This window comes from Clostridium sp. RTP31139st1_H3_RTP31139_211217 (assembly GCF_040227035.1).
Classification (GTDB): Bacteria; Bacillota; Clostridia; order Clostridiales; family Clostridiaceae; genus Clostridium; species Clostridium saudiense.
Map to the genome: position 1 here is coordinate 1 of NZ_JBCOAB010000023.1, position 57,671 is coordinate 57,671.

Annotated in this window: 51 protein-coding genes (1 of these 51 running past the window's edge); 10 read left to right on the top strand and 41 right to left on the bottom strand. The window is 26.5% G+C overall.

From position 1 onward, the window contains the following. The 3 genes from ABUA17_RS10705 to ABUA17_RS10715 all read right to left on the bottom strand — a co-directional run. The coding region (locus ABUA17_RS10705) for a CpsD/CapB family tyrosine-protein kinase (RefSeq protein WP_349818020.1) at positions 1 to 452 on the bottom strand (452 nt) is incomplete at its 3' end. 12 nt (positions 453 to 464) lie between these two features. After that, positions 465 to 1,142 (bottom strand): YveK family protein, encoded by a 678-nt coding sequence (locus ABUA17_RS10710; RefSeq protein WP_055277422.1) that lies wholly within the window; start codon positions 1,140 to 1,142, stop codon positions 465 to 467. Positions 1,143 to 1,311: 169 nt separating this feature from the next. After that, on the bottom strand, positions 1,312 to 2,004 hold the full coding sequence (locus tag ABUA17_RS10715) for a YveK family protein (protein ID WP_055277370.1): 693 nt from the start codon (positions 2,002 to 2,004) through the stop codon (positions 1,312 to 1,314). A 431-nt stretch (positions 2,005 to 2,435) separates the two neighbouring features. Between ABUA17_RS10715 and ABUA17_RS10720 the strand changes: the two genes are divergently transcribed. Further along, positions 2,436 to 3,038, top strand: coding sequence for a sigma-70 family RNA polymerase sigma factor (locus ABUA17_RS10720; protein ID WP_055277372.1), 603 nt, complete (start codon positions 2,436 to 2,438; stop codon positions 3,036 to 3,038). A gap of 327 nt (positions 3,039 to 3,365) precedes the next feature. Here ABUA17_RS10720 and ABUA17_RS10725 read toward each other — a convergent pair whose 3' ends face one another. Further along, entirely contained in the window at positions 3,366 to 4,118 is a 753-nt protein-coding gene (locus ABUA17_RS10725) for a tyrosine-protein phosphatase (protein ID WP_055277375.1), read from the bottom strand. A gap of 181 nt (positions 4,119 to 4,299) precedes the next feature. Next, complete coding sequence (locus ABUA17_RS10730) at positions 4,300 to 5,274, bottom strand: thioester domain-containing protein (RefSeq protein ID WP_055277377.1); 975 nt, start codon at positions 5,272 to 5,274, stop codon at positions 4,300 to 4,302. 378 nt (positions 5,275 to 5,652) lie between these two features. Between ABUA17_RS10730 and ABUA17_RS10735 the strand changes: the two genes are divergently transcribed. Both ABUA17_RS10735 and ABUA17_RS10740 read left to right on the top strand, forming a co-directional pair. Continuing rightward, entirely contained in the window at positions 5,653 to 6,246 is a 594-nt protein-coding gene (locus ABUA17_RS10735) for a hypothetical protein (RefSeq protein WP_055277379.1), read from the top strand. 6 nt (positions 6,247 to 6,252) lie between these two features. Then, the gene (locus tag ABUA17_RS10740; RefSeq protein WP_156327468.1) at positions 6,253 to 7,776 is read left to right on the top strand and encodes a hypothetical protein; all 1,524 of its coding nucleotides are present in this window, start codon (positions 6,253 to 6,255) and stop codon (positions 7,774 to 7,776) included. A gap of 333 nt (positions 7,777 to 8,109) precedes the next feature. Here the strand turns inward: ABUA17_RS10740 and srtB are convergent, their stop codons facing one another. The 5 genes from srtB to ABUA17_RS10765 form a co-directional block, all read right to left on the bottom strand. Then, positions 8,110 to 8,871 (bottom strand): class B sortase, encoded by a 762-nt coding sequence (gene srtB, locus ABUA17_RS10745; protein WP_055277383.1) that lies wholly within the window; start codon positions 8,869 to 8,871, stop codon positions 8,110 to 8,112. 82 nt (positions 8,872 to 8,953) lie between these two features. Next, positions 8,954 to 9,193 (bottom strand): hypothetical protein, encoded by a 240-nt coding sequence (locus tag ABUA17_RS10750; RefSeq protein WP_042401012.1) that lies wholly within the window; start codon positions 9,191 to 9,193, stop codon positions 8,954 to 8,956. A gap of 640 nt (positions 9,194 to 9,833) precedes the next feature. Beyond that, the gene (locus tag ABUA17_RS10755; protein ID WP_042401010.1) at positions 9,834 to 10,229 is read right to left on the bottom strand and encodes a nucleotidyltransferase substrate binding protein; all 396 of its coding nucleotides are present in this window, start codon (positions 10,227 to 10,229) and stop codon (positions 9,834 to 9,836) included. Further along, positions 10,216 to 10,506 (bottom strand): nucleotidyltransferase domain-containing protein, encoded by a 291-nt coding sequence (locus ABUA17_RS10760; protein ID WP_042401008.1) that lies wholly within the window; start codon positions 10,504 to 10,506, stop codon positions 10,216 to 10,218. Before ABUA17_RS10760 ends, ABUA17_RS10755 begins: the two co-directional genes overlap by 14 nt. Before the next feature lie 210 nt (positions 10,507 to 10,716). Continuing rightward, entirely contained in the window at positions 10,717 to 12,312 is a 1,596-nt protein-coding gene (locus tag ABUA17_RS10765; protein ID WP_042401005.1) for a peptide chain release factor 3, read from the bottom strand. A gap of 438 nt (positions 12,313 to 12,750) precedes the next feature. Here ABUA17_RS10765 and ABUA17_RS10770 point away from each other — a divergent pair, with 438 nt between their 5' ends. After that, entirely contained in the window at positions 12,751 to 13,875 is a 1,125-nt protein-coding gene (locus tag ABUA17_RS10770; RefSeq protein WP_055277384.1) for a YARHG domain-containing protein, read from the top strand. Between the two features lie 166 nt (positions 13,876 to 14,041). On the opposite strand, the gene ABUA17_RS10775 is transcribed toward ABUA17_RS10770, so the two are convergent. From ABUA17_RS10775 to ABUA17_RS10835, 13 genes are all read right to left on the bottom strand, one after another. Beyond that, complete coding sequence (locus ABUA17_RS10775) at positions 14,042 to 15,307, bottom strand: hypothetical protein (RefSeq protein ID WP_055277386.1); 1,266 nt, start codon at positions 15,305 to 15,307, stop codon at positions 14,042 to 14,044. Continuing rightward, positions 15,301 to 15,579, bottom strand: a complete 279-nt coding sequence (locus ABUA17_RS10780) for a hypothetical protein (protein ID WP_042400998.1) — start codon at positions 15,577 to 15,579, stop codon at positions 15,301 to 15,303. Before ABUA17_RS10780 ends, ABUA17_RS10775 begins: the two co-directional genes overlap by 7 nt. A 275-nt stretch (positions 15,580 to 15,854) precedes the next feature. After that, positions 15,855 to 16,109, bottom strand: coding sequence for a DUF4176 domain-containing protein (locus ABUA17_RS10785; RefSeq protein ID WP_082425285.1), 255 nt, complete (start codon positions 16,107 to 16,109; stop codon positions 15,855 to 15,857). A gap of 24 nt (positions 16,110 to 16,133) precedes the next feature. Further along, entirely contained in the window at positions 16,134 to 16,436 is a 303-nt protein-coding gene (locus ABUA17_RS10790) for a pore-forming ESAT-6 family protein (protein ID WP_042400994.1), read from the bottom strand. 15 nt (positions 16,437 to 16,451) lie between these two features. Further along, entirely contained in the window at positions 16,452 to 16,754 is a 303-nt protein-coding gene (locus ABUA17_RS10795) for a WXG100 family type VII secretion target (RefSeq protein ID WP_055277390.1), read from the bottom strand. Positions 16,755 to 16,847: 93 nt separating this feature from the next. Continuing rightward, positions 16,848 to 17,099 (bottom strand): hypothetical protein, encoded by a 252-nt coding sequence (locus tag ABUA17_RS10800; RefSeq protein WP_042400990.1) that lies wholly within the window; start codon positions 17,097 to 17,099, stop codon positions 16,848 to 16,850. A 2-nt stretch (positions 17,100 to 17,101) separates the two neighbouring features. Further along, the gene (essC, locus tag ABUA17_RS10805) at positions 17,102 to 22,081 is read right to left on the bottom strand and encodes a type VII secretion protein EssC (protein WP_349818019.1); all 4,980 of its coding nucleotides are present in this window, start codon (positions 22,079 to 22,081) and stop codon (positions 17,102 to 17,104) included. 830 nt (positions 22,082 to 22,911) lie between these two features. Further along, positions 22,912 to 23,841: an IS1/IS1595 family N-terminal zinc-binding domain-containing protein gene (locus ABUA17_RS10810; protein ID WP_042400987.1), complete on the bottom strand. Its 930-nt coding sequence runs from the start codon at positions 23,839 to 23,841 to the stop codon at positions 22,912 to 22,914. 229 nt (positions 23,842 to 24,070) lie between these two features. Beyond that, positions 24,071 to 26,104, bottom strand: coding sequence for an ABC transporter ATP-binding protein (locus ABUA17_RS10815; RefSeq protein WP_070098862.1), 2,034 nt, complete (start codon positions 26,102 to 26,104; stop codon positions 24,071 to 24,073). 13 nt (positions 26,105 to 26,117) lie between these two features. Beyond that, on the bottom strand, positions 26,118 to 27,851 hold the full coding sequence (locus ABUA17_RS10820) for an ABC transporter ATP-binding protein (protein WP_042400984.1): 1,734 nt from the start codon (positions 27,849 to 27,851) through the stop codon (positions 26,118 to 26,120). Positions 27,852 to 28,050: 199 nt separating this feature from the next. Then, positions 28,051 to 28,494 (bottom strand): MarR family winged helix-turn-helix transcriptional regulator, encoded by a 444-nt coding sequence (locus tag ABUA17_RS10825; protein ID WP_042400980.1) that lies wholly within the window; start codon positions 28,492 to 28,494, stop codon positions 28,051 to 28,053. A gap of 610 nt (positions 28,495 to 29,104) precedes the next feature. After that, positions 29,105 to 29,704 carry an AAA family ATPase gene (locus ABUA17_RS10830; protein ID WP_055277396.1) on the bottom strand — a complete coding sequence of 200 codons (600 nt, stop codon included), beginning with the start codon at positions 29,702 to 29,704 and terminating at the stop codon, positions 29,105 to 29,107. Between the two features lie 200 nt (positions 29,705 to 29,904). Then, positions 29,905 to 30,840, bottom strand: a complete 936-nt coding sequence (locus ABUA17_RS10835) for a type I phosphomannose isomerase catalytic subunit (RefSeq protein WP_195952730.1) — start codon at positions 30,838 to 30,840, stop codon at positions 29,905 to 29,907. Positions 30,841 to 31,264: 424 nt separating this feature from the next. Between ABUA17_RS10835 and ABUA17_RS10840 the strand changes: the two genes are divergently transcribed. Both ABUA17_RS10840 and ABUA17_RS10845 read left to right on the top strand, forming a co-directional pair. Next, the gene (locus ABUA17_RS10840; RefSeq protein WP_242833267.1) at positions 31,265 to 31,438 is read left to right on the top strand and encodes a hypothetical protein; all 174 of its coding nucleotides are present in this window, start codon (positions 31,265 to 31,267) and stop codon (positions 31,436 to 31,438) included. A 51-nt stretch (positions 31,439 to 31,489) separates the two neighbouring features. Next, entirely contained in the window at positions 31,490 to 31,657 is a 168-nt protein-coding gene (locus ABUA17_RS10845; protein ID WP_156327845.1) for a hypothetical protein, read from the top strand. Between the two features lie 243 nt (positions 31,658 to 31,900). Here the strand turns inward: ABUA17_RS10845 and ABUA17_RS10850 are convergent, their stop codons facing one another. Next, positions 31,901 to 34,210 carry a bifunctional diguanylate cyclase/phosphodiesterase gene (locus ABUA17_RS10850; RefSeq protein ID WP_288161215.1) on the bottom strand — a complete coding sequence of 770 codons (2,310 nt, stop codon included), beginning with the start codon at positions 34,208 to 34,210 and terminating at the stop codon, positions 31,901 to 31,903. A gap of 290 nt (positions 34,211 to 34,500) precedes the next feature. On the opposite strand from ABUA17_RS10850, the gene ABUA17_RS10855 reads away from it, so the two are divergent. Beyond that, on the top strand, positions 34,501 to 36,294 hold the full coding sequence (locus tag ABUA17_RS10855) for an ABC transporter ATP-binding protein (protein WP_195952685.1): 1,794 nt from the start codon (positions 34,501 to 34,503) through the stop codon (positions 36,292 to 36,294). Between the two features lie 487 nt (positions 36,295 to 36,781). Here ABUA17_RS10855 and ABUA17_RS10860 read toward each other — a convergent pair whose 3' ends face one another. From ABUA17_RS10860 to ABUA17_RS10875, 4 genes are all read right to left on the bottom strand, one after another. Further along, positions 36,782 to 37,012, bottom strand: a complete 231-nt coding sequence (locus ABUA17_RS10860; RefSeq protein WP_195952684.1) for a hypothetical protein — start codon at positions 37,010 to 37,012, stop codon at positions 36,782 to 36,784. A 525-nt stretch (positions 37,013 to 37,537) separates the two neighbouring features. Continuing rightward, positions 37,538 to 40,387: a YfhO family protein gene (locus ABUA17_RS10865; RefSeq protein ID WP_195952683.1), complete on the bottom strand. Its 2,850-nt coding sequence runs from the start codon at positions 40,385 to 40,387 to the stop codon at positions 37,538 to 37,540. After that, positions 40,362 to 41,339 carry a glycosyltransferase family 2 protein gene (locus ABUA17_RS10870; RefSeq protein WP_288161216.1) on the bottom strand — a complete coding sequence of 326 codons (978 nt, stop codon included), beginning with the start codon at positions 41,337 to 41,339 and terminating at the stop codon, positions 40,362 to 40,364. Before ABUA17_RS10870 ends, ABUA17_RS10865 begins: the two co-directional genes overlap by 26 nt. 17 nt (positions 41,340 to 41,356) lie before the next feature. Then, positions 41,357 to 41,803: a GtrA family protein gene (locus ABUA17_RS10875; protein ID WP_042401382.1), complete on the bottom strand. Its 447-nt coding sequence runs from the start codon at positions 41,801 to 41,803 to the stop codon at positions 41,357 to 41,359. Between the two features lie 213 nt (positions 41,804 to 42,016). On the opposite strand from ABUA17_RS10875, the gene ABUA17_RS10880 reads away from it, so the two are divergent. Beyond that, positions 42,017 to 42,217, top strand: a complete 201-nt coding sequence (locus ABUA17_RS10880; RefSeq protein ID WP_154821246.1) for a hypothetical protein — start codon at positions 42,017 to 42,019, stop codon at positions 42,215 to 42,217. Between the two features lie 111 nt (positions 42,218 to 42,328). On the opposite strand, the gene ABUA17_RS10885 is transcribed toward ABUA17_RS10880, so the two are convergent. The 11 genes from ABUA17_RS10885 to ABUA17_RS10935 all read right to left on the bottom strand — a co-directional run bounded on the left by ABUA17_RS10885 (position 42,329) and on the right by ABUA17_RS10935 (position 50,269). Then, positions 42,329 to 42,784 (bottom strand): lasso peptide biosynthesis B2 protein, encoded by a 456-nt coding sequence (locus tag ABUA17_RS10885; protein ID WP_055277418.1) that lies wholly within the window; start codon positions 42,782 to 42,784, stop codon positions 42,329 to 42,331. Continuing rightward, a complete protein-coding gene (locus ABUA17_RS10890; RefSeq protein ID WP_042401375.1) occupies positions 42,759 to 43,088 on the bottom strand; it encodes a lasso peptide biosynthesis PqqD family chaperone in 330 nt (109 codons plus the stop codon). Before ABUA17_RS10890 ends, ABUA17_RS10885 begins: the two co-directional genes overlap by 26 nt. Before the next feature lie 301 nt (positions 43,089 to 43,389). Continuing rightward, positions 43,390 to 43,773, bottom strand: a complete 384-nt coding sequence (locus ABUA17_RS10895; RefSeq protein ID WP_195952476.1) for a hypothetical protein — start codon at positions 43,771 to 43,773, stop codon at positions 43,390 to 43,392. Between the two features lie 90 nt (positions 43,774 to 43,863). Further along, positions 43,864 to 44,172, bottom strand: coding sequence for a hypothetical protein (locus ABUA17_RS10900; protein ID WP_195952477.1), 309 nt, complete (start codon positions 44,170 to 44,172; stop codon positions 43,864 to 43,866). An 88-nt stretch (positions 44,173 to 44,260) separates the two neighbouring features. Further along, positions 44,261 to 44,503, bottom strand: coding sequence for a hypothetical protein (locus tag ABUA17_RS10905; protein WP_349818018.1), 243 nt, complete (start codon positions 44,501 to 44,503; stop codon positions 44,261 to 44,263). 59 nt (positions 44,504 to 44,562) lie between these two features. Continuing rightward, on the bottom strand, positions 44,563 to 45,489 hold the full coding sequence (locus ABUA17_RS10910; RefSeq protein WP_195952479.1) for a phosphoenolpyruvate carboxykinase (ATP): 927 nt from the start codon (positions 45,487 to 45,489) through the stop codon (positions 44,563 to 44,565). A gap of 213 nt (positions 45,490 to 45,702) precedes the next feature. After that, positions 45,703 to 45,939, bottom strand: a complete 237-nt coding sequence (locus ABUA17_RS10915; protein WP_154821241.1) for a hypothetical protein — start codon at positions 45,937 to 45,939, stop codon at positions 45,703 to 45,705. Positions 45,940 to 46,722: 783 nt separating this feature from the next. After that, the gene (locus ABUA17_RS10920; protein ID WP_195952480.1) at positions 46,723 to 47,277 is read right to left on the bottom strand and encodes a thioredoxin domain-containing protein; all 555 of its coding nucleotides are present in this window, start codon (positions 47,275 to 47,277) and stop codon (positions 46,723 to 46,725) included. Between the two features lie 87 nt (positions 47,278 to 47,364). Continuing rightward, on the bottom strand, positions 47,365 to 47,661 hold the full coding sequence (locus ABUA17_RS10925; protein ID WP_154821239.1) for a hypothetical protein: 297 nt from the start codon (positions 47,659 to 47,661) through the stop codon (positions 47,365 to 47,367). Positions 47,662 to 47,942: 281 nt separating this feature from the next. Continuing rightward, positions 47,943 to 49,172, bottom strand: a complete 1,230-nt coding sequence (locus tag ABUA17_RS10930) for a nucleotidyltransferase domain-containing protein (RefSeq protein ID WP_195952481.1) — start codon at positions 49,170 to 49,172, stop codon at positions 47,943 to 47,945. 236 nt (positions 49,173 to 49,408) lie between these two features. Continuing rightward, entirely contained in the window at positions 49,409 to 50,269 is an 861-nt protein-coding gene (locus ABUA17_RS10935) for a metallophosphoesterase (RefSeq protein ID WP_195952482.1), read from the bottom strand. A gap of 233 nt (positions 50,270 to 50,502) precedes the next feature. Between ABUA17_RS10935 and ABUA17_RS10940 the strand changes: the two genes are divergently transcribed. Then, positions 50,503 to 53,223, top strand: coding sequence for a hypothetical protein (locus tag ABUA17_RS10940; protein ID WP_195952483.1), 2,721 nt, complete (start codon positions 50,503 to 50,505; stop codon positions 53,221 to 53,223). Between the two features lie 434 nt (positions 53,224 to 53,657). On the opposite strand, the gene ABUA17_RS10945 is transcribed toward ABUA17_RS10940, so the two are convergent. Beyond that, the gene (locus tag ABUA17_RS10945; RefSeq protein ID WP_055278012.1) at positions 53,658 to 54,734 is read right to left on the bottom strand and encodes an acyltransferase family protein; all 1,077 of its coding nucleotides are present in this window, start codon (positions 54,732 to 54,734) and stop codon (positions 53,658 to 53,660) included. 25 nt (positions 54,735 to 54,759) lie between these two features. Beyond that, positions 54,760 to 55,836: an acyltransferase family protein gene (locus ABUA17_RS10950; protein WP_055275353.1), complete on the bottom strand. Its 1,077-nt coding sequence runs from the start codon at positions 55,834 to 55,836 to the stop codon at positions 54,760 to 54,762. A gap of 461 nt (positions 55,837 to 56,297) precedes the next feature. Here ABUA17_RS10950 and ABUA17_RS10955 point away from each other — a divergent pair, with 461 nt between their 5' ends. After that, positions 56,298 to 57,671 carry the 5' portion of a MucBP domain-containing protein gene (locus ABUA17_RS10955; RefSeq protein WP_349818017.1) on the top strand. The gene runs 354 nt beyond the window's last position, so 1,374 of the gene's 1,728 nt are visible here — the first part of the coding sequence; it begins with the start codon at positions 56,298 to 56,300; its stop codon lies beyond the right edge, outside the window.

Genomic DNA, 57,671 nt, shown 5'->3' on the forward strand with positions numbered 1-57,671 from the left:
ACTGGTGGTGTATCTAAAACAATATAATCAAAATGCTCTTTCATTTCCTTTAAAAATGCAGTCATTGCCTTTGAAGCCAACATTTCTGCGGGATTTGGTGGTACCTTTCCAGCTGTTATAATACTAAGATTTTTATTATAGCAATGTGCTACATCCATAACTTTTTGTTTTTGAAGTAAGATATCAGAAATACCATATGTATTAGTAATTTTAAAATTCTTATGCATAGAAGGCTTTCTCATATCACAATCTACTAATAAAACTTTTGCTTCTCCTTCAGCTAAAGTTAATGCTAAATTTCCTGCAGTAGTAGATTTACCTTCCCCTGGATTGGAACTAGTTATTACTATAGTTTTATACTCTTTATCAAAAGAAGAATATTGAATATTAGTTTTTAAGCTTCTATAAGCTTCTGCTGCTACAGACTTTGGACTTTTTTCAACTATAAACATTCATCTTACCTCCTATATACTTTCAATATCTGGAATAGCTCCAAGCACTGGTATACCTAATTCCTTTTCAAGTTGATCTTTATTTTTATATGTGTTATCTAAATATTCTAATAAGAAAACTAAACCTACACTTACCATAAGCCCTAATAAAAATGCTATTGCAATATTCATTTTCTTATTTGGGCTTACTGGGTTTTCTGGAAGTTCAACTTCTTCAATAACTCTTACATTTCCATTAGGAACAAGCTCCTTAGATGTAGTAATAAATTCTTGTGTTATATTCTTTAATATATCAACTGCTTCTTGTGGCTCTTTACTTCTATATTTAATTTGAAGAATTTGAGTATCTGTTACTGGAGTTACAGTCAATGCTTCAACAACACTACCTGATTCTAATTCATAATCTAAAGGTTCTATTGCTCTTCCAACTAAATCTTTTGTTTTTATAGCTTGAGCATAAGTTTGTAGTAATTTTTGATACATTTGAATATCACTACTGTTATAAGCAGCTTCATCACTTTCATCTTTACCAATAAATAATTTGGTACTTGTTTCATATACTGGATCAATTACAAAGAAACTTATAACTCCTGATATTATAGTAGCTGTTAAAGTAATTGCTACTATCATTATCCAACGTTTTCTTATTGCTTCGAAAATTTCCGACAGACTAATTACTTGTTCTTCCATTTCATTCATTTAATTTACACTCCTTATCATCGTGACAACCAATATAAAGTTAAAAGATATAATTTCATCAATAATTTATGATACGATTTGAGTTGTCACACAATTGTAATAATATTAAGTTAAAATAGTTTTAAATTTAGAATACTAGATCCTAAACTTTAATTTTTCTCTAAAATTCAACATTAGGAATAACTCCAAGGACAGGAATTCCCATTTGTTCTTCAATAGATTTCTTGCTTTTAAAAGTATTATCTAAATACATAAACCCTAATACTCCACCTACACCTGCAATTAATCCTAAAATTAATGCAAGTCCAACAATCATAAGCTTTTTACTAAGCAAATTACCATAATTAACATGCACTTGCTCTAAAACCTTGATATTAACAGTTGGATATAATTCCTTAGAATAAGCAATTAAGTTTTCAGTAGTAGAATAAAGCAAATCATAGCTTTTCTGAGGATTTAAACTTTTATATTTTACTTCTATAATTTGAGTATTAGTAATTGTATTAACAGTAAAATTACTAATAACTGAGTCATAAGTTATTTTCTCATCCTTATTACTTAAATTATTAATTTTAGAATCATTTATTGATTTATTAATAAGTTTCTTACTTTTTATAACTTCAGAATAAGTAGTAATTAACCTTTGATACAAACTTATTTCTTCATTATTATAATTTTCTGTAGTATTTTGGAATTTTTGCTTACCAATAAATACTTTTACATTTGCTTCGTATTCCTGTTTCATAAAAAAAGTTGTATATAAACCACTAATTAATATGAAGCTTAATACAATCACGATTATTATTTTCCAATTCTTTTTTATCTCTCCCAAATATTCCGCAATATTTACCATTTATCCCCCTATTTTTCAAAATTATCTTATTATTCTTCTTGCAATTGAAATTATAGCATAAAATTTAATATTGAGAAGTCAATGCTAAATGCAATTAGCCTCAAAAATGTAAACGTATTTTCGACTTTTTTTGCAATATTTTAGAATTACTTTTTTCTGTAATTATCTTTTTTTACTTATATTAACTTTTTTTCTTGCTTCTTATTTAAGATACTGCTTTTTAATTATTTTTACATTTAATAAATTTTTCAAAGCTTGTCGTAATTTGCAGTAAAGTTTTTTTCAATTTTAACAATTTAGAAACATCTATATTATTTTGTAGATATTCCGCACAAACTTTTTCTATAAATGCTGGAAATTATGTAGTATAATGAACATAAGTTCTTAGAACAAACGTTCTAAAACTAAATAAAAAAATGGGGTGATGCTTTTTGAATAATTATAATAATGAAATTAAACTTAACTCAAAAAGACTACTTGATATAATTTTAGATGCCAAAAACAAAGATTCTGATTCTATACTTTTTTTAATTAATAAATATAAACCACTTATAATAAAATACTCAATATCTTATATATTAAAAAACTATGATAAGGAAGACTTAATTCAAATAGGAACAATAGCAGTAATTAAGGCAATAGAAAAATATGATATATCTCATGGTGAAGACTTTATTGATTGTTATATAATTAATTCAATTAAAAATACTTATAGAAATTTAGCTCGTGCTAATATCAAATATCAAAGTGAATCAAGCCTTAATATTTCAGTTGATGAAGACACAGATATCCAATCATTATTACCTGATGATTATAATTTAGAAAATGACATAATTAAAACTATGCAGCATGTTGATCTAAAAAATCTACTCAAATCACTAACTCTAGAGGAGTATACCCTTATAAAAGAAGCTTACCTTACTGAAAATTCAAACCTTTATAAATATTGCATTACAAATAATTTAAATTATCATAAGAAAAGAAGAGAATTAATAGCATTATTATCAAAACTAAAAATAAAACTTAGTAAATAAAATTATCATTTAAGAAAACCTTTTCTAAATAAAGTTATTCTTAAATAAAAAATATCTACATTATATATAGATATTTTTATCTATTATAAATGTAGATATTTTTTCATATTAATAATTTATATAACTCTTAAAATATATTATTATTAAATTTTATTATTAAACTATATTACTATTATATATAGCTTTTATATTACTCTTATTATATAAGTCTTACATTACTTTCTAAAATTTTGTTTTTATTAATTTATATATTAAAAGCTATGCAATTTTATTATTTAACTTAAATACATTGAAATTGAACTCATATAATTTAAAAAATATGCACCTTTAAAAAAGCCCTAAAAACTTCTTTTCCTTTACAGCAGTTCCATTAAAAGCCACTTCTTCATCATCAAGCATAGCACTTGCATTGCTAATGAAGGCTCTTTTTTGAGATTTTTCTAAAAGTTTAAGAGCTTCGCTCATATCTGTATCTCTTCCTCTATCTCTATGCGCATCAGATCCAATAAAGCTATAAACATTATGTTCTAAGAACTTTTGAGCTGTTTTCTTAACATCTTTACCAAAATTTCCTGCAATACTTCCCGCATTTAACTGGAATAGCATTCCTTCTTTTATAAGCGCATTAATCATTGAAGGTTTTTTAATAAATTGCTTGTACCTTTCTGGATGAGCAATTATTGGTACTATTTTTCTTATTTGAAGCTCATAAATAGTATCGATAACTTCATCTAAATTAAACTCAAGCATTGGTAGTTCAATAAGCATATATCTTGACCCATTAATTGTTCCAATACACTTGTCATTAAAGTACTCCATAAGATTGCTACTGTAATATACTTCTTGTCCAGCATATATATTTATATCTATATTATTATCTGCTGCAACTTTCTTTAATTCTTCTACTCTTTTTAAAACTTCAGAATACTCAACATCAAATCTTCCTCTCATAAAATGAGGTGTTGCTACTATTGATTTAGTTCCTGATATCTCTGCTTTTTTTAACATTGTAATTGTCATTTCTATACTTTTTGAACCATCATCAATCTCATTTATTATATGTGAATGTATATCTATCATCTCTTATTCCCCTCTCGCCATTTTATCCTTTGTTCAAAAGATTAATTATATTATATCTAACTTACTGTTATTTTCAAATAATTCTCTAAAAACTATACCTAAGAAAGCAATTGCTCTACTTTATAATAACAAGCAAAATAGCTTCTTGAACATACCAAAAGTAATTTTATAAAAATTAAAGTTAACCTAAACCAGGAACAATTACACTTTCACTTTCATTTTCATTCCTAGATTCAATCATTTCTTCATCATCTGGAATATCTGGCCATGATTCAAAATCATTTGAAGTATCATCTGTAACATCTGGTTCAATCCTTCCACCTTCTGATGGTGGCATAACATCTTCATTTTCTACAATATATGCAACTATTCTTTGTACACTATCATTGTAGTAATATTCCATTGCAATATGCCCTACATCTTCTCCGCTATATTGCATTCCCTCTTCATATATATTTTTAATAGTTTGAAGCATATTTTTATCGCTACTCTTAAACTTCTTTGGTATATAGCCTTCAGTAACACACCAAATTGCCATTTGTGTTGCAAAATATGCATCACCATCTGATGTTAAACCTAGTTGTTCTGCACTTTTATTAGGATATCCGGCTGCCATAATTCCTATTATATTCTTTTCTGGTGTTCCTTCAAACTCAAACGTTTCCCCATTTGGGTATTCTTTTTCAACTTCTAAACAGTATGCTGCTCCTACTTCTGTAGTAATCTCTTTTGCTATTAAATAAGAGTCTTCATATCCAATACTTCCAAGCACATTATCCCCCGTACTAACTACCATCTTGTCTCGCACATTTTCTGCTTTTGATACACCTTTTGATGTTTCATTATTATTTATAGGATTAACTCTTTGTTCTACTAAATCACTAACTTTTGAAAAATTAGCTTTTTCAGAAAATACAGATACAGATTTACCACCTTGAAAATCAACACTATTAATTTCATTGCTTCTATTAATATAATTTAATTTTTGTAATTTTAAATTTGAATTTTTATATGTAGGGCTTCCTCCTACATTTTCAACCCTAACTGATCCATCAACTCTTGTTAAAGGTTCTGCATAAACAGTGTTTGTCAAATTTATAATTAACATAAGTAATATAGTAATGATAATCAATAAGTTCTCCTTAACTCTTTTCATTAGTGCACCTCCAATAAAGTTATTCTTATAATTATTTTTATGTTGTTTTTTAATTTATCATTTTAAATTAGTCCTTTGATATTTATTCACAGAAAATCTTCCAATATCATAACTCCTAATATTATTGTTGGCCTTATATGAAAATATATACTTGAAATCTAATTTCCTTAATAATAATTTTTGTTTTAAAACTGCTATTTTACTAATCTTATAATTTCATAGAATTAATATCTTATAAATATTTTTGTATTTTTAAATTCTTATATATATTAATTATTAAATTATTTTAAACTATGTCACCTTAACTCATAAAAACATATTATATTATGAGATTATTTTTTTATAATCTTTGTAAAAATATATGAGGTGGTAAAACTAATGAAGAACGAAAGAATAAAACGATATACTAATGAAATAAGAACTAAAAATTTTATTATAAGAAAAATTTCTAACCCCAATAACTGTAAAAACAGAGTAGACGGTCTTATTCCTGGTGGTGATAGGTCAAACTCATATGTATGGGCAATGGCTGAAACAAAAAAATATATCTATATAGGAAGTAACCGAAATTTACTACTAAATTCCATTAATTTATTTATTACTAATGATACTTTAGCAAATGTAATTACTAAACTTGTATTTAGAGGCGATGTTCCTACTGATGTGGATGATAATGCTGCTAGAATATTTAGATATAATAAATCTACTAAAAAAATTGAACTTGTTTACAAATCTGAAACTGATGTTGATGGAATAGTTTATGAAACTGGTTATAGAAGTGCAATAACATTTAAAGCTAGTAACGAAGATAGTGAAAGTGTTTATATGGGTGGATTTGGGCCTAAGTATGCTAGAATATTAAAATTCAAAGATAATTTTGTTATAGGAATTGATAATCCTGAAGTTGTATTTTTTGATGAAAGTGGTTTTGCAAGCATAAGGTCTATGGAGATTTATAACAATAAATTATAATTTGGAATGATGATTATTGATTCTGATTTAGTAATTATGGAAAGTGAAAATCCTAGTAAAGATAATTGGAATGTTGTTGCAAATTTAAATTCTTTTCAAAACATTCCAAATGTAGATCAACTTTCTACTGGATTTGGAGGTATCTTCGATTTAATTGATTATAATGGTTATCTATATTCAATAATTGGATCTGGAAGTAAGCCTTTAGAGGAATCTGGATTTTTAGTATTCAAAGGTAAACCTATTGAAACTATAGATGAGTATGATTCTAATTTTGATTGGAATTGGCAAATGATAGTTGGTCCTGGTGCAAAATATGAATCTGGCCTTGGAATACCTTATCATGCTGTAGCAACTCCATTTAAATATACAGCTTGTGATGGTAATGAATATGTATATGTTGGAACTTTTTCTAATATAATTTATGCAATTCAAAGAATGACTCAATTTGATTTTAGTTATTTATATGAAAGCTTTAAAACTCCTACTACCCTTTATAGATTCGATGAAAATGATAATTGGGATTTAGTTATAGGTACACCAAATGATTCCCAACCATTTGAAACTGCATTAGGTAATTACAAAGCTGGGTTCGTTAGTAAATGTAGCAATATAGATTACTCTTCTAATCAATATATTTGGAGAATGTCTAATTACAACGACAAATTATTTTTAGGAACATTTGATTCATCAACATTATATGATTACCTTATTCCTAAAAACATTCCATGCTCTTTAAATAACTTCAAAGAAATACTAAAGTTTTTATTAAACTATTTGATTCAACTCAAAATCATAAATTCATCTAAAGCCTATAATATAATTGATTTATTTAAAAATTATACTAATCTTAGTAATACTCCTGATAAAATTTCACTTGTATATGCATGTTCACATTCTAATGAAATGAAACCTAGCGAATATTTAGAAGAGCATATTAATAATTTAACTATAAATGCTCACTTAAATTTATTAAGTTATTTTAATGCCTTCCTTCCAGATGATTTAAGTACTGAAATCACTGAATTAATAAGCGATATTAACTTTGTTAATTGTGGAAACTATTTAAATAAAAATGTTTTATCAGCCTTAGATATGATTTCTAAAAAACTCCCTTATGACACAATAAATGATGATGAAAAATATTTAGAATTAATTTATGAAAATCTAAGTTACTATTTTGGTGATGGAGCTGTAGATGCTATAAGAAATGCCATTGATAAATGTAATAACAATAAAGAGAATCTTATTTTATTAATTTCTAAAATTAAAAATTACTTGAATTCTGATGAGATAGCAAGGCAAATTTATTATATTAAAGAAATAAGAAAAATGTTAGATAACTCTTTACCTGGCTTTGATTTCTTTGTATCTAATGATGGACTTAATTTTAGTAGAATTACTAGAAATGGATTTAATGATAAATTTAATTATGGCCTCAGAACCTTTATATCTAGTAATGATGGTCTTTATATAGGTACTGCTAACCCATTCTATGGTGGACAACTTTGGAAGTTAACTGAGACTTAATTTAAATTGTAATATAGTATTAATTGAAATGTGACCTTATGTGTATCATCTGATATATCATAAATATTTGTAAGAAAAAATGCCTAGATTGCTTAATCTAGGCATATCTTATAATTAATAATTTATTAGTTATTATTAATTGATTTCTCTACGCCGTTTTAAATAATTTTACTACCTGTTATTTCTTCTAAAAACAGTTACTTTTACTGAATAAAACAATTATACTTTGTAACCCCATATAATTCTGTTATATTAAAATGTTGTTAACAACATTTTGGTATAACAGACCTATATGATATTTTCAACAACATTTTGATATAACAGAGATTTATACTAATTACACCTTCTAGCAACTACAATAGTTCTCGCATCAGTAAATTCATAACTACAAGTTACTAAAGTTATAAGATTATCCTCTGCACTAAAATCAACATCCTTTTTATAAAGAGATTCCTCTGCCTCATTATACGCATAATTAATGAATTCATCTTCACTTGCAAATCCAATTGCTAAATTAACTTCATTTACATTCTTTACATAAACAGAAAAAACTTCATACTCATATAATGTATTATTCATTATTATGCTAATTTTATTATCTTCATTGAAAAAACTTTCTTCCTTATAATTTGTAATATTATTAAACATAGTTCCATTTCTCATATTATGTCCATATAAAATAATATTCTTATCATTATCAATATCGTTTGCACTTTCTACAAAAACTGTCCCGGAAATATTAGATTCTTTTCTAAAGTTATGCTTCAAATAATAATCATTATCTGAACTTTGAACAACAGGATAATTTATATTTGTATTTTCAATTTGTATCCACATTTTATAATCACTATTTATAGATTTTAATTGTTCTTCATTTGCACTATTTACATAATCCCCATCTTTAGATTGATCTTGTCCATCATTTTCTCCACTAGAATTATTATCTAAATCACTGGCTTCATTAATTACTGGTTGAAGATCCTGTATTTCTGAATTTAACTTATCATCTTTATTGTAATTATAATACTTATATCCTATAATACTTAAGCATACTATAATAATAGCTACTAATATAATGTTAATTATCTTTCTCATATATTTTCCCTTTTTACATTTTATATTTATATATCTATTTTATCATTATAATTTATAAATTGCTTAAATATATTTTATGAATTTATTCTCTACTTTCAACTTTTTGTTTATTAATTTCAAGTAATAATGCTCCTCCTGATAATATTAACACTGCAATAACCATTACTAATCCTTCATCACCAGTTTTAGGTATTACTATATTATTATTTGATACTTCTGCCTTAACTGTTGTACATATTGTTGTCATCATTAGAAATATCATTAAAAATGTTAATATACCCTTATGAAAAATTTTATTTTTACCCCTATTTAGTTTTCTCATACCTTTTCTCCCTTTTCGTTTAAATAAATAATCATTACAGCTAATTTTGCCATACATATTAAATATATTTATTCAATGGCTAAATTATTACTAGCAAATCTCAATAAAATATTCCTTTTACTTTATTGAGGTTAACCATTTAACATATTTTACCATATTTTTTCTCTAATTTCTATAATTTTATTTTTAATATATTTAATCATTTATTTAAAAAGAGTGTTCTCTTAACTTTAAAATTTTATTATTTAATAATAGTTATGTTAATTAACCATAATAATTTCAGAGTATCAACCTTACAACCCTAACTGTTTAGAATAACTTATATCACTTATTTTACAACTTCAAAAATTTTATAATTTTCTAGACATAAAAAAAGAACAAACTGTATTTTATAACCACAATTTGTTCTCTCTCTCTGATTTAGCTTTATCCATACTATGTAAACTCATTAATTTTAATAACTTTATAAGCTGTATAAACGCGTTAATATATTATCCAACAACATTTCGATACAAAATCGGAATCTTACATATAAATTATATAAAAATATCAATATATTATCTCTATCATTAAAATCTAAACTACTATTTTTATATAATCCTCTATAGCCGTCTGAAATTTCTAATTATAAAATTATACATTATAATAATTTCTCCAAATTATTTACAAGCTCACCTATTGCATCTACATATTTATCAACAATTCTTCTAGCAACTTCATCAGCTAAATTTTCATTATAGATATGAGAAGTACAGTTTCTATCCTCTAACAAATTAATCCAAACCTGATCATCAGAAATTAAATTATTAACATAAGCTTTTTTGTATATAGTTCTTGGAAATGAATTTTCCAATGTTACACCTAAATACTTCATAAATTCCTTTAAAGTTTTATGTGTTAACTCATATGTAAATTCAAATCTTTGAATTAAGCTATCTCTTATTATATCATTTTTACCATCATACATATCACTAACTTCTTTTAATCTTAAATAGGCTTTCTTTAGATTTATATATTTAAATTCAACACTTCTCATATAATAAAATTCCTTCTTTCTCTACTTGCTCTATAAAAAATTCATCTCGAATATTATTCATATCTGAAAAATCAAACTCTAAAAGTGTATGTGTATTATTTTCAATTTCTTCAATAAATAATAACAAATCACTATCGCAATATATTCCTAAATCTATATCACTTTTTAATTCATTATCTCCTCTTGCTCTAGATCCAAAAAGAACTACTTTTTTAATTCCATCATATTTTTTCGATATATCTACTATTTCTTTTATTATATCTTTATTTAAATTCAATAGTTCTTCCCTCCGCTTATTTCTATATTTATTTATATTATATACCACAAATACTGCTTTATAAACATCTTAATATATCCCATTAACTAATACATAATTGAAAAGTGACAAGCTGTGAAATTATTCTCACAACTTGCCACTTATCATTTATCACTTGTTACTTGGAACTTTCCTCCCCTGTAACATGTTATTTATAATTTAAAATTTTATTTATTCGTCGCTCTTACCAACACCTGAAAGAACTAATCCTTTATTATGATCTAAAGCCCAGTTAATTCCCCAGTCATTTTGGAATATAATAAGGTCTCTATCCTTAAAGTCTTTAACTCTCTTAGCATCAGAAGTTAAATTTAATCTATCAATATCTCCATCGTAGCTTTCAATCCATCTTACATATCTAAATGCAAGTCTATCCATCTTGATATCAACATTGTATTCATTCTTAAGTCTATATTCAAGAACTTCAAATTGAAGTACACCTACAACCCCAACTATTATTTCTTCCATACCAACATGGTTTTCTTTAAATACTTGAATTGCACCTTCTTGAGCTATTTGAGTAACACCTTTAACGAATTGTTTTCTCTTCATAGTGTCAACTGGTCTAACTCTGGCAAAGTGTTCTGGAGCAAATGTTGGAATTCCTTCAAACTTAAACTTTTTGCTTGGTGAACATAAAGTATCTCCAATTGAGAATATACCTGGGTCAAATACCCCGATAATATCCCCAGCATATGCTTCTTCAACAATTTCTCTGTTTTCAGCCATGAATTGTTGAGGTTGAGCAAGCTTTAATTTCTTTCCGCCTTGCATGTGGAATACTTCTTCACCCTTAGTGAATTTACCAGAACAAATTCTCATGAATGCAATTCTATCTCTATGAGCCTTGTTCATATTTGCTTGAATCTTAAATACAAAAGCAGAGAACTTATCATCAAATGGATCAATTTCTCCAATATTTGAGTTTCTAGCAAGTGGTGATGTAGTCATTTCTAAGAAATGCTCTAAGAATGGCTCAACACCAAAGTTAGTTAAAGCTGATCCGAAGAATACAGGAGTTAATTCCCCAACTCTAACCTTTTCCATATCAAGCTCATCACCAGCAATATCAAGAAGTTCAATATCTTCCATTAATTTATCATGAAGTGCTTCACCTAATATTTCTCTGAACTTTTCATCATCAACAGAACCTTCAATAGCTTCAACTTCTGTAGAACCGTGATTTCCACCATTGAATGCTATGATTCTTTGATTTTGTCTATCATAAACACCTTTGAAGTCTTTACCTGAACCAATTGGCCAATTCATTGGATAAGTTTTAATTCCAAGCTCAGCTTCAATATCTTCTAATAATCCAAATGGATCTTGAGCTTCTCTATCCATCTTATTGATAAATGTGAATATTGGCATTTCTCTTAATGAACAAACGTGGAATAACTTTCTTGTTTGGTCTTCCACCCCTTTAGCAGCATCAACTACCATTACAGCAGAGTCAGCAGCCATAAGAGTTCTATATGTGTCTTCTGAGAAGTCTTGGTGCCCAGGAGTATCTAGAATGTTTATGCAGTGTCCTGCATAATTAAATTGCATTACTGATGAAGTAACAGAAATACCTCTTTGCTTTTCTATTTCCATCCAGTCAGAAACAGCATGTGTTGATGCTTTTCTTGCTTTTACTGAACCTGCAAGTCTAATTGCTCCTCCGTATAATAGGAACTTTTCTGTTAATGTTGTTTTACCAGCATCAGGGTGAGAAATAATTGCAAATGTTCTTCTCTTTTTTATCTCATTTATGTAATCAGCCAATTTTATGTCCTCCTAAAATTATTTATATATAAATTTAAATAAAATTTCTTTATCTTAACTTTTTTAATAAAAAGAATCTCAACTTCCCTTAGTCGTTGAATACACGGTATGTAACTTTAAATGACTAAATTGAAATTTTGGGTTTCCGTCAAGTTCGACTAACCAAATTACCAAGTAGGTAACTTCTACTAACTAAATCTAAAATTTAGAGTATCAGTTGAAATTTGGAGTATTCACTTTAAAGGAAACTCGACTCCTTTCAGTCGCTGAGTAAGTTCGACTAACCAAATTAAAATTTGGAGTCTCACTTAACTTAATTATTATATACTTTTTTCTCTCATAATACAAACTAATCCTTTTAAAATTTAATGTTATATTTTTTCAATTTCACAAATATTTTAATATAGGCAATATTATATTTTAAGGAGGGAAGTACTAATGAAAATTTGCTCTCATTGTGGATTTAAATTATTGGATAATCAGAGGTATTGTCCAAAATGTGGTTTACCTATAACTACAAGTAATAATCAAGATAAATCTAACCTTTCTCATGACGAAAACATAGAAAATACTGCAAGAATAGAAATACCAAACTTTGATGAAAAAGAACATAACAAGAAACCTGTAATTATAGTTTCTTCAATAGCAATAGGAATTTCTCTTTTATGTGTTATTTTAGTTGTATTATTAATTTATAATCAAAATAAAACCAAAGTTAATACCGATAATATAGATACTATTAATCCAGTAGATACTATAAACAATACCGATGGAAATGATACTGATGACGATGATATTAATAGTATTGATAATGATAACACTGAAAAAATAGATGAAACTATTATCATTGAAAATACGGATGAAACTAATAATCAAGGTAATACTGATAATACAGTTAATAATGATGATACTAGTAACGAAAATAAAACTATTATTAACTCTGAAGATTCTAGCACAGTAGATTCTTATATAAAAAAATATGCAGACAGAGATTTTATATTACCTCAAAGCAAGACTAAAAAATTAACTTATTCAGATTTAAATTCTCTTTCTGTAGAAGAATTATTTATTGCTCGTAATGAAATGTTTGCAAGGTATGGCTATGTATTTGATGATAATTCTAATCTTGCTAAATTCTTTAAGAGTAAGGAATGGTATTCATCTAACTCCAATTATTCTGGTGATCTTTATTCAGAAATTGAAGAAGATAATTGTAAATTAATTAGAATAGTAGAATTTACAAAATTATCTCATGATTCATGTCCAGATATAACTTCTGATTACGTTTTTCCAAATAGTTCTTCTTCACTATTATCAAGTAGTGATATTTCATCAAAAAATAACTGGGAAATTATTATTGCTATAAATGAAATATATGCTAGATATGGTTATAGCTTTTCATCAACCGAGCTAAATAACTACTTTGAAAACAAATCCTGGTATAATAATACTCATTCTAATGATATAACATTAAACGATATTGAAGATAATAATTTAAAACTTCTTGCAGAAGAAAGGGAACGTCGAACTAAAAATGCATTAATGCATGATTTAGGGAAATAAATATATCCTCTTTCTCGCTAAGGCTATCTACTATCCTTTATAGTACATCTAAACTTATATAATTAAACATAAAAAAGGACATGACTCAAAATATCATGTCCCTTTTATGTTTAATGAAGTAAACCTTACAACTTTATTCACTTCATTCTAATGATCCACCACTATTTCAACTATTTGAATCCTTATTGTTGATTCTATTTATCCTTTCTGATATACCATCAATAATCTTAGTATTTTCCTCATTAAACGATAAATCTACAATTATCTCCCCCTTCTTATCTATAGATTCACCAAAAATACTTTCTTTCATTTTTCCCTTTGCAGAATCATTAATACCATTTTCAAAAGTCTCCAACGCTTCACCTGCTGTTAGCTTTTCACCCTTTATAATAGAATCAATCCCTTCTTCAACTACAGCTGCTCCACCGTCTATTAAAATATCTGTGGCTTCATTATTGCCAGCCTTCCCCTTTAATACATCCTTAACTAATTTTGATGTTGAATTCTTGGCTCCTTTTCCTGCTCCTTTAAGAAAATCATCTGCAACTTCTAAACCACTATCATCACTTTTAAGCGCTTCCTCCGCTCCAGATTTAATTGAATCTTTTAAAACATTTTTACCTGAATCAATTATCTTTTTCTTAAATGCAGGCTTAATTTTTGAAATACTACCGGCAGCGGTTTTTACTGTTGTTTCTGTTCCTACTTCTGCGGCCATTTCTGCCGCAGTATTTGAAGCTGCTTTTTGAGCTGCTCTTTTGGCTAAGGTTGTTCCTACTCCTTTTCCAATAAAGGCACCTGTTATTGCTCCTGAAATTGCTCCTTTCATGAAGCCATCTGCAAATCCATCCATAAAGTCTTTTCCATCTTTTTCACTTTTAATACCACTAATTATTCCCTTTGCAGTTCCCATAGCCCCCGCTCCTACAGCAGCTCCAATCGCCATTGCTGAACCTCCAGTGACTACTACTGCAACAGCTGCTCCAACAACAACAGCTCCACCTACAGCTATCTTAAACCATTTACTTGTATACCATTTTTCATCTTTTTTATTTTTTTTATTTTTACCTATACTGTTTTCACTTTTACCATAAACTGATACAAACAAAAATCCTAATGATTTTAAATTTTCCTCAAATTCCTTAGTTAGATTTATTAGTGATTTTTCTGCATTTTCGTAACTAGATGCAGCAAATAACAATAAGTAATTAATTTTACCTATTCTATCTTCAACCATTGATATTCTCATTTTAATGTTACTTATGGAATTTGATATATTACTTTTACACTTTACCTCATAATCAAGTTGTTTTTTTATTTTATCTAAACTATCATTTTTTCTATCTAGCTCTTTCATGAGCCTTTCTAATTCAGTTGCTTTAGCCCTAATACTATTTGTATCTATTAATATATCCATATCATTTCCTACCAACTACATCCACCATTTTTATCAAAAGAATTATTTTCTAGTTCTTTTGAAACACTAACAATAATTTCGCCTAAACTTTCAAGTTCATTTCCTATACTATTAAGTTCTTCTCTTATACTATATATTTCTCTTATTATGGCTGAAGTTTCTATACTTCTGTACTTGCTAGGTATAATATCCGTTACTCTTTCACATTTAATTCCTATCCCTTTAATTTCATTTCCCAATTCTGAAACTTTTCTTCCATTGTTTATATTTCTTATATTATCAAACATTATAAACAATCACCCCAATTAAACATTAGTAGCTAATTAAAATATTTGAACTTACTTATATAAAACCTTCCCTCTAAGTATTCATATAAATATTGTATTAGATACTAATTTAACAATGCTTACACCCAAATTACCTTATTAAACTTTTAGTGTAGAAATTTCTACATTTATTTTTTATATAATTGCCCCTTATTAACACTACTCGCCTTATTACTTATTGCTTATTACTTTATTTATTACTTCTTATTACTACATTAATTAATTAATTTAATTACTTACTTTATTAAATTTTCTTCAACAAATCTTTTTTCTTCTTCATCTTCATATCCTAAGTAATAAACTTTATCTATTTGATCATGATTAAATAAATACATAAACTCTTCATTTATGTTTCCTTCTGGATATAAACAAGCTAAATAGTCCCACTCCTCACCAGTTTCAACATGCATTTGCTTTCTACCATAAATCATTATTTTCTTTCTTCCATTTTTCAATAAAACTACTGAGCCAATAGGCAAATATTTATCCACCAAACATCCCCTCATTTCTAATTATTACTCAAATGCACTTGCATTATTATTAATACTTGATTCAGTTGTTGAGTAAGCTTCAACAGTATTTTCTAAAAATGTTCCATAAGAATCTATTATATTCTTATAATTTTCAAACTTAGCTTCTAATTTATTAAAATTTGCCCTTATTGTAGTTGAGCTCTCACTCTGCCAACTAGACTCTAATGAATTCATTTCCCTCTTTATTTCATTTAACCTTGTTACTATTTGAGTATTTAATGATTTTATATTTCTTGCTGTTTCCAAAACTTGTTCTAAACTAATACTAATTCCTTCTATAGCCATTTTAATAACCTCTCTTTATTTATTTGTTAAAGTTTTTGCTTTACTTATTACTTCATCTTGGGTACTCTTATATACTTTTGCACTTTGTCTTAAAAAAGAAGAATATTCATCTAATACCTGCTTGATTTTATTTAAATCCTCTCTAAATCCTTCAATTTGAGTTGTATAAGCAATATTATCTGCCCCTTGCCATGCTTTCCCCATTGCTTCCACCTCTGTAAATAGTTGTTGATATAACTTTGAATAATCAGCTGCTTGCTCTTCTATCTTACTTGCAACTAATTCTAATTTAGTTGGATCAACCATAATTTTTGCCATATATAGCCACCCCTTCATATCTATAAGATTTATATATATTAATATCATTAAACCTATTAATTAATGATATTAGATATCATTATTAACTGTATCTTATAACAACATTAAATTGTCCCCATTCTTAATATTTAACTGCCTAGCTGACATATTTATATTTAATATATTTCCGGTTTTTCTTTCATATAAAATTGAATCATCACCTGAAATAAATAATCCGTTAGATAATTCACTTAGCATTTTAGAAACTAAGGGTGTTATCTCATAAAACTTTGAATCCAATGGTATATAAACTTCAAAACTTCTATTAATAGCAGGTAAAAATATATCTATTAGAACTTTATCCATAACTATTCCCCCTGTATATTATTAATACTTGTAAGTAGCTTAGTTAACTTAGCCTTGCTATCATTTATTACATAACCAAAGTCATCTCCAATATCTGAATACATTTCTTTAGAAATCTTATTGAGTTTTAAATGATATTGTTCTGAAATACCATTTCCTATCCAAATTCCATTATTTAATGAAACATGCTTACTAAACCACTCTTCATATACAAATGAATTTAAATTATTAATATCTTCAATTATGATAAAGTTTATATTATATTCCACCTTACCATTTAACATAAATACATTAACTTTATCTTTTCCATCTGCTGATAGATATTTATAAAATTCACTAAATGAATTGATTATACATTTTATATTTTTATACTTTAAAGCTTTAATGCTGACTTCCTCTTGTCTATTAAGACTCTCTCTTTTCACCTTATTACTTTCATATTCTTTTACCCTCTTACTTACATTCTCTTTTATTTTATTACTTACATCCTCTTTTAGTTTATTATTTCTACATTCCTTTGAATTTTTAATAGCTTTATGTCTCTCTACTAATGTGTTAAATAATTCAACTGCTATATCTTCAAATTGAGAAGAATCATTAATATATCTATATTTCTTATTATCATCATCAATAAAAGAATTAATTGCATCTATCACTATTACTTCATCTTTCTCTATAGATTCATATTGCTTCTTTATAATTTCTTCTGCTTTATTTACAATTATTGAATCTTTTTCTATAGGTTTATATCCAATCTTTATACTATCATCTACATCATTTATCTCTGCATCATTTATCTCTAATGTTACCTTATCATTGCTGTTTGCTATTATTACATTACTGTTACTTGGCATTATTTCATTTATAGCTTCTTCTCCTTCTTTATATCTACAATCTATGCAATTTGAAATAACCTCTGCTAAACCTTGAGCAAAGCTATTTTTACTTTGATCTTGTGATAAAACTACCGTTATAAATTCTTTATCAAAATCATAATATAAAGTTTTTAATGTACTCTTTTCTATTCCAATTGGAACCTTATTAAATTGATTTACTTCATTTACTTGATTTACTTGATTTCTTGCTATTTCATCTTTAAAGAATATTAAATCAACTTTTTTAGGTAATACAGGAATCTTCTTTGCTACTTTACCATTCCATTCCTTGCTATATTTATTGCAATATCTTCTTATTAATTCAAATGTATTATCTAAATCTTTAAAAGGAAGTGCTATTTGGAATTCATATACATTATCAACTTTAAATATACCTCTTCCCTTATATTTTGCTGGAATAACGCCATCAGTTTGCCCAAGTATCGATACATATTCACTATTATCATTAAGTTGTAGTGAATATACGTATTTAAAATTTTCAGCTAATTTATATCTTATTCCATTTATATTTGGTACAGTTGTAACAAAATAAATTCCATACTTTGTACATTCTCTTATTAAATAAGCTAACTTGTCTGATAACTCTTCATAGGCTTCAGTAAATGCTGTAATATTATTTATAATTATTAATAATGCTTCTATAGTACTGCCACTATTTTTTATATATGAATTATAATCTCCACCAAATTCAACAAATAATTTCTTTCTTTTTTCTATTTCTGAATATAATATTTTGAATAAATTATTTATCTTTTCATTTTCGTAAGATAATAAAACTTCTCCAACATGAGGTGCTTTTTCAAATACTCTTAATATTTCAGATCCAAAATCTAAAATATAAATATTAATCTCTTCAGGGCTATGTCCCTCAAGTAACGAATAAATAATAGTTGTAATAAATGTAGTTTTACCACTACCTGAAGCTCCATAAATAATTACATTACCATCTTTACAAATAGGTATTGTCATTGCATATTGAGATTGTGTTACAGGATCATCATACTCTCCAACTACAGGATTAAACTTATACTTAATATCTTTAATGTTGTATTTATTTTTTATGTCATCTAAATAAATTACCGATTTTATTGGTTCAAGCCATATTGGTCTTGCTTTTATATTTTCTTCATCTGCAATTTTGATAATATATTTTACTATTTCGTCTATTTGCTTTGGAGGATTTTTGATAGATTTTGCTTTTTTATCTATCTTTGTACTTCTTAATACTCTTCCTATATTATCTATAACAGTTATATTTTCATTTTTATCAGCTTCAAATTTATTAGTTGGATAATATGGAGCTCCTGACCACGCTGATTGTCCCATTTCAAATAATTCATTAAAACCTACTTGCAAGTAGAATCTACCTGTTTCAGCTATCTCAGCAGCATCTGGCCTTTTTATTACATCCATACTATCCGCTTTTTCTTGAACCTTTAAACAAACTCTAAATCTAGAATTACTCCAAATTTGATCATCAACAACACCTGCTGGTTTTTGTGTTGCAAGAATTAAATGAACTCCTAAACTTCTACCTATTCTGGCTGCACTTATAAGTTGCTCCATAAATTCAGGCTGTTGAACTTTAAGCTCTGCAAATTCATCAGATATAATAAATAAATGTGATAACGGTTCATTAACCTTACCTTCTCTATATAATTTTTGATACTTATATATATCAATATTACTTATTTGAGTTTGCTTACTTGCTTTATAAAATATAGATTGCCTCCTCTTTAATTCACTTTCTATAGATATTAATGAACGCTTAACTGCTGCTCCATCCAAATTTGTTATTGTTCCAGAAATATGTGGCAAGTTTGTAAAAGCATTTGCCATCCCTCCACCTTTATAATCAATTAAAATAAATGCAACCTCATCTGGATGATAGTTAATTGCTAAAGAAAGTATAAATGTCATTATAAATTCACTTTTACCAGACCCAGTCATTCCAGCAATTAACCCATGTGGTCCATGAAACTTTTCATGTAAATCTAATTTAAACACTTCTCCCATAGTGTCCACTCCAACTTCAGTTTCAATTGTTTTAGTAGGATCATTTTCCTGCCATCTTTCTAATATATTGAGATGTTCTATTTTCCCCACCTTAAACATCTCTAAGAATGTTATCATTTCTGGCAATGTATTTTTGTTTTTTTCTTCATTAAGATTAATATTAGATAATTCCTTTGCTAACTTCTCATAATCCGAATCCCTATCAATCTCCATGTTAAATTCTATATATTTTCCCGTAATGTCATCTTTATCATATATTTGAGCTACTGTATCCGTAACCTCTATAACTGTAGAACATTCCTTAGGTAAACTTCTTATTTCATCATATAAACTAACTATACTAAATCCTAAATTTTCATTTTCCTCTAATATTGATTTAATAAATTCAGCTCTTATTTCTAAACCTTTACTCATAGAAAATATAATATAATGAGGTATTATCTTCTCTTTTCCATGAGAATTACTCGTCTTTCTTTGGATTATTAATTTTTCTATACTAAGCGATATTTCCTTTACATCCTTTATGTTTGTACATATAAATCTAATACTCTTATCTTCATTCCATGAATGTGGAAGCCACCTTGCAAATGCCCAATCCGTTTCCTCTTCTTCATCATACAAAAATATAAATTTTAACTGATCATAACCTTGAAGTGTTGCTAATTGAAATATTAATGATTTAATAAAAAACTTTGCACTTTCTCTATCTCCAATTATTCCACTTGCCTTTTCCTCAAGTAATGATATTGTAATTGGTACTGATTGCAGAATTTTAGGTTCATCAATTAATCTATATAATTCATCTTGTAATTTATCATCTTGTAATGAAAACTTCTTTTCTTGATATTTAAAATCTGCTTCCAATGGTATGTTTCCTACTCCAAGTCTCACTTTAGCAAAATCATTATGCTCAATTATTCTTTCCCAAATATTTATGTCTCTATTTGATATCATTTCGATGCATTCATAAATTGAAATATTGTTAGCATATAATATTCTCCTTTGCTTCTCAGCTTCTTCTTGAATATCATTTCTTATTTTTTCTATATATTTTTTATATTTTTCTTCCCTTATTTTTTCTTTACTTAAATTCTTCTTCTTTTCATGTCTCTTTGTCAAAACTGGCCATAAAACTGTACCAATTATCATACTAAAAGACATTAAAATCATAGGTAAAGCCTCTTTAATATCTCCATCATTGCTTATAACATTTTGAACTGAAACTATACTTGTAATAAGACTTGCCATTCCCATAGTAATAGCTGGTCCTAACATATACATTACTGGTACATCTTCAACCTTTTCTGATGGTGGTGGTGAATCTATCTTGAACTCTCTTTTCTTTATGTCATTTTTAAATCTTGGTGACCTAAAAAATATATCCTCTTCTATAACTTCCTCTTCAATTTCATCTAATATGTCTTCAGCCATATTTTTTGTTACAGGTCTTTTAATTAAAGTAAAATCTATTTCATCAATAGTAACAGAATTATTAGGATTATTAATTGATAATATATTTCCGTTATATATTATTTTTAATCCCATTATATAAACTACATCGCCTATTAAAAGCCTTTTCTCCGTCACCTTTTCTCCATTTACATAGACCCCGTTATCACTGCTATTATCTATAATTACTGCTTCACTATAATTTTTACTATATTTTATATAGCAGTGATTTTCAGAAACTAATTTGCTTCTAAAAAGTATATTAGATTCTTTAGATGTTCCTATTTTTATTATATCTGTATTTACTTTATATGATTTAAATCTATGAGTTTCATCACACTCATCTAAGGCAATTAAAGAAGCAAATGTAGAATCTTTTTTGAATATTTTATATATGTTTGATGGCTGTAATTTTATTTTTACTAATAAATTATCTTGATTATCTTTTAAGAATGCATTTTTATTTGACTTTAAAACCCATTTTCCCTCTTCTTCTTCAACAATAATTAGTGGCTTTAATTTCTCCTCATCATCTTTAGTATTTATTATGTATTTTCCAGCCACTTTTTTAGGAAGTACATAATCAAAGCTTTTATTATTATCAATTAAAGTTACTAGCAAACTCATTTCCCCCCTTTTTTATAATCTATATTTGCATTCATCCTAAAAAATGACCTTTAATATTAATTTTTTAAGAAAATATAATAGGCTTATTAGAAAAAATTACAATAAATAAAGTTTTTTAGGAATAATATTGATTAAAAACTCTTATATATTAAATTTGAATTATTTTTTATGTAATAAAGTTAAAAGCTATTTTAAAAATTGATATAAAAAACTTTATCAATTTCAAAATAGCTCTATATGATAATAATTTTAATTTTTAAAGGATTTTAACTTTATATATTTTAATTTAATAGTTAAGTTGTTAAAATAACTTATTTCATTTATATACATTACGTTATAATTTATTAATTATAATATTTATTAAGCAAGGTTAGCTATAATACATTTACTCACATAGGGGTCTGTTATATCAAAATGTTGTTAACAACATTTTGATATAACAGACCTCTATACTAATTAATCATTATACTATTGACTAGATAATCTATGGATTGTATAATAATGACTCGTCCCTATAAAATAGTTTTTAAGAATAACATACCACAAATAAACTATTATTAAAATAATAATAGTTTAAATCGAAAAATTATCCACAGGCACTAGAAAACAATTCACACAAAATCATTTCTATATGTGGATTATTAAAATTTTATACTATTCTCTTATATTTTTCAAAATTTATCCACACCAATGTTATTTTTATCCACATATTTAATCCCATATTTGTTAATATTGTTCTTATTTTTGGAATTAATCCAATATTTTATAACTACATGTATATTCTTTAAATATATCATTATAAATAACGCATTTCTAAATTATAATTATACCGATATAACCTTTGCTTTTATGTTATTCCATGATGAATATGTATTAATTTCTGCTTTTATATTAATATCAATGTTAGACGTTTTTATAAAAAAACTATCTTTTCTATCTTCACTATTATTTTTATATTCAAAAACTCTCCAACTCAAATAATGATCTAAATACTTACTGGCTACCCCTTTAAATTTGCTAAGCCATTTTTTAACTTTAATAGAGTACATAATATCCATCCTTGAAATATTTTCATTATCCAACTTTCTCTTATTAATTTCATTAAACGCTTTAGAAAATAATTTAAGTCTAGAATCTGTATATCCAACTACATAAGCATGCTTATCTAATCTAGGTATGAGATTATCTCTTATTTCATAAAATCCAAAAAAAGATCTTCCAGCAATTATAGGAAGAACATCATTATAATTATTTAATGCATTTATAACTATAATTTTATCTCTTTTCTCACCATGATATTTTCTATCCCCCTTAAAATTTTCAAGTGTAACCATCTTTGTTAGCTCAACATATGAACCAATCTTTGCAATGTAATTTCGTTCTTTTAAATCATTTAAAAATCTATGTCTCCAGAAAAAAGATGTCACTATAGTTATATTCATTTTCTTTGCACACTCTCTTAAAGATAGCCCCTTAGTAATAAGATTGAAATATTCTTCCCAGTTATCCTTAAACTTTTTAGAACATCTAAATGGATTATTACTATCACCACTAAATGTTCTTCCACATTCATCGTTATTGCATTTATATCTTTGGATTCCCTTATAAAATCCAAACTTGATAATCTTATTACTATCACAATAAGGACATTTTTTATTATTGTTTTCGTTCCCCTTAATAACATTAAATTTGGAATTTATATTTGTTACACTTTCCGGAGCATTTTTTATTAAGATTTTATATCTCTCATACATAATTCATCACCATTTGTGATTATTACCTTCTATTTCTCTTAATAAACATAATCATTATAAATTTTTACTTTTTATATAATTCCAAAATTATAATTTATTTAATACGTAATCTTAGAATTCTCTATTAAATAAACTTGTATAATTTTTTATTGATAAATAAAGCTAGAAATAAAAACACCACTATGATTAATCTAAATCTCTAGTTAATCATAGTGGCACTTATCTTTATCTAATCTAATTCAGCTTTTCCTGTATATAATTGATAGTATCTTCCACCTTGTTCTAATAAAGAATCGTGGTCTCCTCTTTCAATTATTTCACCATGTTCAAGAACCATGATTGCTTTAGAATTCTTAATAGTAGAAAGTCTATGAGCAATTACGAAAACAGTTCTTCCTTCCATAAGCTTATCCATACCTTCTGCAATAAGTTTTTCTGTTCTAGTATCGATTGAACTTGTCGCTTCATCCATTATTAAAACTGGAGGATTAGCAATTGCAGCTCTGGCAATAGCAAGTAACTGTCTTTGTCCTTGTGATAATCCTTCACCATCACCAGTAATTACTGTATCATATCCATGTGGTAAATGCTTAATGAATGTATGAGCATTTGCAAGCTTAGCAGCTGCTTTAACTTCTTCATCAGTTGCATATAAATTACCATATCTGATATTATCAGCAATTGTTCCAGTAAATAGATGCGTATCTTGAAGAACTATTCCAAGTGATCTTCTTAAATCGTCCTTCTTAATATCCTTAATATCAATTCCATCATAAGTTATTGTTCCTGAATTGATTTCATAGAATCTATTTATTAAGTTAGTAATTGTTGTTTTACCTGCACCAGTTGAACCAACAAATGCAATTTTTTGACCTGGCTTAGCAAATAAACTTATATCTTTTAATACAGTTTTTTCTTCATTATATCTAAATACTACATTCTTGAATCTAACATCACCAGTAAGCTCTCTTAATATAGGTTCATCAGTTAATTCCACTGCTGTTTCTAATCTTGAATCTGATATATCATTAACACCAGAAACTGTTGCAGCCATTTCTAATGCTGATTCACCATATTCACTGTTATTCATCTTAGCAACAACTGAAGCTGGAATCTTCCAAGCCCAGTGTCCTGTATATTTTTCAGTTTCAACTAAAGTTCCATCTTCTTTAACTTCAACTCTAGTTAAAGTAACCTTACCATCATCAACTTCAACTTCTTCATCTAAAGCTGTAAATATTCTTTCAGCACCAGCAAGGGCTGCTAATATCATATTTACTTGTTGAGATACTTGTGCTATCGGATTTGAAACTTGTTTTGTATATTGTAAATATGACACTAATGACCCAATATCAAAACCACCTGCTATTGTCATTAAACCACCAATACAACAAGTTACAGCATAATTCATGTGAGAAAGATTACCTAGCATTGGCATCATGTATCCACCAAATGTTTGAGCTCCAGTTGAAGCAACTCTTAACTCTTCATTATGCTTCTTGAAATCTTCAATTGCTTCTTCTTCATGACAGAATACTTTAATAACTTTTTGTCCTTCTATCATTTCTTCAACGTAACCATTTAATTTACCAATATTCTTTTGTTGTAATCCAAAGTAATATTTACTCTTAGCACCAACTTTACTTATAACAAATATCATTACAGCTAAGAATGTTATTGTTATTAGTATTAACACTGGACTTAAAACTGCCATCATTACTATTGTTCCAATGAATGTAAGTCCTGAAGCTAAAATATTTGTTAAACTATTATTTAAAGCTTCACCAATATTATCTATATCATTAGTATATAAACTCATTAAGTCACCATGAGTATTTCTATCAAAGTACTTAATAGGTAATTCTTGCATCTTATTAAATAAATCTGTTCTTATATTACTAATAGTGTTCTGACCTATATGAACCATAATTCTTGAATATCCATAAGAGGCAAGGGCACCAATTCCAAATATAGTTCCTAGTAGTGCTAACATCTTAGCTAGTCCAGTAAAATCACCTGGTAATATATAATTATTTACTAATGGCTTTAAGAAATATGATCCTGCAACCATTGCAAATGAATTTATAACTATTAATATTATAACTAAAGCTAATAATGCTTTATATCTTCCAACATAATGCATTAAAGTTTTTATTGTTTTTCCTATATTCTTAGGCTTTTGAGGTCCTGGTTTTTTGCCACCTTTTCCAGGTGCACCGTGTGATCCTTGCCCTTGAGAATTATTGCTTTCTTGTCTTGGCATTTCATTCTTATTCTTACTCACGTAAACCCACCCCTTCCTGTTGAGATTTGTATACATCCTTATAAATTTCACTATTTTCCATTAACTCTTCATGAGTACCAATTGCACTTATCTTACCATCATCCATAACGATAATCTTATCTGCAGTAGCAACTGAGTTAACTCTTTGAGCAATTATAATCTTTGTTGTATCTTTTAAATCATTAGCAAATGCCGCTCTAATCTTTGCATCAGTAGCAGTATCAACAGCACTTGTACTATCATCTAAGATTAATACCTTAGGTTGCTTTAATATTGCTCTAGCTATACAAAGTCTTTGTTTTTGTCCACCAGATACATTAACTCCACCTTGTTCTAAGTGCATATCATATTTTCCTGGAAGTATATTAATAAATTCATCAGCACATGCAGATGTTGCTGCAGCTTCAATTTCAGCATCTGTAGCATTTTCATTACCCCACATAAGGTTTTCTTTAATAGTTCCAGAGAATAATGTATTCTTTTGAAGAACCATTGCAACTTCATTTCTTAAAGTTTCAATATGGTAGTCTTTAACATTAACTCCTCCAACATAAACCTCACCTTCAGTTGCATCATAAAGTCTTGGAATAAGTTGAACTAAGCTCGTCTTACCTGAACCTGTGCTACCAATAATACCAACTGTTTCACCAGATTTAATCTTAATGTTAATTCCTTCTAAGTTGTTTTCATCACTATCATCTTCATACTTAAAGTTAACATTTCTAAATTCAATTTCTCCACTCTTAACTTCAGTTATAGGTGAAGCTGGATCCTTAATATCTGATTCTTCTTCTAAAACTTCAATAATACGTGTTGCAGATGCAACTGATCTTGAAAGCATCATAAGAACCATAGAAAGCATCATAAGAGACATTAGTATTTGGAAAGAATAAGTCATGAAGCTTGTAAGCTTACCTACAGTTAATGTTCCTGCATGAACCATATTTCCACCAAACCAAAGAATACCTATAATACTAGCAAATACAACAGCTTGCATAATTGGCATGTTTAAAACAACTATACCAAAAGCACCTTCAGAAGCTTGTAATAATTCATCATTACTCTTCTTAAATTTCTCTTTTTCCTTATTACGTCTTACAAAAGATTTAACAACTCTAATCCCAATTAGATTTTCTTGTACAGTAGTATTTAAGTTATCAATCTTCTTTTGCATAGCTTCAAATCTTGGCTTAACATTTTTGATGATTAATCCAATTGAAATTATAAGAACTGGCATAGATACTAAGAAAATCATTGCTAGTTGTGGACTAATTGCAACAGATAAAATACATGCAACAATAAGCATCATAGGCGCTCTAACTAAGAGTTTAATACCCATTGTTAATGAATTTTGTATCATTGTAATATCAGTAGTCAGTCTTGTTATTAAAGATGCAGTACTGAACTTTTCAATATTCTTGAAAGAATAAGTTTGTATTTTTTCATACTCAGCTTGTCTAAGTTCTGCACCAAATCCTTGTCCTGCTATAGCTGAAAATTTTGATAATCCAATACCAAAACTTAAAGAAATAGCTGCCATTACAAGCATTAATAATCCCATTTTTATTGTATATCCTGTATCCCCAGTAGAAATCCCAACGTCTACTATTTGTGCCATTACTAATGGGATTAATAATTCAAAAGTAGCTTCTAATGCCGCACATAAAACACCTAATATTAATGGTGTCTTATATTTTTTCATATAAGGAGCTAATTTTTTAATCATATATTTCACCTCTTTATAATAATTTTTTAATTTTTATATAAACACTATCTGCCGATTTGTTATGCGATAACTTTTTTATTACATTAACTTAAAATCCGCATTGATGTTATTAACATTTGAAAATATAGCTATTTCTAAACATTATCAATAATTTAACAATACATAGTTAGCTATATATACACTTAAAAATAAGAGGATTTTACTCCTCCATATTCTTTAATGCTCTATATAATAAATCTTTAAACATTTTTACTTCTTCATCAGTCATTCCTTTAGATAGTTGCTTTTCAATATTGTTTGCACCAAACTTAAAGCTTTTACATATAACTTCTTTTCCTTTTTCAGTTACATGAAGACATTTATATCTAGCATCTTGTTCACTTGGAACCCTTGCTATCATTTCTTTTTCTTCTAGTCGTTTTACTATGCCTGTTACAGTAGGATTCGTTAATTTCAAACACTTTTCAATATCTTTTTGAAATACATCTCTTTGACTTTCGTTTCTATCTATAAAACATATAATCTCATGTTGTACTCCTGTTAAATTGAATTCCGCAAGGTTTTTATTAATTTTATTACTAATTTTCCCATTTAGAAATTTAATCATTAATCCAATATGTTCTTTAGGATCAAAGTTATGCATTTTTTTATCCTCCTCAATACATAGCATACTATGTATTCTATCATTGCTATTTTTTATAGTCAAGCTATTAAAACATATAAAAAGATTACAAATAAGCTTACTCATTGCAATGTAATTGATTACTACTATCATTTTTTCATTTTCAAAGAAATATAATACTTTTCTACACTTACTCACATATAAATCACTTTCTAACACTTATAACTGAAATTAAAATCTATTTCTTTTTTATGCTATAGTTCTTATATTTAACCCAAATTCTATATTCCATATTTACTTATTATTATATTTAGTAAAAAACTATATGAGTCTGTTATATCAAAATGTTGTTAACAACATTTTGATATAACAGACTCATATGCTAGATAATACTATATATAAAATTATAATAATAAAATAAAAAACTACCTTATAAATTCCTAAAGCATAAAAAATTTATTTCGTAGGATATTAGTTTTACTGACGTCACAAGGTTATCCGTAGATTCTGACTTTTTATAATTTTCTAAAAAATAAAAAAAGGCGGTTAAAATCTATAAAAATATAGATTTCCCCACCTTTTAACATTTTAAAATTATCATTAATTTTAAAAATATATTCGTTTAATAAAATTACTTTTCTACAACTTCCTTAACCTTAACAGGTTGTACAATTTCCTTGTTGATTCCAACAATTTTCATAATTTGTTCAGATCTTTCCTTAGTTGATCCCTTAATTACTGAATACTTAACATTTTCAGCATCTAAGAATCCTAAGATAGCCTTGTCTACCATTTGTGCAACTTCTTCATCTTGCCATCTAACTCCATCTTTCTTGTAACCAAATTCTCTTGGTACAAAGAAAATGTGATCATATTGTGGTAGATCTCTGATTGCTAAGCTATATAAATCATTTAAGATTTCAATTTCTTTCTTAGTTCTCGTTTTATCTCCAAGCATTAATCTTCCGTATATGTAAGGTACAAAAGTAGCATAGTCAGTTATTGCATAATCATGTGAATCTAAGCTCTTTTCTAAATGTAATTGACCTAAGTAAATTCCATATTGTTCTGAAATTGATTCAATCATTCCCTTATCTCTTAAATAATCAGTACTATATTCTGTAGCAACTCCTACATTTATATCTCTGATTTTTAAATCTACATATAATTGTTGAATTAATGTTGTTTTCCCACATCTTGGTCCACCTAGTATAGCAATTCTTACTGGCATCGGCAATTCCTCCAAATATTTATATAAAATTTCATTTTTTTATTCGTATCCTTGAGAAATTTAATTATACCATAACTATTATATTTTTCAACGACAATTTTTGCTATTTTATGATATCCCTACATATATATTATACTATTCTATAATTTATATGTAGGTAATTTTATAAATTGTGTTTTCATTTAGTGGACTTATAAAAATTACATTGGGTAACTTTTAATTACTTCAACATTTCCTTTTACAACATACTTTCCTAAATTAGCTGGAATTAAATAACTATCTCCCATTTTGATTTCTTCTGAGAAACCTTCACCTTCGATAGTTCCATTACCTTCAACACATGTCAAAATGAAGAACTTTTCTTCATTGCTACAATCAGCCCATTCACTTTCAACATTGATTTTCTTCATTCCAAAATACTTATTTTCACAAAAATCAACCTTTGAGAATCCATCAAATTTAACAACTTCGTTATTAGATAAATTTGCTGCTTCTAAATCAAAGTTAATTACATCAAGAGATTTTTCAACATGAATTTCTCTTGGTCTTCCATAATCATAAACTCTATATGTTACATCTGAATTTTGTTGAATTTCAGCAATTATTAATCCTTCACAAATAGCATGAACTAGTCCACTATTAATTAAGAAACAATCACCTTTTTTAACATCAACAACATTTAAGTAATCTTCACACTTTCCTTCTTCAATTGCTTTAGCAAATACAGCTTTATCACAGTTTTTTGTCCCAACGATCAATTTAGCTCCTGGCTTAGCTGCAACAACATACCAAGCTTCAGTTTTACCAAATTCATTTTCAACTCTCTTAGCATATTCATCACCTGGGTGTACTTGTACAGAAAGTTTTTCTCTTGAATTAATTAACTTAACTAATAAAGGGAATTTTTCTGTGCTAACCTTAGTACCAACTAATGAATGACCAAATTCTTCAATTATTTCAGTAAATGACTTTCCTTTTAATTCACCATTTGCAACTATTCCTGTTCCATTTGGATGACAAGCAATATCCCAGCTCTCACCAATATCACCTTGTGGTAAATTTGTTCTAAATTCTTCTAAATCTCTTCCGCCCCATATTTTATCATAATAAAGGTTCTCAAATCTTATTGGATACATCACTTTACTCTCCTTTTATATCAAAATTCCACTATAAACATTTTATTTTAAATTCATTCCTATTTTATCCTATAGCTATAATAAAAACAATTATATTTATTTATTATTAAGTGACTATTTTTCAGATTTTATTTGCTAACCTTTTCCTCATATATCCAAGTATATTTATTACCTGTCCATCAAATAATACTAATATGGTTAGGAATATATTTTCTTAGGCTATCGAAAATATAAACTGAATTCTTATCTTAAGATGGAGTTAAAACTTCATCTTGAAGTTAGAATTCATTATCTAATGGCTAACTGTTGTTATCTTCCAACTCAACAGGTGGAAGTGTTACATAAGCTAGCCATCAGATAAACTAAACCTTATCCAAATAAAATTCGAGGAGGGATAATCTTGAAGGATAAGTCTAACGTTTATTTGCCACACGTAAGAAGTTATTATGATCCTGCCAGCGAATCATTAGTAAATAATTCGTCAATAAAATCGGATACAGATACTTCAAAATCTGAAGCTGATCCAATTGTAGTTAATAATATCGCTTATAGCGAATTTGACTATATTGGCGATCTTTACGACGATTCTGATATCTAACTTATAAACTACTTGCCATTTAAGCTAGGTATTAATTAAAGGAGATATGTCATGGCTAAAACTAATGATAAGAAAAAAAGAATTAGAGGGATTACACCTTCTAGCAATACCGAACTTCCTAATCCTCTAAATAGTTTTAACAGTCCTCTTGGAAGCTTGAATAATAAGAGCAAAGAAACTATTCAACAACAAAACGGCAAACAAAACTCTTTGTTTTAGTTAGCACCTCAAAGTGAAAAGCAGGTACAAAATAATCTTACTATTTTGTACCTGCTTTTTTAAGTGATACTCTAAATCTTCGATTTAGTCAGTAGAACTTACTCCTGGGCTTTAGGATAATGAGTTTCATTTTTAACACTCTAAATTTTTAATTTAGTTAGCCAAAATCCCCATCCTAAGCCTGCCACTTGCTAAGTTTCTCATATGCCACTTCTTATTTTCCAGACCCTTTAATCTTATCACTTAGAAATTGTCACCGGTTCCAGTCCTATCACAACTTAAGGCTTTCTTTAATTCATCTAGAGGTACTGGCTTAGAGAAATAGTATCCTTGGAAATAATCACATCCTATTTCACTTAAAGTATTAAACTGTTCTTCAGTTTCAACACCTTCAATTACAGTTTTCATATCTAATAAATGAGCAATATTTTTTATATTATTAACTATCTTATAATCAATATTTTTTCCACCATCAATAAATATCTTATCAATTTTAAGAATATTTAAATTATACTTCTTTAAATAACTGAAAGATGCATAACCAGTTCCAAAATCATCAAGAGCAAGCTTAGCTCCAAAATTATCAAGTAAATGTATATTATCATAAACAATAATATTTTCTTCTAAAACTACAGATTCAGTAATTTCAAAGCAAATTTGTGATAAATCAACATTATACTTATTTGCAATCTCCTTAACATTTTCGGCAAAATAAAATTCCATAAGCTGAATCGGAGATACATTTATACTAATTTGAATATTCTCTTGGCCATTTTTAAATTCATTTAAATTCTTAAATACTTCTTCTATTATCCAATAACCTATCTTAACAATTTCTCCTGATTCCTCTGCATAAGGTATAAAATCCATTGGCGAAACAAATCCAAGTTCTTTATTGTTCCATCTAATAAGTGCTTCAACCTTTTTAACTATCTTATCTTCATTTACTATAGGTTGATAATATAAAACAAACTCATGATTATCAACTGCACTTTTAAGCTGTTCCTTAATATTTTCAATCTTAATTATATTACTATACATATCATCATTAAAGAATACAAGCTTTTGATTTTTGAAATTCTCCTTTGCAGAATACATCATAAAATCACTTTTATCAATTAAATCATTAAATGTTTCTGCATCCTTTGGATAAACAGCAACTCCTGCAGAAAATTCAACTATTATTTTAGTATTATTAAACTCTATAGGTTCATTGAATTCTGCAAGTAACTTTTCATTATAAAACTTCTGAAGCTCTTCATTTCCTTCATAAGAATGATAAATAATAATAAATTCATCCCCAGAATATCTCGTTACAATTCCTTTTTCGTCTAAAACTTTTTGTAATCTATCACTAAAACTAATTAATAATTCATCACCAGCACTATGTCCAAAAACATCATTGATATATTTAAACCTATTCAAATCAATAAATATAAGTGCAAATTCAGAATTACACTTAATCATTTCACTGCATAATAAATGTAACATTTTCCTGTTTGGCAATTTAGTCAATTCATCATAATAAATTAAAGTTTGAATTTTCTTATCAAAAGACTTACTTAAAGAATTTGAAATAAGCTCTAATTGTTTAAACTCATCAATATTTTCTAAATCAATATTATTTTTATCTAAATTACTTAATAACACCTTTAATTTATCTAAAGATTTAATAACTGGTCTAAATGCTACCTTAATCATACGAATTAAAGCTAGTACAAATATAAATCCAGCAAAAGAAAAGATTATAATTCTAATTCCATTAATCCTTTTCATTTCTTTATAATAGGCAATAGATTTTTTATTAAATTGAAAATAAATATCACTTTCATTGCCAATTGGATTATATAGTTTCTTCACATGACTGCTACTACTATTATCTATTTCTTTTATGATTCCATTTTTACTATAATATGTATTATCATCTAATTGAATATATGTATTAAGGTCCCCCATATAGAAATCTGATTCCAAACTATTAATTAAATCATCAAGATATACATCTAAAATAGCTGCGCCTAAAAATTCACCATCATTTGGAGAATAAATAAAATTTACTATTGAAAAAGACTTTTTTCCAGTATAAATATCATTATGAATATCTGTAATAATGCTATCCTGTTTATTATCTAAATACTCATCTTTCATCCATGATCTTTCCATTATATCATAGTCACTATTAAATCCTTGATTTCTAAATATGTATTTACTTGGTTTGCTAACTATATTTATGGTATGTAGAAATGTAAAATTTTCTAAATATGATTGGAAATTTTCTAACTCACTAATAACTTGTTTTTTTTCTTCAACACTTATATCACTAACTGTTCTATTATCTTCTAGAATTTCAACTATCTTATCACTAGTTGCAAGCTTGCCAACAACTTGTTTTAGTAACTCAATATCAGAGCGAATTTCTTTATCTACCGCTTCATAATGAGCAGTACAAGTAACTTCTATACTCTTTTTTAGCCCCAAATTCATTAAAACTCCATTAATAAATATTAATAGCGTTATAAATATGAATCCTATTGCTACCAATTTGAAATTCATCCTTTTTGTAAAGATCAATTTTTCACCTCATTAACTATTATTTGCATCCTAACTATTTAATTATATAATAACATATAATACTACAATTTTACATATTTTTTTCAATTTCATTTCCATAATAAAGTAATTTTTATTTGAAAATTTATATATCTTCATTTTTATATTTCATACCTTTTATTTCTCTTTAACTTTTACTATTTTAATTTAGTTTATTGTAAGTTTTTTACTTAAATGTTAAAATATCAATAAAGCAATATTTACATCTTAACATAAGATTGAAAGGGGAACTCATGGAAAACATAAAAAAGTTAAAACCAACAAAAGAGCTTTGGATAAAGATAAAATGGATGGCCAAATATGCTAAACCAGCTATCCCATTTTTAATATTTTCAATAATAGTAAATGTTATTTTTTCTTTACTTGGAATATATAACGTTACAGTCTCAAAATCATTAATAGATTCAGCAATTAGTGGTGATTCAGATCAAACTATAAAATGGCTAATTATAATGCTTGTTATTACATTAATTAGCATGCTATCATCACCAGTAACATCTTTTATGAGCACACATTCCTCAACAAAGCTTACTCAAAATATTCAAAGAAAAATATATCAACATATTCAGTGTAGTGACTGGCTTGAACAAAGTAAATTTCACTCAGTAAGCTTATTAACAAGAGTCACTTCAGATGTAAGCAATATTAGTTCTGCTATTCTTGGAACTATTCCAAGCCTTGTTTCATTAACTGTTACATTGGTAGGATCCTTTTATACTCTTATAACATGGGCACCTTCAATAGCCTTTGTTGCAGTATTTATAGGACCTTTCTTAGTTATAGTAGGAAGATTTTTCAGTAAAAAGCTTAAAGATTTATATAAAGAAGCTCAAGAAGAAGATGTTAAATATAGATCTTTTATGCAAGAATCAATACAAAATATAATGATTGTTAAAACTTTCTGTATGGAAAAAATAAATATGCACAGACTTGTTGAGATTCAAGATAATAAATATAGAATTGCAATGAGAAATACTAAGCTTTCTGTTATGACTTCACTTTCTATGAGTTTTTGCTCATCTCTAGCTTACTTTACAATATTCACATGGGGTGTTTTAAACATAGCTAGTGGGGTATCTACTTATGGTACCTTTACAGGAATGCTTCAATTATATAGCAAAGTGCAATCTCCATTTTCATCTTTAGCAAGTATGATTCCTGGTCTTATTTCTACTATAGCTGCTGCAGAAAGACTTATGGAAATAGAGGCTATTCCAGTTGAAAAAATGGCCAATGAAAAGGAACTTGATGATATTGCAAGTAAAGAAGTTGCTTTAGATAGTATTAAATTAGATAATATCATTAATAAAGATGCATGCCTCTTTAATAGACCTGACATTATATTTGATAATGTTTATTTTGCATATAAGGATGACAATTATATTTTAAATGATATCAATTTAACTATTAAATCTGGTGAAACACTTGCTTTTGTTGGTCCATCTGGTGAAGGTAAAACAACTATGATTAGGTTGATTTTATCTTTAATAACCCCAACTAAAGGTAATGTACTCCTTAGTGAGGATGATCTAGTTAAGGATATGAATAGGAACTTCAGAAATCTTATTTCTTATGTACCTCAAGGTAATACATTATTTTCTGGAAGTATTAGAAGTAATCTTCTTTATGGTAAGCCTGACGCTACTGATGATGAAATTATAACCGCATTAACTAGTGCTTGTGCCATTGATTTTGTTAATGAACTTGAAGATGGACTTGATACTATGATTGGTGAAAAAGGCGTAGGTATATCCGAAGGACAAGCCCAAAGAATTGCAATTGCTAGATCTTTCTTAAGAATAAAACCTATATTAATTCTTGATGAAGCTACTGCTTCTCTTGATCCTGAAACTGAAGTTAATGTTCTTAAAGCTGTACGTTCTTTACCTAGCAAGCCAACTTGTATTATTATAACTCACAGACCGTCTGCTCTTAATATTTGTAATAGAATTATGAAGCTTGAAAAGGGTCATTTAAGACAAGTTAGTAGAGAAAGTATTTTAGAAGTTGCTAATGAATTAATGTAAATTAAAAAAGCTATCTGGATATGCGCTAAGATTAGGTATATATCCTAGATAGCTTGTTTTTTTGACTATAATTATATATAAATGAGTACTATCAAATTTAATTATATTTTTTTAAATTTATTTATATTACTTGTGAATGTAAGGTGTTGAAAATTTATTAAAGCTTTAATAAATAATTATTAAAATAGAAAATACCACCAATCACATATGTAAATTAATGGCATTAAAATATTTAAATTGTATATATACTATAGTTTAAATAGTAAAAATTAGGCTACTTATAATATTTGATTATTATATACATATTTCACCTTTTAAATTACTAAATAGTTTTATACTACTATTTATTTTACTAATAAAAAATACAACTATGATGATTTTTTTATTACCATAGTTGTATTTTTACCATTACTAGAATATTATTAATCTAATTCTTAAATATTTAGATAACTTATTATACTTTTCTAATATTCTCTTTAAACTCTTATTAAGATGTTTGCTCTACACTTCCATGATCCTTTGGATGCCATCTATTATGAACATGGCACCAAACCCAATCTGGATGTTGCTCTGGTTTCTTATTTGGATCAGTATATTCTTCATTTCCATTTCCAAAAGTTACTGTACCATTCCAATTACAAATATTAATATAATCAGATGCCTCCATTGTTTCACAAATATCAATACTAATAATACTTGGTTGCTTCCACTCTTTCATTATTTTTCCCCTCCAAATCTTTGAATTTTATATTTTATATTTTTAATAAAGGTATTTAAAATTTATTTTTATTAAAAATAAATTTATCAAATTAAACTAACGCTTTATAAACTTCCTACCAACTTCCTCTATTACATAATACTTAACATATCTAATTTATATATGAATGTTAATCTCTTTACCTCTTTTTTTTATTATCAAACTTTATTATTTACTATAATGATTAATTAACTTATTAAAATAATAAATTTTAAAATACCTAGTTATTCAATGATAAATTAATTAATCATAACTTATCTATACCTATTAAATATAAGTAAACTATACCTTTTACCTAATATCCCCATAAATTTCAATGGTTTATAATTTAATTTTAATACATAAGATATAGTAAATAAATTACACATATTAATAAACTTTGTTATATATTAGTATTACTTCTATATAATTATTTTCTAATTTATAAAGCTAATAAAAAAAACTTAGATGCAAATTCATATATTTAATTTGCATCTAAGCTCATACTTACATTTTCAATCTATATTCATTATTGTAGTAGTCCTCTACCTTTATAAATACCTCATAAGCTATCCAACTTACTAAAGCTAAAATAGAAATAATAATTCCCACCATCAAACCTGGTACCTTATACTTAAACTCTATAACATGCTCCCCTTTACTGAATTCTTCTGTATCAACATCCACACCAATCAATCCATCTAATATCCTTGCATACTCAACATTCTTACCATCAATTTTTACTGTCCATCCTTCATCATAAGGTATAGAAGTGTATAGCAAAGTCTTATCCTCAGTAACACTTATATTACCTTTAACATAACCATCCCTATAATCAGTATCACTAATAATATTTTCCTTTAAATTATTATAAACTTCTTCAAATTCATCAACATCACAAGAATAAATTTGCAATTCCTTTAAATATAGTTTATTTGTATTTAAATTAATCTCTATTCTTATATCTTCACCCTTATTAAATTCCCCGATATACTCCACATTATAATTTCTACTATCAAATTCAGTAAATTTTCTAACACCATTAATAGAAACTCTTACTTGATTGCTACTACCAGTTCCACTTTCATATGCATTAGATTTTAAAAACATATAAACTGGATTATTATCTTCCGCCTCAACTACAAATGTAATGCTTGCTTCCTTTTGATTATCCATTCTTTTATAACATACTTCGCCATCATTTATAGTTGAAATTAAATTTTCAGATGTTATTTCCTTTATGCTTAACGATTTATTAATAACCTTTTTCTCATTTACCATTGAACTTAAAATGCTATTATTCAATTCAAATGTATTAACTTCTGTAGTAGCTACATTCTTCAAACTATCATTAACCATGAATGCTATAGGTAAAGCAAGTGGATTTTCATAAACTATATAATCTCCCTCTTCTAAAAACTTCTTATAATATCTATTTTCTGTATAGTGATTATCAGAAAAGTTTTCAGATTTTTTTGATACTATTTGATATTTAACTCCTAATAATGAATCTATACTAATAAGACTTCCTCTATTATATTTCTCGAAAATACTACTTGTCTTAAACCCCATATTAGTCATAAACTTTCTAGTATTTCTATCATTTGCTGAACTTGAATGAGTGATACCATAATAATTTAATAGCATTGGATCATCATACGTATTAGCAAAAACTTCTTCCATTCTATAAAAGTTATCCATATTCTCTTTTAATTCATCAACTATTAGTTGCATTTCATTAATATAATTGTATATACGTACTCTTGATACATAGCTTTTCAACTTTAAACAGCTATATGCATTAATAATTAATTCTATAAAAACAATAGCCATAATTAATATATTTATGATTTGTCCTACTTTTCTTCTTTTTAAGTACCTTAGCCTTTTTCTATTATTATCAACTTTTCCACACTGACTATCACTTATAGATTTATTGATATACCTAACTTCACCTTCAGCACATCTATTAAATTTAACTATTTTATATATCCATGGATATAATGATAGACTAAAATTCCACTTCTCATACTTATCAAGATTAATCCAATTAGCTAACTTAATCAAAATTATATAGACTACAAAAAATAAAAATGTTAATAATATGTTCCATTGAGATAACCCTTCATAATCACCATATAAAATATATCCTGTACATACCGTACCTAATAAAATTATTATAGCTATTTTTAACTTCGATATATTTTCACCACTTATAAACTCCTTATAAGCTAAAACAATTCCTAAAAACGATATTAAAAAGGAAAATCTATATTCAAATCCTACTGGATAATCAAACCCATGCCATATTAATACCAATATACTAATAAAAATGCTTAATAAAAGTACAAACATAAATATTCCAGATAAAATTCTCTCTTTCCTACTTATGTTCTTATTTAAAAAATATAATATCCCTAATACAGTTATAATAACTCCACAATATATATTGGGGTAATTTCCCATTATTTGTCCCAAACTATAGTTTCCAATAAAAAGTTGGGCAATTACTTCATCTAAACTCATCATTAGTTTAGGTGATTCTTGAAAAATCCTAAACTTTGCTTTTCCTGAACCTAATGATAGTACCGTTGGAATAAGTATAAATGCTGATAATGCAACTGATAATACAGATGCACCTATAAAATTTCTTAGCTTTATTAAAGCAACCTTATCTAGCTTTATTAATTTAACCTTATTATTTAATATTAATTTATAGATAAAGTACAATCCTGAAAAAATACATATCATATATCCAATATAATAATTCGAAACTATTGCTATAAATAATGATATTACATATAGCTTATACTTATTTTCATTTATAAGCTTGTCTATTCCTAACATAACTAAAGGTAATAAAACAACTCCATCTAACCACATTATATTAAGTTGAAAGTTAATATTATATGCCATGAAAGAATAACATAAAGAAAACATAATTACATTTATATCTTTTTTCTTAAAGCTTTGTATTAAATATATTGTAAATGTTAATGAGGATAAACCTATCTTTATTAATGTTATAACTACTATAGTCTCTGCAATATAAACCTTTGGAAATAATCCTATAATTAAATTTAAAGGACTTGACATATAATAAGCAAAAAGCCCTACAGTATTTCCCCCTAAACTCTTACTAAAACTATAAAATAGATTTGCCTCACCTTTTAATACATCTTTTATATGCCCTAAAAATCCAACATATTGTAAGTACATATCACTATTTACTATAGTCTTATCTCCTGTTGGGTATATACCTATTAGAGCATAAATTACTACCATTAACATAATAGGAACAATAAATGAGAATATATAAATATAATTTTCTTTAAGCTTTAATTTTAACTTCTTCATCCACTTCAATTTCCTTGTTATCTAGTATTTTTTCTTCTTTTACTATATATAATGGTCTTTGCTTTGTTTCTAAATATACTTTCCCCAAATACTGCCCAATTATTCCAAAAATAAGCAACTGAACTCCACTTATTAATACTGTAAATACTATTAAGATTAAGCTTGTTGATATATTTACATCCATCATTAAGTATTTAATAATTAATGATACTCCTAACACTGTTCCTATTAAGCATAGCAATGCCCCTATTACTGTTAAAATAATTAGTGGAACAGTAGAAAATCCTATTATTCCATCTATTGAATAAGCAAATAATTTAAATAATGACCATTTACTTTTACCTGCAACTCTATTAACATTTTCATGTCCTATCCATTTAACATTAAATCCAACCCATTGAAATATTCCCTTTGTAAATCTACTTTTTTCTTCTATTGAAAGTACAGCTTCAAGGAATTTTCTATTCATCATTCTATAATCTTCCTCACCTTGTATAAAATCAAGTTCTGTAATCTTACTTGCAAGTTTAAAAAAGATTTTTGAAAAAAAATATCTTATTTTATTTTCACCTTTTCTATCTATCCTATAAGCTACTACACTATCATAGCCTTCTTTTGTTATTCCATAATACATATCCTTTATTAATCTTGGTGGATGTTGTAAATCTGCATCTATTATAACTACATATTCACCACTTGCTGCTTTCAATCCAGCATATATTGCTGCTTCTTTACCAAAATTTCTTGAAAATGATATATATTTCACTTTACTGTCCACTTTTGAATAACCTTTTATTATTTCTAATGTTTTGTCTTTTGACCCATCATCTATAAATATTATTTCAAACTTTACCTTTTTCATTTCAGAGGTAACTTTCGTAATCTCCACATAAAAGCTTTTTAATGCATCTTCTTCGTCATAGCATGGTACTACAACAGTTATTGTATCCATGAGATTAATACCTCCTTTTACTTGCTTATTGCTTTATTTACTTCAGACCTTAGTTCATCTACTCCTTTAAATATAAATACTTTACTAAATATAAAATTAATTAATGCTACTAAAACTCCTATTATTAGCTTGGCTACAATATCATTCATTAAAAGTAAATCTACAAATAAAAATAGTAATACCACTTCTGATAAGCCAGAAATCAATCTACAGTTCATAAATTTTATGAATTCTTCTATTATTACATCCTTATTTATATAAGAACTATTAAATACAAAAAATTTATTAGTTATATATGCAAATACAACAGATATTATCCAAGCAATTGCGTTGCTTATAAGATAATTTATATTTATAATATTTGAAAATAAATAATATGCTATTAAATTAACTATTGTTGTTAGTACTCCGAATATTACATATAAAATTATTTCTTTATTTATTAGCTTTTTTATATTATTCATTTTTCCTCCTTATCTATAATTGCTAAATAATTATATATCTTTTTACAATTATTTACAATTAATCAATTAGTAGTACTTCTTTTTATTAACTTTAAAACACTGATAAAGGAAAACTATTTATATATACTTATGTAACCATTATCAATGTGTTTTCATATTATTATATCAGGGAGATTGTTTGCTTTGTTAATTTATAAGGGAGGTGTTTTCATAATGATAAGTTTATTTATTAATGACCATGAAGTAATATTTGATTATTTAAATAAGGCATTCACATTTAAAATAAATAATATACCTAATGATATAAACGATATTAATTCATATATAGCTAAAGAAATTATTGCTATACAGTCAGATAATAATTTTAATAAATATTATACTTCATTCATGTATAAAGCTGAAAATAATATGTAATACAAAAAGACTATCATTAATAGAACATCATTTTTTCTATTACGATAGTCTTATAATTAAAATCTCTTTAAATTCTTATGATAACCTAGTATTTTAAAAGTAAATAATCTCCTAATTAGCAAATTTAGCTACCACAGTATATTGCTCTCTAATAGCTCCACCTGTTACATAATACTCACCACATCTAAGCCATGCATGAGCTTTCATCTCATTTCCTTCTTTCCTAACTCCTAAATAAATAGTAGTAGAAATCCCTTTAGACTTAAGCATCCTTTGTGCAGTTAAGGCTTGTACTAAGCATTTACTTTCCCAAGGAGTCTTGCTTGATATTAAAGTAACAACCCATGAAATATGACTTGCAATCTTATAAACATCCCTTGTTTCTTTTGCTGCTGATTCCTCTTTATGCTTTCCCATACGTTTTCTTAACTTATTAAAAGGAACAAATAAAATAAATGCCCTATAAAATCCCGTATAGAAAAAGGCCTTAAGAAACTCAATTTTTAATTCATTACTAATCTTAAAGAATGTTTTTGTTTTTCTAGTTAATACTGATAAGATCTGCATTATCTAATCTTCCTAAAAATTCAATTACAGTATCCTTGCAAGTCTCTTCATCAACCTCATATTCATTTCGTAAAGTACTGATTATCTCTTTAACATTTATAGGCTCACTAATGATTTCCCATATTCTGCTTCCAACTTCATTCATCATAAAGTATTCACCTTTATCAAGATTCATCATTACCTTTTCTCCATCTAAATCTGTATCATCTATTTCTAAATTTTTATTAATTACTGTTTCTAAATTTATTCCATAATCTTTTTTTACTTTTCCTATTTTCCCAGTGCTCTTCTTAAAATTAATCATAATTCTTATCCCACCCTATTCATTTTAAATTTAACAGTATTATCTTTATATAAATTTTACCAATTAATTCAAATTAGTTAAATAGCCCAAATTATTCATTAATATATTACACTTTAGTACTACTTATTTTTTATTAAGTATAATTGCAGTTATTTTATTTTTAAATTGCTACATTTTTAAATAAACTTATTGTCGCTTCATTTGTATATAAATATAAATCACTATATAAAAAATTAGCATAACAAACTTTATAAACTTATAATTAACTATTCTTTAAAATTAATTATAAATATTAATTCTCTTAATCCTCTAACTTAATAAATATACTATTTCTTGATATTGGTTTCTCAATTAGATTACTATTTCTATCAAAAATTACTGAAGCATAATCATCTTGATTATAATTACCCAACGCCTTATATTTTGAGCTTATATTTACATCCATAAAAGAATATTGACTAAAATGTATAACCATTAACCCGCCTTTTTTTAGGTAACTATCTAGCTCTATTACTTGATTTTCAAACTTTTCAAAAGGGTATATTTTCTTCAAACTTTTAACACCTTGACGCGTAATAGTATCTGGAGTCCTTTGCAATACTGCCATACAAAAAATCAAATCATATTTTCCACATTTTCTTATATCTTTTTCATTAGAATCTATAAATCTAATCTTATTATCCACTTTAAGATTCCTACATATCTGAAGACTATTCTTATTAATCTCTGCTCCTATAATATTTGCATCGTTAAAATATTTTCGTAAAGTTAAGACTTACTCTCCTGTTGAACATCCATATGAAAGAATTTTTATATTATTTACACCCTTAAAATAATCCCTACAAGCAGAAAATATTACCGGATATCTATCCATGCATGTTAGTGGAGTTGTTTGATGAACTTTTCCCCCCTTAAAAACAGTCATACCAAATACAGCTCTAAATTTCTTATCAGTAATAATCTTTTTCACTGTATATGCACTCTTCTTTATAAAATATAAGCTTCTTACCATATACCTTATAATTAAATTTTCCGAGTTATAGTTACCTTTTATCCATTTTCTAATATCTCCATCTCTCTCCATAGTTATTGACCCCCAAACTTATATTTATCAAAAAAGTTACCTAAAATGATTGCCTCATTATAAGTAACCTTAACTAATTTATATTTTATTAAGTTGGTAACTCTAATCTTTCATGACACTTACATCTACCTTCTGGGATTGATTTCTTATGTCTCTTATGATTACATCCTGGATAATTACACATTTTATCCTCATTATTAGGATTATTATTGCTTGGACAATCTGCTTTCATTACAGACGCTTCAATATCCATAGGACAATCCACTATATTTTCATTAGTATTTTGAAAGTTCATAGTTTCTAATTCTGGCTTTTTCCATTGTCTCTTCATTTTATTTCTCCCATAGCGTTTTTTATTTAAAATTTATAAAATCTTAAACACATATTTTCCTAAATTACTGCTTCTTCAATAGTTAATATTTTTTCTTCAATTAACGCAATTTGCTTATCAACAGTAAATTGATCTTTTGGTCTAGTTACAACATAGAAATTAATATTTTTAGCTATATTAAGACACTTTTTGAAATATTCAGGATTCACTCCTCCTAAATGCTTAATATATTCCCCTCTATATATATTATTAATTATGTTATTTATCTTTTCACTACCTTTTAGCTCTTCAATAGTTACCTCTTCAACATCACCAACAATAAGCTTAATTATTGTTGTTAATTTTCTTGGCTCATAAATAAATTCCTCTTTAGCAGGAACTATATATTTAACTTCCTTATCACTCATAAATGAAGTATTCTTTTCTTTATCATATCCAAACTTATCCATAGCCGATTCACATAACTTTTGATAAGGGAATCCTGACATTACATATGGAACCTTATCAAACATTATTCCTGCAACATCATCAGATATAAACTTGTACCCTTTTTCTCTTAACGCTGTAGTTAATGTAGATTTACCGGCACCTCTATCCCCTGTAAATATAACAGCATTATTATCCATTTCTATAACGCCACCATGTATGGCTACCATGTCTCTTTGTAGCATTATAAAACCTAAGCAACTACACATTATATATACTTTCATAAGTTGCATATTTGCATCTTCACATACTTCTACTTCTATTTTATTTCCGTTTGTTATACAGTATGTTGCTATATTATCTATATGAAACCATATTTTTTCTTTTTGTAATTGAATTTTTCTTCCTTCTGAAACACTTTTCTTAATTTCATCATCCATTACTGAATAAGATATTGTTACTATTTCATCTTCTGGAATAGCATTTAAATTTTCAAACTCATCAATTTTTATCTCTGATTTTATATTTAATCCATAAACTTTATAATTATTTAATAGCATTCTCTTATACCCACTCTCATAATTTTGATAATTATTAAGTTTATTATACTATTATATTTTTTGGTAATAAATTACACTTTAGTATTACTGTTAAATTTAATTACATACTACTAATATAAAAAAATAAAGTCCGTATATAAAAAAGAATCTATATTAAAATTAAATTTAAAAATTCAATTCAAATATAGATTCTTTAATTTCTACACTTATCTCTTAAGACAATAGATTGTCATTATCTCCATCATCTTTATCGGCTAAATCTCTATGACAATAACAATATCCCTTATATTTACTTAATCCCGTATGAATGCACCATTCTTTTTTACATGAGCCTAAAAATCCATCTAATATTAGTTCTTGTACACCATCTGGTGAACAATCCTCTATATTTTCATTAGTGCTCTTTAAGTTTAAATTTTTAACTTCTGGTTTTAACCATTTCTTTTTCATTTTTATCCCCCTTATATATCACTTACTAATCATTTGTAAGTAAAATTTATACTTCTATTAAAGTATATAATCTCAATCCATATTATGTAAATAATTAACATTGTTTATATTTTACTTATATTTTATATACCTCATTTTTAGTAATTCCTTATAATACTTAGATGTACAGAATCTTAAATTAACATATATAAGAAAAAATTTTTATTTTAAGTACCACTTATCTTCTTTGTATTTCTATTATAATTTTATCTATTACATGAATTTGTACTTTATATTTTAAAACTGTACTAGATTTAATATATAATTTTATTTAACTCAAAAATTATAATAATCCTGGGTTGGATTTATTGGACAGTTTTACCTAACCTATTTGGCTTATGCTCATGAGCTAGTCTATATGGCTTTTCATTACAATAAGTAATTAATTCTTGTTCCATAGAATTTTCACAATAACAAGTTTATCTGCATGTTTAGCTTGAACTTAATTATTTTAATTCTGACGTTAACCATTTTCTATTCATTTTTTAATCATCCTTTCATCATCATCTTCACTATAATATTTAATTTAATCTTCAAGTAGATATAATAATTTTATAATCTTATTCTAATTTATGTAAATTTCACCTTCGATATAATTTTATAATTAATACTTTTCATATTAGCAATTCATAGGAGTTACTCAAAATTATTAATTGTTTTATAAAATAATAATTTAGATATAACAAAAATTTCAATTTAAAAACTATTTTTGTAAAAGATAAAAATGCTAATTAGTTAATTTCACTAATTAGCATTTAATATTTCTTCTATCTTACTTTCAAATTCTTCTACAGTTATTGTGTTGGCTATCTTCTGTCCATTGATATACATTGTAGGAACTTCTTCTAATTCCAACCTCTGCTTTTCATTAGTTATTTTTTTTAAATCACTTATATTATCTTTATTTTCATTATGACCTAAACTAAAAAATTCAATTACATCATTCTGATTATTAAAGACTATCCATTCATTTTGAGTTTCATATATTTTAGTTAAAAAATCAAAGTCCTTACTTTGTTCATCAGTCATATATTTATAAATTAAATCATCAAATTCAAACCTAATAATATCAATAGGTTTTTCAATAAATTTTATTTCTCCAGATTCTATATATTTTTTCAATGAGCTATTTAGCTTATTATGTAGTTCATAACAATCTGGGCACTGAAAACTAGTATAGTTAACAACTTCTATCTCTGCATTATTATCTCCATATACTAAACCGGCTTCGTTACTTTGATTACACCCTATTAATAGAGAAACACAAAATACTAATATCAATTTTTTTATCTTTTCCATCCTAAATCTCCATATTTAACAAGCTAGCAACATACCATAAAATGGTGTATTGCTAACTTATATATTTCTAGATTATATAAAATATTATTATGATATCTTACATCCATTTTCTCCACGGTTTGGGCATCTTAATTTAAAGAATCCAGTCCCATGATTATTTCTATAAGCATCTAAAGCCTCTCCAAAGCTATTACATGTTTTTCCATATGTCCATCCACAACATAAACATTTTACATTAAAAGTAATATCTAAATCACATGCTGGGATTGAAGTAGCTTCAGTCACAGTTTGTCCTGTACTATCTGTTACCAAACAATCGTTATCTTCATAAGTTTTTTCTACTTCTAACATTTTTAAAGTTGGATTATTCCAATTCTTTTTCATTATTATTCACCTCTTTTTTAAATTTCAATTTCCTCAATACCAATTTCATCTTTTAATTTGGCCGTATTAAAAGATATACAACTAAAAAAGAATCCTTTTTTATGTTAATATTTTACTTTTTTTGTTCGTTCCATGTAAATAATTACTTTTGCTTATTTCTTATGTTATTAAAATAATTATTTATAAGTAATACTGCGCTACTTAATTTTTCTTTAAGCTTTATATAAATTACTCCTAAATATTAAAAAGGTGCTATAAAAACTACAGCACCTTTCATTTAACTATAATTCCATCCACTCTAAAAGCTTATTCCTATTAATTGCAACAATTGCTCCCTTAGTTAAAAATTCATACTTATCTTTAAAAGTATATCCATCAAAAAATATACCAGCAAATAAATGATGAATCCACGCAATAGGTGTTAATATTTTAATTTTCTTTGCATAATTATACTTTTCAGACATGCTATCAACAGATGGAAAAATAAATCTAAAATATCTTTTTATAGCTCCTAAAGTAGCATTACCATCCTTATCTTCAAAATTAAAAGCAACTTGTGTAGCAAATTGATTAGCCATTTCTTTTTTACCATGTACTCCAGATTCAAAAATCTCGTCAATCAATGCCGCCACATATTTTTTATTACTAACAAATTTTATATCAATACCTTTTGGAACTTCCATATTAAATAACTCTTTACATAATAAAAACATAATCAAACTAAATTTTTCAAATCCATACATTCTAGCTTTCATTATAAAACTGTTCCAATCAATTTCATTACCTTTTTTCTCAACAAGTAATACAAGATCACATAGTTGTCTTACCCCAAAACCTGTTGCTGCAAGATGTGCTGCCATATGCATACACAAATGTAATGCCAAATCATCATACGCTAAAGATAACGCTGATTCTTTACCTACATTAATATCAATAGCACGCTTCCAAATCAAACGTTCGTAATGCTCTAACTCGTTACTAAATCCATCTCTTTTAAATAAATGCCAATGAACTTCAACAACAGGATATTTATGATGAACTAATGCTATATGATGGGATGCTTTATGATCCTCTAAGAAAACATATCCCATATCAATTAATATTTGCTTAACAGTTTCCACATCATCTTTATGCACTAAAATATCTGCATCACTCATACTTCTTTGATCAGGCTGTGGATAAAACTCTCTAACTACTAATCCTTTTAATACTATAACTGGTATTTCTCTTTCATTTATCTTAGCTAATACTTCTGATAATCCTGAAATATGTCTTGATTGCCCTATTCCTGTAATAGCAGCCTTTTTCTTTAATATATTTAATCTATCATTCCCAATCTTTGAAACCAAACTTCCTTTACGTAATGCTAAATATATTATACCTTCAACTTTATGTTTATTGGCTAATTCCAACACCTCATCCCAATCAACATTTTCATAGTATTTTTCCGCACTAGCCCCTCTAATACCATCAGATAAAATGTCTATAAACTGTCTTTGAGTATTATCCATATAATTTCCTCCCCTAAATTAACATCCCCGTTTAAATTCTCTGTTCGTTTTTTACAAAATAATCCTTTTAATTATACCATTTACTTTTATTTTTGTATATTTAATACATTATTTTTTTCTATAAATATCACTTAAAACAATGAAATATTAATTAATATATTGAATTTCTAAAATTTCATATTAATTATTTTTCATGTTATTTAAAACAGCCATTATATTTTTTATATAAAAATAATTTATTCTCTCTTTAATGTTATAACTGAAATTTCAGGTTTATTAAAAACTCGCAATCCACTTGATGATGCACCTATCCCCCTATTAACTATCATAGTTGTATTACCTACCTTAAACTCACCTGCATCATACTTAGGAAAATAATCTTTTTCTGGAGATGCTATTCCTATTCCTATAATAGGAATCCTAATAATTCCTCCATGCATATGCCCTGCTAATACTAAGTCAGCTCCCCACTCACTATATTCTTCTATAAATAATGGATTATGTGCTAACAATATATTAAACTTATTTTTATCCACTTCATCTAATTTATCATTAATATATTTATCATCTAATTGCCCTGATGAAACATATAATCCAGTTTGGCCATCTAATGGAATATCTATTTCATATAAATTAATTGACTCATCATCTTTAATTAATTCTATATAATTATTTTTTAAAACACCTACTCCTAAACTTTTAATATCATTTATAAAGTTTTCGTACTCTTTAGGTTTTAATATCTCTGATAATTCTTCATGATTTCCATTAATATAGTATGTAGGATATTTAGGTGCTAGATCATTAATTAACTTTTCTAATTCTTCTATATTTTCAACATCCCAGCTTATCATATCCCCTGTCATAACAATTATATCTGGATTAATTTTTTCAATTTCATTTATTATTATTTCTGTCGTATCATTATATCCTTTACTATGAAAATCAGATAACTGAACAATTGTGTAATCATCAAACTTCTTAGATATCTTATCACTTTTTACTGTATATCTGGTTATATCAACCTTTTTGCTTAAATATGTATATAAAAAAACTACTAATAAAATCAAAAAAATTATTATTTTCTTATTTTTCATGTTTTCTCCTTACATATCTTAATCCCTAAAATTGTAACATATATATCCTTAGGCTTATATAACACCTTATTATTACTCATAATTACTAATTCATATTTATAAATTTATTATGAGCATTAAGAAATTTGTAATTGTAACCCTACCTATTTTTACATTTTTTTTATATATCCCATGTTATGATAGCTTTATATCAAGAATAATATTGATTTATTAAGCATAAAAAGGAGGCTAATATGAAAAATAACTTACCTAAAAAATATAAATTCCTTATCTTATCTATAATTTCATTAGTAGTAATTTTATTAATATCATGTATATTACTATTTGAAACTCTCGTTCCAACAATAACAACTAAACTTTCCTCTTCAGAAGTGCTTTCTACTAACGATATAAATATAAATGAAGTTCCCTATATCTCAACATACTATATTGAGCCAAAAGTTTCTCCCAATGAAGATGTAATAATAGATTACTATGTAACTGACTATTATCATAAGGAATATACAGAAGAAGATACTTCTGAAACATTCACTATTACAGTTAAAATTGATGGCCAAACAGATATCGTTAAAAAGAATGTAAAAGCTGGAGATAATTCTATTAATATAGGGAAATTCAAAACTACTGGTGAGCAAAAATTTTCTATAATAGCAACTGATCAATATTGTCGTAACTCTCATGAACTTTTTAATTTTTTTCTTGTTGAAGATTCTGATGAAAAAGAAAAAAACTCTAAAGAGTATGTTATGACAAAAGATGACTTAATTAAATATAATATAAAAAATACTGATACTTATGAAAATAAATACATTGCTACTTTAAATCTAGAAGAACCTACTTCTGAAACTGTCAAAGCGGAACTTGAAAAAATTGCTGAAACTATTATTCCTAATTCAAATACTTATACTTGCATAATTGCAGATACTGTTGGCAACGGTGAACCTGGTAATTGGTGGGGTGAAACTATTGTTAAGTATGCTGATGATTATAATAAAGACACTGTAATGCAAGAAGCTGCTAACACAAGAGCTGGACTTCAACAATTACTTGATGATATAAGTTTCCAAGGGTATACTTCTATCAAATTATTACCTGGAACTTATAGAATAGATCATGAAGAAACTATTTTTATTCCTTCTAACTTTACCTTAGATATGAATGGTGCAACTATTAAATTAAATCAATTTACTGGTGATAGTGCCTTAATGATAACACTTAATAATACCTATGACTCGCATGTTATTAACGGAACTATTGAAGGAGATTATTATAGTCATGATTACTCTAACTCTCCTAACAATTCTGAATGGGTAATGGGTATAAGCATAGGTGGTGAATCTAAATATAGTTCTTTCGAAAATTTAACTGTAAAAGATATTACTGGATATGGTGGTGGTAATGGTATTGCTAAATCTAGAGATGAAAGCTTTGGATATACTTATACTAATCCAACTGCAATTGGTGATACTTTTAAACTTGGTGATATTGATAGTGAAACTGGAGAATTTATTGAATCTACTAATAGAACCACTTCTGATTTTATAGATATTGCTGGATATGATGGAATTGGTTACTTATCTATTAGTAGGTATTTAGGCTATCAAGGTAATTCATGCAATACTTGGAATATGATTGCTCATTTTTATGATGGTGAGCAAAATTATATATCATCTATTGATGGATATTTTTATAGAAGAATTGGTGTACCTGATGGTGCTAAGTATATGAAAGTTACTATCTTAGAAGAAAGCTACCCTACTGATTTATCGGTACAGTATTTTAGAGTTCCTACTCACTGTGCATTTAAAAATATTAAATTTGAAAATAATAGATGCGTTGGATTAGCTCAAGCTGCTATGAAAGATATGCTTGTTGAAAATTGTGAATTTACTCGATGCGGACAATCCTCAGCTAAATGTGCATATGATGCTGAAGATGGCTGGGATCAAATGCAAGATGTTACATTTAGAAACCTCAATTTTCATGACAATCCTAATAATGATTTCTTAACTTGTGCAGGACATAATTTTGTTATTGAAAATATGAAAGCTGGCAAAGTTTATTTTTGGGAACGTACTAATTCTTATGTTGTTAGAAACTCTAATGATATTGATTCTGCTAATTTAGGACATACAAGTAGGCAGCGCACTGGCTATGTAAGATTTTATAATAATACTGTTAATGGAAATATATCAATTGGTGCTGCTGAAGAAAATGATAATTGGCCTCTTACTGTTAAGGATTGTACTATTAACGGACGAGCAGAAAATGTTGTTGATAAGGGATTGTATTTAAGATGTACAATTAATAATGCAATTGACAACGGTGATAAATGGAACTTAGGCTTAGGTGGTGGTAATTTCAAGGATTGCACTATTAGTGATAAAAGTGGTCAAAATTCTGGTGGTATTTATGATAATTGTACATTTAATAATATTAATGGCAATATTCATGGAACCTTTGATATTAAAAATTGCACTATTAATAATTGGAATGTTTATGTTGGTGGGTATGAACCAAACTATACCTTTAAAGATAGTGAATTAAATAATTTTTCTATTATTTTTAACTACTGGTGTGAAGGTGCTGTAACTACTTTTGATAATTGTACTATTAATAATGAAGATTATTTATTAAAATTACCTCATTATAGTATGAAACAACCTATAATCATTCTTAATTCTTCCTTTACTTCTAATGGCAATGATGGAATGGTTGTTTTTTATGATGATAGAACTGGTGGCTCTGCTGGTGGGTTAGTTAATCAAGATATGCTAACTCTTGAAAATAATAAAATTAATCTTGATAATTCTGAGTATGTTGTTACTGGCATTGATAGGGATACTGTTAATAATATTAATCTTACTTTTAGTGATAATGAATTGGTATCTGATAAGTTAAAACTTTATGATGAATCATGTAATGAAATTAGTAATATAAAGATATCACAATAACCTTTGTGATATCTTTATATGATTAGAGTTAGACTATTTTTAAGTTTATTTTACTATACCTTCTATAGTTTAATAATAAATATGTATATTACTATCAAAACCTATACCAATATGCACATATTTCAATTACCCTTATCCACATTAGCATAATAATTATAATAATCCAGATTATTATCTTAAATTAAGCACCATTTAATATTCAATATATGAATTACTAAATGGTGCCTCTCTAAAACTTATCTATTTTTTCTTTCATTAGAAATTGATATTTTCATATCTTTTTGTATTTCTTCTATAAAAGGTGGATTATTAAGTTTCCATAGTTAGAACATTCTCTCCATTTCAAACATCCATATCGGAAATAGAGCTTTCCTATTCTAACTTTTCTTCCTACTCTATATTCCTGTGTATTTATTCTATTTACTATACTTTCATTAAATATTAATTACCATACCTGCTTTTTGATTTTTTATTTTTTTATCAATAGCTCTTATGATTGGATTATATATAAGATTAATGATATAAGAGCTTACCACACATAATACAACTAACAAACTATATATAAATAAGCTATATTTTACACTCCAAATTAATTGCCTAAAATAAATAGAATAAAAAAACATATGAATAAGCCACATATTTGTTGAGTGATTTCCTAAATAATTTAATGTACTATTTATCCATTTAGGTTTGTCCATTAAATTAAATACACATATAAATACTATTCCTGTAAATACAGCTACAAATAATGACTGAACTATTCCATGTGCAACTAACATCAACCCTATTATAAAAATACATAATATATTTTTATATCTTACCCTATTTACCATGTTAAATAACTTACTATATATCTTATGTTTAGCAAATATTGCGCCTACTATAAATGGAAATTGTGAAGTTCCAAGTAAAGCTATCTGACTAATTCCCCAATCTAATATTTCATTATTTAAAGTTATTATTCCTCTTATTCTTTGAATATATGCCACAAAGTAAAATACTAATGACAAAAGTACAATTGTTATATTGTTATATTTATTTACAAGCTTATTTATAAATTGTGATATTAAAACTAATATTATATATGTAGTTAAAAACCACCATGCACCATTATAAGCTGGCTCTATTGCTAGAAATGATAATAAAAACTTTTTTAAACTTCCAGGATAAGAGTTCCCCATTCCCATTAAAGGTCCAAGAATTACTACAAATATTAAAAGTATTATCCAATAATTTATATATAATTTAAATATTCTTATTAAATTATTTTTTAAATACTTTTCTTTATTATTTTTATAGCTAATAAAAAGCCCATACCCACTGCAAAAACAATAAATTGCTACACAGCAATCCCCAAATAATGCTAAGTAATACATTAATGGTACTTCACCTATAAATAGTATCGGAATATATAATCCTTCATAATTTTTAGTACAAAATAAATGTAGTAATAGCATAAATAATATTGCTACACCTTTAGTTATTTTTATTTGATTCTTAGTTAATTCCATACTTACCCCCATCCAATTTTAATACCTATTTTATTACAGTATCTACATTCAACTCTTTTATATTATTTTTAATTACTAGTTTATTATTTATAAATTCATTTATCCTCCTAAAAATATAACTTAATATAACTAAAGTTATAAAATACATAATTCCTATAATTATAGAGCCATTTATATTAGGAATTACTGTTATTAATTTATTGTGTAATAAATATATCTCGAATGATATTCCACTTAATAAAGCTATTATATTACCTGTTAATTTAAATCTTTTACTTAACGAAACCAATAGTATTGCATAAGATAATGTTGAAATATTTAATATAAATTCTCTAATAAATATATTACTTGATATTATTGATATAATTCTTGTAATTCCTAATATAGCTATAATTCCTATTATTTTAAATACATATTTTTTGTTTAGGAACCTAATAAAATTCTCCTTATAAGCTGCTACAAATATCCCACCTGCAAATGAAAATGCAATATTAGTAATAGTAGTTCCTAAATTTAGAACAATTCCTAAAATTAAATAAATAAATGCCCCTATCGAAAATATAATTGTTCCCTTTTTTATTGTTGTAAACCTAAATGATATATAAAATATTAGATAAAAGATAACTATACTATATATAAACCACATAACTCCATCAATTAATTTAATTCCTAAAGCATATTTAATAATATCTATAGCTTCGAAATCTTGTCCTTTAATTAAATCAACAACAATAAATATAATATTGGATATTACAAATGGTACATATATAGTTAATATTCTCTTTTTAAGAAATCCATTTAAATAATTTTTATTACTTAAATATGAACTCATTACTCCAAAACCTGCTAAAAATAAGAACAAAGCAACTGAATATTTTCCTATCTCTATATAAGGTAATGTAATTATATTTATACCAATCCTCTGCGATAAATGATGTAATACTATTAATATTGCCGAAACTCCCTTTAATACCTGACTATCATATTTGCTTAAGAACACATCCTTACTATTTTTTCTTTTTATAGATAAAATTAAAACTATTAGTACAATAAAATATGCTATAAATAAAAAACCTTTATTCTCTATAGCTAACTCAATCATATTATCCCTCCATACTCTAATTAATACTTATCCTCAATATTATCTCATATAATTGAATTTTTTCCAATTAATTGCTCCATTTCCCTTTAATATTTTTTATTCATTTTTAATCAAATCTATTATTTTATTTCATTAAACCCATCATTAATAAATCTCACTCTAAAACTTAAAGCACTATTAATATTTCTATTAATTTCTCAATATCATCTAAAGAAAATCATAGCTTTTGCTTTTAATTTTTGTTTATTTTTATAAAACACTCTATATTTTTAACAAATTCTACACAATATAAAAAACAAATATAAAACATTTGAATTTATTGGTAATAAAAGTATTATATTATCATATTATAAATTAACTTTGAATATTCAGTCGAAAGAATGCATAATTATTAATATTTCACTCATAAAATCAGCCATATTATTCTTATAGTAAATAAATTTAAGAAAGGAGTATACAAAATGAGTTCTTTATATGAAGTTTCTAGCCTTATTGCCTTAGTTATGAATAAACAAAGTGTCCTATCTCAAGTATTAGGAATATTAACTCGTGGTACCAAAATCGATGTTATAAATATTTCTGATGGATGGGCACAATTTCGTTACAATAATACTAATGCCTATGTTAAAAACACATCTTTAAAATCAATTAATAATCAAACCATTGTAGAAACTGGTTCTGTAATAATAAAATATCTAGATTTAGACACAAATGCTGAGGTTTATACTTCTCAATTATTAAACAATCTACCTTTGGGCACTTATAACTATGATGCTCCAAGTATTTATGGATATAAATTAACTAATCACACACCTCAAATTGTAAATTTAACTACAGTATCGCCTAATCAAACAATAATATTCTATTACTCAAGAATAGTATGTAGCGTTACCATTAATTATATCGATGAAAACACCAATACTAATATTTCTAATTCAATTTTCATAGACAATTTAAGCTTAGGTAGCTACTCTTATGGTGCTATTGAAATTGAAGGCTACTCCCTTAACGATGTTCTAACTAAAACTGTAACTTTGACTTCACACAATCCTAATGTAGAAGTTGCTTTTATGTATACTAAACTATATGGATCTGTAACAATTAAGTATATTGATGAAAACACAGGAAATTCTCTTGCTTCTGAAGATAAATACTCTAATTTGGAATTTGGAAGTTATTCTTATACTGCAAAAGCAATATTAGACTATAAATTAATTAGCAATTCAACTCAAACAACAACTATAAGTGATACTAACCTTAATACAATTCTTATCTTTAAATACGCTAAAATTTTTGGTTCTGTTACTATTAAATATATTGATATTTATACTGATAGCAATCTTAAAGAGCCAACTATTATTTCTAATTTACCATTAGGAGAATACACCTACGATTCAATTGAATTTCATGGATACAATATAATAAATTCAGATACTCAAAGCGTAACATTATCTCAAATTACTCCTGATGTTACTATAATTTTTGAATATGAGAAAATTGTAATTCCAGCAGATTTAAATTTAAATGAAGTTCCTTATATTTCAACTTACTATATTAAACCTATAGTTAAACCTAGCGAAGAAGTATTAATAGATTATTATATTACTGATTATTATTATAAAGAATATCTTGAAGATGATTATAGTTTAACTTTTACTGTTACAGTTAGAATTGGAGGGAAAGAAGATAAAATTTATCCCAATTTAAAAGCTGGAGATCATCAAGTTAGTTTAGGTAGTTTTACTATTGAAGGTGAACAAAAATTTTCTATTCTTTGTACTGATAAATATGGTAGGAATTCTCATGAACTATTTAATTTCTTCTTAGTTCAAGGT

Excerpts from the sequence above, each read along its gene's own strand:
- ABUA17_RS10795 (WP_055277390.1), bottom strand. The coding sequence starts at position 16,754 with ATGGCAAAAATTATGGTTGATCCAACTAAATTAGAATTAGTTGCAAGT.
- ABUA17_RS10735 (WP_055277379.1), top strand. The coding sequence starts at position 5,653 with ATGAAGAACGAAAGAATAAAACGATATACTAATGAAATAAGAACTAAA.
- ABUA17_RS10770 (WP_055277384.1), top strand. The coding sequence starts at position 12,751 with ATGAAAATTTGCTCTCATTGTGGATTTAAATTATTGGATAATCAGAGG.
- ABUA17_RS10950 (WP_055275353.1), bottom strand. The coding sequence starts at position 55,836 with ATGATTGAGTTAGCTATAGAGAATAAAGGTTTTTTATTTATAGCATAT.
- ABUA17_RS10835 (WP_195952730.1), bottom strand. The coding sequence starts at position 30,840 with ATGTATCCAATAAGATTTGAGAACCTTTATTATGATAAAATATGGGGC.
- ABUA17_RS10920 (WP_195952480.1), bottom strand. The coding sequence starts at position 47,277 with ATGGAAAAGATAAAAAAATTGATATTAGTATTTTGTGTTTCTCTATTA.
- ABUA17_RS10890 (WP_042401375.1), bottom strand. The coding sequence starts at position 43,088 with ATGATTAATTTTAAGAAGAGCACTGGGAAAATAGGAAAAGTAAAAAAA.
- ABUA17_RS10790 (WP_042400994.1), bottom strand. The coding sequence starts at position 16,436 with ATGGCTATAGAAGGAATTAGTATTAGTTTAGAACAAGTTTTGGAAACA.
- ABUA17_RS10830 (WP_055277396.1), bottom strand. The coding sequence starts at position 29,704 with ATGCCAGTAAGAATTGCTATACTAGGTGGACCAAGATGTGGGAAAACA.
- ABUA17_RS10755 (WP_042401010.1), bottom strand. The coding sequence starts at position 10,229 with ATGAGAAGTGTTGAATTTAAATATATAAATCTAAAGAAAGCCTATTTA.
- ABUA17_RS10885 (WP_055277418.1), bottom strand. The coding sequence starts at position 42,784 with ATGCAGATCTTATCAGTATTAACTAGAAAAACAAAAACATTCTTTAAG.
- ABUA17_RS10930 (WP_195952481.1), bottom strand. The coding sequence starts at position 49,172 with ATGGATAATACTCAAAGACAGTTTATAGACATTTTATCTGATGGTATT.
- ABUA17_RS10740 (WP_156327468.1), top strand. The coding sequence starts at position 6,253 with ATGATGATTATTGATTCTGATTTAGTAATTATGGAAAGTGAAAATCCT.
- ABUA17_RS10810 (WP_042400987.1), bottom strand. The coding sequence starts at position 23,841 with ATGTATGAGAGATATAAAATCTTAATAAAAAATGCTCCGGAAAGTGTA.
- ABUA17_RS10820 (WP_042400984.1), bottom strand. The coding sequence starts at position 27,851 with ATGATTAAAAAATTAGCTCCTTATATGAAAAAATATAAGACACCATTA.
- ABUA17_RS10710 (WP_055277422.1), bottom strand. The coding sequence starts at position 1,142 with ATGGAAGAACAAGTAATTAGTCTGTCGGAAATTTTCGAAGCAATAAGA.
- ABUA17_RS10875 (WP_042401382.1), bottom strand. The coding sequence starts at position 41,803 with ATGAATAATATAAAAAAGCTAATAAATAAAGAAATAATTTTATATGTA.
- ABUA17_RS10925 (WP_154821239.1), bottom strand. The coding sequence starts at position 47,661 with ATGAAAAAGAATTGGAATAATCCAACTTTAAAAATGTTAGAAGTAGAA.
- ABUA17_RS10715 (WP_055277370.1), bottom strand. The coding sequence starts at position 2,004 with ATGGTAAATATTGCGGAATATTTGGGAGAGATAAAAAAGAATTGGAAA.
- srtB (WP_055277383.1), bottom strand. The coding sequence starts at position 8,871 with ATGAGAAAGATAATTAACATTATATTAGTAGCTATTATTATAGTATGC.
- ABUA17_RS10935 (WP_195952482.1), bottom strand. The coding sequence starts at position 50,269 with ATGAAAAATAAGAAAATAATAATTTTTTTGATTTTATTAGTAGTTTTT.
- ABUA17_RS10860 (WP_195952684.1), bottom strand. The coding sequence starts at position 37,012 with ATGAAAGAGTGGAAGCAACCAAGTATTATTAGTATTGATATTTGTGAA.
- ABUA17_RS10945 (WP_055278012.1), bottom strand. The coding sequence starts at position 54,734 with ATGGAATTAACTAAGAATCAAATAAAAATAACTAAAGGTGTAGCAATA.
- ABUA17_RS10855 (WP_195952685.1), top strand. The coding sequence starts at position 34,501 with ATGGAAAACATAAAAAAGTTAAAACCAACAAAAGAGCTTTGGATAAAG.
- ABUA17_RS10815 (WP_070098862.1), bottom strand. The coding sequence starts at position 26,104 with ATGCCAAGACAAGAAAGCAATAATTCTCAAGGGCAAGGATCACACGGT.
- ABUA17_RS10780 (WP_042400998.1), bottom strand. The coding sequence starts at position 15,579 with ATGTTTGATAATATAAGAAATATAAACAATGGAAGAAAAGTTTCAGAA.
- ABUA17_RS10725 (WP_055277375.1), bottom strand. The coding sequence starts at position 4,118 with ATGATAGATATACATTCACATATAATAAATGAGATTGATGATGGTTCA.
- ABUA17_RS10900 (WP_195952477.1), bottom strand. The coding sequence starts at position 44,172 with ATGGAGAGAGATGGAGATATTAGAAAATGGATAAAAGGTAACTATAAC.
- ABUA17_RS10880 (WP_154821246.1), top strand. The coding sequence starts at position 42,017 with ATGATAAGTTTATTTATTAATGACCATGAAGTAATATTTGATTATTTA.
- ABUA17_RS10940 (WP_195952483.1), top strand. The coding sequence starts at position 50,503 with ATGAAAAATAACTTACCTAAAAAATATAAATTCCTTATCTTATCTATA.
- ABUA17_RS10865 (WP_195952683.1), bottom strand. The coding sequence starts at position 40,387 with ATGAAGAAGTTAAAATTAAAGCTTAAAGAAAATTATATTTATATATTC.
- ABUA17_RS10845 (WP_156327845.1), top strand. The coding sequence starts at position 31,490 with ATGGCTAAAACTAATGATAAGAAAAAAAGAATTAGAGGGATTACACCT.
- ABUA17_RS10915 (WP_154821241.1), bottom strand. The coding sequence starts at position 45,939 with ATGAAAAAGAAATGGTTAAAACCAGAAGTTAAAAATTTAAACTTAAAG.
- ABUA17_RS10905 (WP_349818018.1), bottom strand. The coding sequence starts at position 44,503 with ATGAAGAGACAATGGAAAAAGCCAGAATTAGAAACTATGAACTTTCAA.
- ABUA17_RS10825 (WP_042400980.1), bottom strand. The coding sequence starts at position 28,494 with ATGCATAACTTTGATCCTAAAGAACATATTGGATTAATGATTAAATTT.
- ABUA17_RS10870 (WP_288161216.1), bottom strand. The coding sequence starts at position 41,339 with ATGGATACAATAACTGTTGTAGTACCATGCTATGACGAAGAAGATGCA.
- ABUA17_RS10800 (WP_042400990.1), bottom strand. The coding sequence starts at position 17,099 with ATGGATAAAGTTCTAATAGATATATTTTTACCTGCTATTAATAGAAGT.
- ABUA17_RS10750 (WP_042401012.1), bottom strand. The coding sequence starts at position 9,193 with ATGAGAAAACTAAATAGGGGTAAAAATAAAATTTTTCATAAGGGTATA.
- ABUA17_RS10730 (WP_055277377.1), bottom strand. The coding sequence starts at position 5,274 with ATGAAAAGAGTTAAGGAGAACTTATTGATTATCATTACTATATTACTT.
- ABUA17_RS10850 (WP_288161215.1), bottom strand. The coding sequence starts at position 34,210 with ATGAATTTCAAATTGGTAGCAATAGGATTCATATTTATAACGCTATTA.
- ABUA17_RS10910 (WP_195952479.1), bottom strand. The coding sequence starts at position 45,489 with ATGCTATTAAATAATTATAAAGTTTATGGATTAAATATAAAATCAGAG.